This window comes from Luteolibacter sp. Y139 (assembly GCF_038066715.1).
GTDB lineage: Bacteria > Verrucomicrobiota > Verrucomicrobiia > Verrucomicrobiales > Akkermansiaceae > Haloferula > Haloferula soli.
In genome coordinates this window covers 627362-685032 of sequence record NZ_JBBUKT010000001.1, presented here as the reverse complement: position 1 = coordinate 685032, position 57671 = coordinate 627362, and the positions used below count along the sequence as shown (strand labels likewise).

Annotated in this window: 50 protein-coding genes and 1 pseudogene (2 of these 51 running past the window's edge); 35 read left to right on the top strand and 16 right to left on the bottom strand. The window is 62.4% G+C overall.

What is annotated here, in order from left to right; genetic code table 11:
* The 3 genes from WKV53_RS02960 to WKV53_RS02950 all read left to right on the top strand — a co-directional run.
* Positions 1-830: the 3' portion of a putative DNA modification/repair radical SAM protein gene (locus tag WKV53_RS02960; protein ID WP_341402856.1), read on the top strand. Its footprint begins 409 nt before the window's first position; only the last 830 of its 1239 coding nucleotides appear in the window; its start codon lies beyond the left edge, outside the window; the stop codon is at positions 828-830.
* Complete coding sequence (locus WKV53_RS02955; protein WP_341402855.1) at positions 745-2262, top strand: UdgX family uracil-DNA binding protein; 1518 nt, start codon at positions 745-747, stop codon at positions 2260-2262. The genes WKV53_RS02960 and WKV53_RS02955 overlap by 86 nt, the downstream gene beginning before the upstream one ends.
* Before the next feature lie 128 nt (positions 2263-2390).
* Positions 2391-2735, top strand: coding sequence for a hypothetical protein (locus WKV53_RS02950; RefSeq protein ID WP_341402854.1), 345 nt, complete (start codon positions 2391-2393; stop codon positions 2733-2735).
* Positions 2736-2771: 36 nt separating this feature from the next.
* On the opposite strand, the gene WKV53_RS02945 is transcribed toward WKV53_RS02950, so the two are convergent.
* Both WKV53_RS02945 and WKV53_RS02940 read right to left on the bottom strand, forming a co-directional pair.
* Positions 2772-4346 (bottom strand): hypothetical protein, encoded by a 1575-nt coding sequence (locus tag WKV53_RS02945; protein WP_341402853.1) that lies wholly within the window; start codon positions 4344-4346, stop codon positions 2772-2774.
* Positions 4347-4381: 35 nt separating this feature from the next.
* Complete coding sequence (locus WKV53_RS02940; RefSeq protein ID WP_341402852.1) at positions 4382-6445, bottom strand: amidase; 2064 nt, start codon at positions 6443-6445, stop codon at positions 4382-4384.
* Between the two features lie 315 nt (positions 6446-6760).
* Between WKV53_RS02940 and WKV53_RS02935 the strand changes: the two genes are divergently transcribed.
* The 6 genes from WKV53_RS02935 to WKV53_RS02910 are packed head-to-tail and all read left to right on the top strand — an operon-like array spanning position 6761 to position 14441.
* Positions 6761-8722 carry an RNA polymerase sigma factor gene (locus tag WKV53_RS02935; RefSeq protein WP_341402851.1) on the top strand — a complete coding sequence of 654 codons (1962 nt, stop codon included), beginning with the start codon at positions 6761-6763 and terminating at the stop codon, positions 8720-8722.
* Between the two features lie 4 nt (positions 8723-8726).
* On the top strand, positions 8727-9689 hold the full coding sequence (locus WKV53_RS02930) for a hypothetical protein (protein WP_341402850.1): 963 nt from the start codon (positions 8727-8729) through the stop codon (positions 9687-9689).
* 11 nt (positions 9690-9700) lie between these two features.
* A complete protein-coding gene (locus WKV53_RS02925; protein WP_341402849.1) occupies positions 9701-10531 on the top strand; it encodes a GumC domain-containing protein in 831 nt (276 codons plus the stop codon).
* 37 nt (positions 10532-10568) lie between these two features.
* Positions 10569-11642, top strand: coding sequence for a phosphopentomutase (locus WKV53_RS02920; protein ID WP_341402848.1), 1074 nt, complete (start codon positions 10569-10571; stop codon positions 11640-11642).
* A 60-nt stretch (positions 11643-11702) separates the two neighbouring features.
* Positions 11703-12917: a hypothetical protein gene (locus tag WKV53_RS02915; protein WP_341402847.1), complete on the top strand. Its 1215-nt coding sequence runs from the start codon at positions 11703-11705 to the stop codon at positions 12915-12917.
* A gap of 6 nt (positions 12918-12923) precedes the next feature.
* A complete protein-coding gene (locus WKV53_RS02910) occupies positions 12924-14441 on the top strand; it encodes an MBOAT family O-acyltransferase (protein ID WP_341402846.1) in 1518 nt (505 codons plus the stop codon).
* A gap of 61 nt (positions 14442-14502) precedes the next feature.
* Here the strand turns inward: WKV53_RS02910 and WKV53_RS02905 are convergent, their stop codons facing one another.
* The gene (locus WKV53_RS02905; protein WP_341402845.1) at positions 14503-15444 is read right to left on the bottom strand and encodes a transporter; all 942 of its coding nucleotides are present in this window, start codon (positions 15442-15444) and stop codon (positions 14503-14505) included.
* A gap of 251 nt (positions 15445-15695) precedes the next feature.
* On the opposite strand from WKV53_RS02905, the gene WKV53_RS02900 reads away from it, so the two are divergent.
* The 4 genes from WKV53_RS02900 (at position 15696) to clpB (ending at position 23907) form a co-directional block, all read left to right on the top strand.
* Positions 15696-18881: an ankyrin repeat domain-containing protein gene (locus WKV53_RS02900; protein WP_341402844.1), complete on the top strand. Its 3186-nt coding sequence runs from the start codon at positions 15696-15698 to the stop codon at positions 18879-18881.
* 3 nt (positions 18882-18884) lie between these two features.
* On the top strand, positions 18885-20498 hold the full coding sequence (locus WKV53_RS02895; protein ID WP_341402843.1) for a sensor histidine kinase: 1614 nt from the start codon (positions 18885-18887) through the stop codon (positions 20496-20498).
* Positions 20495-21172 carry a response regulator transcription factor gene (locus tag WKV53_RS02890; RefSeq protein ID WP_341402842.1) on the top strand — a complete coding sequence of 226 codons (678 nt, stop codon included), beginning with the start codon at positions 20495-20497 and terminating at the stop codon, positions 21170-21172. Before WKV53_RS02895 ends, WKV53_RS02890 begins: the two co-directional genes overlap by 4 nt.
* A 158-nt stretch (positions 21173-21330) precedes the next feature.
* Positions 21331-23907, top strand: a complete 2577-nt coding sequence (gene clpB / locus WKV53_RS02885; RefSeq protein WP_341402841.1) for an ATP-dependent chaperone ClpB — start codon at positions 21331-21333, stop codon at positions 23905-23907.
* 62 nt (positions 23908-23969) lie between these two features.
* Here clpB and WKV53_RS02880 read toward each other — a convergent pair whose 3' ends face one another.
* Positions 23970-24257, bottom strand: coding sequence for a hypothetical protein (locus WKV53_RS02880; protein ID WP_341402840.1), 288 nt, complete (start codon positions 24255-24257; stop codon positions 23970-23972).
* A gap of 277 nt (positions 24258-24534) precedes the next feature.
* Between WKV53_RS02880 and WKV53_RS02875 the strand changes: the two genes are divergently transcribed.
* On the top strand, positions 24535-24735 hold the full coding sequence (locus WKV53_RS02875; RefSeq protein ID WP_341402839.1) for a CsbD family protein: 201 nt from the start codon (positions 24535-24537) through the stop codon (positions 24733-24735).
* Positions 24736-24790: 55 nt separating this feature from the next.
* On the opposite strand, the gene WKV53_RS02870 is transcribed toward WKV53_RS02875, so the two are convergent.
* Positions 24791-25840 (bottom strand): PA0069 family radical SAM protein, encoded by a 1050-nt coding sequence (locus tag WKV53_RS02870; RefSeq protein ID WP_341402838.1) that lies wholly within the window; start codon positions 25838-25840, stop codon positions 24791-24793.
* Positions 25841-25953: 113 nt separating this feature from the next.
* On the bottom strand, positions 25954-27123 hold the full coding sequence (locus WKV53_RS02865; protein ID WP_341402837.1) for a M42 family metallopeptidase: 1170 nt from the start codon (positions 27121-27123) through the stop codon (positions 25954-25956).
* Here WKV53_RS02865 and WKV53_RS02860 point away from each other — a divergent pair.
* The 3 genes from WKV53_RS02860 (at position 27122) to WKV53_RS02850 (ending at position 32572) form a co-directional block, all read left to right on the top strand.
* Positions 27122-28024 carry a LysR family transcriptional regulator gene (locus tag WKV53_RS02860; RefSeq protein WP_341402836.1) on the top strand — a complete coding sequence of 301 codons (903 nt, stop codon included), beginning with the start codon at positions 27122-27124 and terminating at the stop codon, positions 28022-28024. The genes WKV53_RS02865 and WKV53_RS02860 overlap by 2 nt on opposite strands.
* Positions 28025-28191: 167 nt before the next feature.
* A complete protein-coding gene (locus tag WKV53_RS02855) occupies positions 28192-31788 on the top strand; it encodes a hypothetical protein (RefSeq protein ID WP_341402835.1) in 3597 nt (1198 codons plus the stop codon).
* A gap of 13 nt (positions 31789-31801) precedes the next feature.
* Positions 31802-32572: a hypothetical protein gene (locus tag WKV53_RS02850; RefSeq protein ID WP_341402834.1), complete on the top strand. Its 771-nt coding sequence runs from the start codon at positions 31802-31804 to the stop codon at positions 32570-32572.
* Positions 32573-32581: 9 nt separating this feature from the next.
* Here WKV53_RS02850 and WKV53_RS02845 read toward each other — a convergent pair whose 3' ends face one another.
* The gene (locus tag WKV53_RS02845) at positions 32582-33667 is read right to left on the bottom strand and encodes a substrate-binding domain-containing protein (protein ID WP_341402833.1); all 1086 of its coding nucleotides are present in this window, start codon (positions 33665-33667) and stop codon (positions 32582-32584) included.
* A gap of 170 nt (positions 33668-33837) precedes the next feature.
* Here WKV53_RS02845 and WKV53_RS02840 point away from each other — a divergent pair, with 170 nt between their 5' ends.
* Positions 33838-38256 (top strand): beta strand repeat-containing protein, encoded by a 4419-nt coding sequence (locus WKV53_RS02840; RefSeq protein ID WP_341402832.1) that lies wholly within the window; start codon positions 33838-33840, stop codon positions 38254-38256.
* 156 nt (positions 38257-38412) lie between these two features.
* On the opposite strand, the gene dtd is transcribed toward WKV53_RS02840, so the two are convergent.
* The 3 genes from dtd to WKV53_RS02825 are packed head-to-tail and all read right to left on the bottom strand — an operon-like array spanning position 38413 to position 39816.
* Positions 38413-38865, bottom strand: a complete 453-nt coding sequence (gene dtd, locus WKV53_RS02835; protein ID WP_341402831.1) for a D-aminoacyl-tRNA deacylase — start codon at positions 38863-38865, stop codon at positions 38413-38415.
* 7 nt (positions 38866-38872) lie between these two features.
* Positions 38873-39214, bottom strand: coding sequence for a rhodanese-like domain-containing protein (locus WKV53_RS02830; RefSeq protein WP_341402830.1), 342 nt, complete (start codon positions 39212-39214; stop codon positions 38873-38875).
* Complete coding sequence (locus WKV53_RS02825) at positions 39211-39816, bottom strand: L,D-transpeptidase family protein (protein WP_341402829.1); 606 nt, start codon at positions 39814-39816, stop codon at positions 39211-39213. The genes WKV53_RS02830 and WKV53_RS02825 overlap by 4 nt, the downstream gene beginning before the upstream one ends.
* Positions 39817-40044: 228 nt before the next feature.
* On the opposite strand from WKV53_RS02825, the gene WKV53_RS02820 reads away from it, so the two are divergent.
* Genes WKV53_RS02820 through WKV53_RS02810 form a run of 3 tightly spaced genes read left to right on the top strand, consistent with a single transcriptional unit; the run spans position 40045 to position 42623 of the window.
* Positions 40045-40344: an FmdB family zinc ribbon protein gene (locus WKV53_RS02820; RefSeq protein ID WP_341402828.1), complete on the top strand. Its 300-nt coding sequence runs from the start codon at positions 40045-40047 to the stop codon at positions 40342-40344.
* Between the two features lie 48 nt (positions 40345-40392).
* The gene (locus WKV53_RS02815; protein ID WP_341402827.1) at positions 40393-41118 is read left to right on the top strand and encodes a hypothetical protein; all 726 of its coding nucleotides are present in this window, start codon (positions 40393-40395) and stop codon (positions 41116-41118) included.
* Between the two features lie 5 nt (positions 41119-41123).
* Positions 41124-42623 carry a hypothetical protein gene (locus WKV53_RS02810; protein ID WP_341402826.1) on the top strand — a complete coding sequence of 500 codons (1500 nt, stop codon included), beginning with the start codon at positions 41124-41126 and terminating at the stop codon, positions 42621-42623.
* 38 nt (positions 42624-42661) lie between these two features.
* On the opposite strand, the gene WKV53_RS02805 is transcribed toward WKV53_RS02810, so the two are convergent.
* Entirely contained in the window at positions 42662-43198 is a 537-nt protein-coding gene (locus tag WKV53_RS02805; RefSeq protein ID WP_341402825.1) for a hypothetical protein, read from the bottom strand.
* A gap of 187 nt (positions 43199-43385) precedes the next feature.
* On the opposite strand from WKV53_RS02805, the gene gcvT reads away from it, so the two are divergent.
* The 7 genes from gcvT to WKV53_RS02770 all read left to right on the top strand — a co-directional run bounded on the left by gcvT (position 43386) and on the right by WKV53_RS02770 (position 49715).
* Entirely contained in the window at positions 43386-44480 is a 1095-nt protein-coding gene (gene gcvT / locus WKV53_RS02800) for a glycine cleavage system aminomethyltransferase GcvT (protein ID WP_341402824.1), read from the top strand.
* Between the two features lie 14 nt (positions 44481-44494).
* Complete coding sequence (gene gcvH, locus WKV53_RS02795; protein WP_341402823.1) at positions 44495-44872, top strand: glycine cleavage system protein GcvH; 378 nt, start codon at positions 44495-44497, stop codon at positions 44870-44872.
* Positions 44873-45075: 203 nt separating this feature from the next.
* Positions 45076-47904 (top strand): aminomethyl-transferring glycine dehydrogenase, encoded by a 2829-nt coding sequence (gene gcvP, locus WKV53_RS02790; protein WP_341402822.1) that lies wholly within the window; start codon positions 45076-45078, stop codon positions 47902-47904.
* 101 nt (positions 47905-48005) lie between these two features.
* A complete protein-coding gene (locus WKV53_RS02785) occupies positions 48006-48341 on the top strand; it encodes a hypothetical protein (protein WP_341402821.1) in 336 nt (111 codons plus the stop codon).
* Positions 48342-48364: 23 nt separating this feature from the next.
* Positions 48365-48709, top strand: a complete 345-nt coding sequence (locus tag WKV53_RS02780) for a hypothetical protein (protein ID WP_341402820.1) — start codon at positions 48365-48367, stop codon at positions 48707-48709.
* A 56-nt stretch (positions 48710-48765) separates the two neighbouring features.
* Entirely contained in the window at positions 48766-49269 is a 504-nt protein-coding gene (locus tag WKV53_RS02775) for an 8-oxo-dGTP diphosphatase (RefSeq protein WP_341402819.1), read from the top strand.
* A gap of 107 nt (positions 49270-49376) precedes the next feature.
* Entirely contained in the window at positions 49377-49715 is a 339-nt protein-coding gene (locus tag WKV53_RS02770; protein WP_341402818.1) for a hypothetical protein, read from the top strand.
* A 95-nt stretch (positions 49716-49810) separates the two neighbouring features.
* On the opposite strand, the gene WKV53_RS02765 is transcribed toward WKV53_RS02770, so the two are convergent.
* Positions 49811-50149 (bottom strand): hypothetical protein, encoded by a 339-nt coding sequence (locus WKV53_RS02765; protein WP_341402817.1) that lies wholly within the window; start codon positions 50147-50149, stop codon positions 49811-49813.
* A complete protein-coding gene (locus WKV53_RS02760) occupies positions 50133-50561 on the bottom strand; it encodes a hypothetical protein (protein WP_341402816.1) in 429 nt (142 codons plus the stop codon). The genes WKV53_RS02765 and WKV53_RS02760 overlap by 17 nt, the downstream gene beginning before the upstream one ends.
* A 352-nt stretch (positions 50562-50913) precedes the next feature.
* Between WKV53_RS02760 and trpB the strand changes: the two genes are divergently transcribed.
* Both trpB and WKV53_RS02750 read left to right on the top strand, forming a co-directional pair.
* Positions 50914-52113: a tryptophan synthase subunit beta gene (gene trpB / locus WKV53_RS02755; protein ID WP_341402815.1), complete on the top strand. Its 1200-nt coding sequence runs from the start codon at positions 50914-50916 to the stop codon at positions 52111-52113.
* Between the two features lie 559 nt (positions 52114-52672).
* Positions 52673-52804, top strand: coding sequence for a hypothetical protein (locus tag WKV53_RS02750; RefSeq protein ID WP_341402814.1), 132 nt, complete (start codon positions 52673-52675; stop codon positions 52802-52804).
* 290 nt (positions 52805-53094) lie between these two features.
* On the opposite strand, the gene WKV53_RS02745 is transcribed toward WKV53_RS02750, so the two are convergent.
* Both WKV53_RS02745 and WKV53_RS02740 read right to left on the bottom strand, forming a co-directional pair.
* Positions 53095-53364 carry a hypothetical protein gene (locus WKV53_RS02745; RefSeq protein WP_341402813.1) on the bottom strand — a complete coding sequence of 90 codons (270 nt, stop codon included), beginning with the start codon at positions 53362-53364 and terminating at the stop codon, positions 53095-53097.
* Positions 53365-53378: 14 nt separating this feature from the next.
* A complete protein-coding gene (locus WKV53_RS02740; RefSeq protein ID WP_341402812.1) occupies positions 53379-53867 on the bottom strand; it encodes a GNAT family N-acetyltransferase in 489 nt (162 codons plus the stop codon).
* A gap of 179 nt (positions 53868-54046) precedes the next feature.
* Between WKV53_RS02740 and rpmH the strand changes: the two are divergent.
* The 5 genes and pseudogenes from rpmH to WKV53_RS02715 form a co-directional block, all read left to right on the top strand.
* A pseudogene (gene rpmH, locus WKV53_RS02735) lies at positions 54047-54178 on the top strand (50S ribosomal protein L34); the annotation flags it as partial.
* Between the two features lie 77 nt (positions 54179-54255).
* Positions 54256-54603 carry a ribonuclease P protein component gene (rnpA, locus tag WKV53_RS02730; protein ID WP_341402811.1) on the top strand — a complete coding sequence of 116 codons (348 nt, stop codon included), beginning with the start codon at positions 54256-54258 and terminating at the stop codon, positions 54601-54603.
* A gap of 56 nt (positions 54604-54659) precedes the next feature.
* The gene (gene yidD / locus WKV53_RS02725; protein WP_341402810.1) at positions 54660-54944 is read left to right on the top strand and encodes a membrane protein insertion efficiency factor YidD; all 285 of its coding nucleotides are present in this window, start codon (positions 54660-54662) and stop codon (positions 54942-54944) included.
* Positions 54945-54973: 29 nt separating this feature from the next.
* The gene (gene yidC / locus WKV53_RS02720) at positions 54974-56845 is read left to right on the top strand and encodes a membrane protein insertase YidC (RefSeq protein ID WP_341402809.1); all 1872 of its coding nucleotides are present in this window, start codon (positions 54974-54976) and stop codon (positions 56843-56845) included.
* A 181-nt stretch (positions 56846-57026) separates the two neighbouring features.
* Complete coding sequence (locus tag WKV53_RS02715; protein ID WP_345789628.1) at positions 57027-57395, top strand: DUF2237 family protein; 369 nt, start codon at positions 57027-57029, stop codon at positions 57393-57395.
* 39 nt (positions 57396-57434) lie between these two features.
* On the opposite strand, the gene ppk1 is transcribed toward WKV53_RS02715, so the two are convergent.
* A protein-coding gene (gene ppk1 / locus WKV53_RS02710; RefSeq protein ID WP_341402807.1) for a polyphosphate kinase 1 crosses the window boundary here: on the bottom strand, positions 57435-57671 show its 3' portion. 1854 nt of this gene lie beyond the right edge of the window; the window shows 237 of its 2091 coding nt (coding positions 1855-2091); the start codon falls outside the window, past its right edge — the gene reads right to left on this strand; its stop codon occupies positions 57435-57437.

The window sequence follows — 57671 nt, the reverse complement described above, 5'->3', positions numbered from 1 at the left end:
TCCGCGGGTATATCCATCTGAAGACGATCCCCGAGGCATCACCGGAGCTGATCGAGCAAGCCGCGCGCTACGCCGACCGGATCAGTATCAATTTGGAGCTTCCCACCCAGCAGAGCCTCGACCGCCTGGCACCGGAAAAGAATCTCGCCCGCACGAAGCAGGCGATGGGGCGCATCCGGGTGAAGCTGGATGATGCCGCGGAGCGGAAGCGGGAAGGGGATCGCAAGCTGCGACATGCCACCGGGCAGAGCACGCAGGTCATCGTGGGTGCGGATGCGGCCACTGATGCGGATTTCCTGGCGCGTTCGGACGAGCTTTACCGCGCCTACCGTCTTCGGCGGGTGTATTACTCGGCCTTCAGCCCTATTCCCGAGCCGTCGTCGGTATTGCCGCCGGTCGCTCCGCCGTTAGTGCGTGAGCATCGATTGTATCAGGCGGACTGGCTGATGAGATACTATGGATTTAGTAACTCGGAACTACTGACGCCGGAACAGCCGAATCTCGACCTGAGGATCGATCCGAAACTCGCGTGGGCGCTTCGCAATCGCCAGCAATTCCCGCTCAATCTTCAGACGGCGTCGCGCTTGGAGATGCTGCGGGTGCCGGGGCTTGGCATGAAGAACGTGGATCGCTTGCTCTCCATTCGACGACACACACACGTAAGACTGGCTGATTTGGCGAGGCTGAGGATTTCGCTGCCGAAGGTGCGGGCCTTCATCATCACGGCCGATCACCACCCCGCGCGTGAAGACTTGGATGGTGACCGTTTGCTGGCGCGGCTGGCTCCGCGGCCGGTCCAACTCGATCTTTTCGGCGATGCACAGCCTTGATCCGGGCGATTCGTTTGCCACGTGGCGCATCAAGGCTCGCGACGTATTGGCGCGTGGCATTCCGCCGGAGGAAATCCTTTGGGAGGCGGCAGAGGGCAGCTTGTTTGAAGAACCGCCCGAGATGGTGACCGTGGCTGAGTCGGCTGTCGTGCCGCCGGCGTTTGTAGGCTTGGCGAAGGATGTGTCGTGCCATGCCGATCCGCGGCGTTGGGAGCTGCTTTATCGCCTGCTGTGGCGGATCGTGAAAAGCGGCGAGCGGCATGTCTTGGAAATCGCCAGCGATCCGGATGTGGCGATGGCGCATCGTCTGGCCAAGAATGTCCGCCGCGAGATTCACAAGATGCATGCGTTCGTCCGCTTCCGGAAAGCCGGTGAGGCGGACGACGGACGAGAGAGATTCGTGGCGTGGTTCGAGCCGGATCACTTCATTGTCGAGGCAGCGGCGCCATTTTTCCGCAAGCGCTTCGCGAACATGGATTGGTCGATCTTCACGCCGAAGGGATGTGCGCACTGGATCGCTGGGGAATTCAAGATGAGCCCCGGAGTGCCGCGCGATCCCTGTGACCAGCCGGATGTCATGGAAGGCATCTGGCGCACCTACTATCGCAGCATCTTCAATCCCGCTCGGCTGAAGATGAAGGCGATGCAGTCGGAGATGCCGCGACGCTATTGGAAGAATCTGCCGGAGGCCGATCTCATCGACGAGCTCTCGCGCGAAAGCACCGCACGCACGCACGGTATGATCGAGGAGCCTCTGCGTCCGGTAAAGCGGGCGCCCGCCAATGCCTACCTCGGCAAGCTTCAGGATCTGTCCTCCTTTCCTGTCGCGGATCCGGCAGCCTCGACAAGCCTCCATGACATCGCGCGGATGACGCAGGCTTGCCGACAGTGTCCGCTATGGGAACACGCAACCGCCGCTGTGCCGGGAGAGGGGCCGGAGAATGCGCACATCATGATCGTAGGCGAACAGCCCGGCGATCGCGAGGACTTGGAAGGCCGGCCTTTCGTTGGTCCTGCGGGCCAGCTCTTGGATCGCGCCTTGGTGGAGGCGGGTCTTGATCGCTCCACCTGCTATGTCACGAACGCGGTGAAGCATTTCAAGTGGACGCCGCGAGGGAAGCTTCGCCTGCATCAGAAGCCCGGAGCTGGGGAAATCGAAGCATGCAAGCCGTGGTTGCTGGCTGAGCTTTCGAAGGTTGCGCCAGAAATCGTGATTCTGTTAGGTGGCACGGCCGCGCGGTCATTGCTGGGGCCCGACGTCCAAGTGACCAAGCACCGCGGTCTTGTTGCCGCACCGCAGATCGCGAGCCGGGTGGTGCTGACCGTTCACCCTTCCTACTTGCTGCGGGTCGACGAACTGAGGAAGGAGGCTGAGTTCCGACAGTTCGTGGCAGACTTGAAACTCGCGGTCTCGTCACAGGTCCAAGAGTGAAAGGCAGGATCTCTCGATCAGATTTTTGAAGGCCTTTCTTGTATTCTTGCGGCGAGGATCGGACCTGCTTGAATGTGGAAGTAGTCACGGCCCAGCCGTGGCTGGCACAGCTTTAAGATACTACAAAAATGATCTTCTGGTCCGGCAAGGGAATCCTGACATTGATAATACTCCTTCTGAGTATGGGCGTTTCGCAGGGAGTTTATGAATTTGCGAGCGGGCTCAAGCCGCCAGAGCAAGACCGTGACATGATGTTTGCGTGTAGTTTCCTGCTCGGCGCAGTCGGGAATTTTCTTTTCGCGAGGTATCTCGACAAGAAGCCCAAGAGAATGGTGATCGACAAGCAGACGGGGGAGGAGTTCGCGCTCGATCAGGACGGGTCGCTGTTCTTCATCCGCGTCCGGAAGTGGACTTGGATTTTTGCTGTGGCCTCCGGAATCTGCTGGATGAGGTTCCTCCTGGGTTGGGACTAGAACTTCAGGGAACTTCCAAAATCACCTGATTCCAAATCACGGATTCAGCAAGGGCTCCAGCAAGTCGTTGAAATAGTCCCTCTGAACTTGCGAGAGTGGCAGGGTTGCGACTGCCTTTTGCGCGAGCAGCGGTTGGACATCGGCCAAGCTTGGAAAGACCTCGTTGAAAGCTGCTGCCTGCCGTTGCGGGTCCTTCATTTGTTGGACTTGTTGCCACGCCACCACTGGATCGTTGAATGCCACGGTCGAAGCAATCGCGCCGCGCGCTTGATCCTGCTCTTGCTGCCCGTCGAGTGTTCTCACCCAGCCAACCAAGTCGCCGCTCGTTCCGCCTGCCTCAGCCCATCCAGCAACGGTAGCGGGGATCGCGGCAAGCCGGGCGGCTCCGGAGAGCTCGGCAACCGCGCTCGAAGCCGTTGCTGGATCGCTCGTGGCCCATGATTCGAAGAAGTCCGAAACGACCCTGTTAGGGGGATTCGATTCCGCGCGAAGTGAGTTCCAGGCGTCACTTGGAGCGATGCTCACCCAAGAGCCGTAAACTCCGGCGAGTGCTGCCTCTCCTCCTTCGCGGGATGAAAGTGCGCGAGCCCACTCCAAGGCAGCAGCCGGATCGTCACGCACCAAGGCAGTGCCAATTTCGACCGCGGCGCGTTCGAAGTACTGGAGATTTGGATCAGGAAGCGCTCGCAAGGCCCGCTCCGCTTGGGCCGGGGTCATGTCTTCGAATTCACCACCCGTGGACAGCCCCATCTCGTTGCGCTCTGCCAGCACCTTGCTGGTGAAGGCCTGCTGCATTTTCGAAACCGATTCGCGATAGATCTCGCCCGCACCCTGTGGATTCGCTTCCGCCATGGAGGACAGCACCGCAGCGAGCGCATAAGCGCGATCGCCCTCGTGACCCAACGAGCGGGCCCATGCAAGACCCGCCTCGGAGTCCTGAGCTCCGAGATAGTTGCCGATCGCCAGTTGGGCAGCCAATCGGGATGGCGTGGATTCGATGCCCGCTGTCAGGCGCTGGGCAGCATCCACATCCTTCTCCACGAGGTGAGGCACGATGCCGGCGATGGCACGGTCCTTCTCGATTCCTGCGAGCCGTTGCTGCGCCCAATCCAATGCCGCGTCCGGGTCGTGGCGGGCCACATTGAGGATCGTGCGATGAATGATGGTTGAAAGCGTGGGAGACGTAATCGCCCGTTCACCGAGCTCGGGAATCACATCCAGCAGGATCGGTCCCAGGATCGCCCATCGATGGCCGTCCGCGTCGAGCACCTCCATCTCGTTGATGAAGGCAAGGAAGCCACGCATGTCCGCCTGCATCCAGCGACGCAGGAGATCTGGCAGCATCTCCTTGATGATCTCCTCGTTGCCCGAGTCCAGGGCCTCGCGCACGAGCTGCGCCCACTCGCCCGGCTTCGCCGCAGCCACTGCCACGGCGAACCGGGTGGCACCGTCATGGCCACTCCACTTGCCCGCTTTTACCACGGGCCGGTCGTCCGTCTTTCCGAAAACGACTTCCGGATTGCGCGGCACGGCCATCCACCACGTGACTGCGGCCAACGCCAGGAGAACCAGGCCGAGGCGAACCTTCGTGGATTTCAACAAAGCAATCATGACGGTGAAGTGTGGAGCGAGGGACAGCCGTCAGGTTATTTGGGAGCGAGGGTGAGGGACTTCGGAACGCGAATGGGAACCACCGTGGCATTCGTATTTCCCTCGCTGTCTTCGGCCAGAATGCTGAGTTCCACCGTTTTGGATCCGGGGATCACATAGGGCTGGATCTCTTCGAAGGCGACCGAGCCTTTCCACTTCTTGCCTTGGATGGCCACCGGCACCGACTGGCCATTGATCCATGCGCGGATGGAGGAAACATCCGCCTTGGCCTTGATCTGTCCGCCGACTTCGAGCCGCTTCACGCCGGCGGTCTTCTTCGCCACGCCCTGCTTGGACACCACGAGGAGCGGCGGAGCGTAGGGATCATTGGCATCGACATAGTCGTCCATGGTGATCTCGAAGTTTTCGCCATCGAGCGGTGGCACCTGAGGCGAGACCATCCGCTTGTGGCTCGCGCGCTCGAAGGCAGCGGCGAGCGCGAGCAGCTTGTCGTCCTGCAGGAAACGTCCGACAAACTGCATCGTCGTCGGCTCGATCGATCCGCTGCCCATGTCGACCGATCCCATTGGCACGGTTACCGCCGGCAGGGCGAATGAATTCACCAGCGAGCGGGTGAGAGGCGGCAGCGTCAGGCCTGACGAGGTCTTGTTGGTGACGGTTGGGAAGATCATCGCATCCACTCCGTTCTCCTGAAGGAAGAGTTCGTAATCGAGGATCGCATATTTCGTCGCCTGGAAGTGCTCCGCTACGTCCGGGTGCTCCGGACCAAAGGTGGTCTTGTCGGCGATCGCGGTGCGGTAAACCTGAGGCAACTGAGTCACCGGGCTGATCCGGGCGACGACCTTGTCATGGATCTGATCGGCCGTATCGCCTGGCAGCGTCACCATACTCTCGAGAAAGGTCTTGAAGGGATAGGCCCGAGATCCAGCGACCATGTTGCCGGTGGTATCAGTCGTGGCTGGTGAGTAGAGCTTGCGCGTCGGTGGCGTCACGACATCGACGGGAAGCGTCCTACGGCGACCGGTGAAGGTGATGTCCAGTTCCGGCGGGGCAGTGATTTCGACCACGGTCGCGCCGGCCGCTTCGAGTGTGGCCTTTGCTTCGGCGAAGACGGTCTTGATCGCTCCGGGGATGCCGGTGTCCACCGTTCCGACGGAGTTGGTGAGGACGCCGAATTTCTTGCCGACCAAAGTGGAGGCGGTAGCCTGGTCTGCGAAGCCTGTTGGACGCGGCCTGCCATCGACGACCGTGACGCTGGACCAGATATTGGCAGGATCGGGCTTCGAGGCGGCTTCCATCACCTTCGCATTGTCCACGGCATAGCGGGTCATGGGACCCACCACATCACGATCCCAGGCGAGCGGTGCCAGACCGCGGACGGAGATCAATGACTGGCTGGTCTTGTAGCCGACGATGCCGGCGCGTTCGGAGGGGCTGCGCACCGAGCCACCGGTCTCACCACCCAGTGCGAAAAAGGTCAGATTGGCTCCCACCGAAGAGCCGGAACCACCGCTCGATCCGCCGGTGACGAAGTCACGGTTGTAGGCGTTTCTTGCTAGGCCGAAGGTCTGAGAGGTCGTGGAACTGGTGGAAGCTTGGAAGGTGTCGAGGTTGTTGTGACCGAGGAAGACGGCGCCCTTTTCCTGCAATGCTTCGATGACGTGGCTGGTGTACGGCGCGATGAGATCCGCCCAAAGGGTGAGGCCATCGGTGGTCGCCAGCCCCTTGAAGCTGTAGTTGCCTTTCGCGGTGAAAGGAACTCCCTGAAGCGGTCCGAGTTCAACGCCTTCACGACGAAGCTTGTCCGCTTTGGCCGCCTCGGCGATCGCGTTCGGATTCAGCACGGGTACCGTGTTGAGACCGATCGGGCCCGTGGTCTTATCGTAGGCTGCGATGCGGTTCATGTAGAGCAGGGTGAGCTCGACGCTGGTAAGCTCTCCAAGACGCATGGCCTCTTGGACGTCTTCCAAGGTGGCCGTTTCGAGTTCGAAGGTTTTGATGACTGCGACCGGTGGTTCGGCAGGTGTACCAGCGGTGCCGGATGCAATGCCTGCGAGACAGATGGATAGGATGAGTGGTGGAGTAGATGGGGTCTTCATATGCATGAAATCAGCGCATTCGAGAGACCCTCCGGCGCTGGCCGTGGGACGCCGGGGGGTGCGTTGTCCGATTTAGCACCCCACATGCCACGGCCGATTCATGTGCTGAGATTTTCGGCCGAATTTAGTGACGATTCGTGATTCAAAAAATCCGGGAATATCGAAGCAGGACTGTCCTCTTCCCCTGCTTCGTTTGGGCGGGTTTCGGCAGGAAATGGGATCTAACAGCTCACCCCCGTTTGAAACTTCAGGGCATTCGCATGAGCCGCATTTTTCCTGTCACACTTTTCCGATGAGCGGGGGATGATGGTTGAAATGAGTGACCGCCCCGATGCCTCCCTGCTGGAAGCGTGGTCCGCCGAAGGCTCCGAGGAAGCCTTCGCGGTCCTCGCCCGGCGTTATGGCGGGCTGCTCTACCACGCGGCGTTGCGAAGGACGGGTCGCGATGACTTGGCCGGTGAAGCCGCGCAGAACTCGCTGCTCATTCTCGCCCGCAAGGCGCCACGGCTGACCCATCTGCCGACTCTCGCGGGCTGGCTTCACCGCACCGCTTGCTACGAAGCCTCGAAACTCCTGCGCCGCGAAAGCCGGCACCAAGCGCGCATGAAACATCTCCCGCTTCCCGATGATGATGGCGACTCCGCATGGAAGGATGCCGCGCCGCTTCTTGATCAAGCACTCGATGATCTGCCGGAGAAGGACCGGCAGGTGATCTTCCTGAAATACTTCGATGGCCTGAGCTTCGAGCAGATGGCGCGTCAATTCGGCGGAGAGCCGGCGGCGTGGCGTCAGCGTGGATCGCGAGCGGTCGAACGGCTGCGGCTTTCCCTGACAAAACGCGGGATCGCCGTGAGCTCCGCCGCTCTTGGCAGCGGGCTCGGCACTTCGCTGACGCAAGCCGCTCCTCCCGCGGTGGCAGCATCACTGGGCGCCACTCCCGCGGCGGTGGCCGCTCTTTCCTGGAAAACGCTAACCCTTCACTCCCTCCATCTCATGAAAATCAAACCCGCCGTTGTGATTGCGGCCGTCTTGCTTCTCTCGCTTGCTCCGCTCGGCATGCAGGCGATGGCAATCTCCGATGCACGGCAACGAATCGCTTTGTTGGAGAGCAGTAACCTCGTCGTTTCGTCGGGGTCATCTTCGCGGCAAACGCCAGCATCGGACCGGAGTGCAGCGCCGGTGAATCTCCTTGTCTTGGCCGATGCCTTGCTGGCCGCGAAGGAAGGCGATCTGGTGAAGCGATTCACAACCGAGAAGAAAGTCGAAGCGATGAGCGCCGATGAGCTCGAGCGACTGCTTGTGGAATCCACGTCCCTCGAACTTGGTCCGGAGCAGCGCAATGCCCTCGTCTACGCCCTTTACCGGCAATTTTGCCTCCGCGCCCAAGTGTCCGGCTTGCCGTCCGAGCGGGTCGTCGGCCTCGCCCTGCGCCTGTCCCCGTTCATGAAGCCGGGCGACGGGTCGATCTGGAATCTTGCTGGCGACAATCTGAATCGCTGGGCGGATCAGAACCCCGAAGAAGCGGCCGCATGGTACCGAGAGAATAGCAGCCTTTCCCGGTCCGCGGATGCGGCGGTCGTCGGCGCACGCGCCTTTGACGGGCTGTATCTCAGGAGTCCGGAGGATGCTGCTGCTTTTTTCCGGAGCCTGAGTGATGAGCGGCGGCAGGCGGTGATCGGTGGAGGGGCGGGCTTGAAGCATCCCGAGGTGATGGTGGGACTGGCGGGAGAGATGAGCGATCCGGTGCAGCGCGGGCAGGCGCTCAATCAGATATTTTCCACGGCCGGGGAGCGATCGACCGGGGAAATCCGTGGTTGGATCGACCAGCTGCAACCGTCCAACAGCGAGGCTTCTCAATGGATCTCCCTGGCAGCGGGAAGATTCACGCAAGAGATGTCGCTGGAACAGGTCGCGAAGAAGCTCGATTGGGTGCGTGAAACGGCGGCAGGTCTCGATCCTTCGGAGGCGGCCGGCGTTTTCCTGGATGGGGTTGGCTATGCCGTGCCCAACCGGGTGAAGGAGGTGCTGGATGCCGAATGGGAACGCCATCCCGATGAGCGGATGCTGGCGACCTACATCAGCCGCTGCATGTTCAGTGAGGACCGGATCCTCGATGCGATCCCGCGCAGCCAGCTGATCACGGACCGCTCATTGCGTGATTCGGCACTGCAGATGATGCTGCTTTCCTCAAGAGAGCGTGAAGACGCCCGGGAGCTCGCTCGCAAGGGCGGCATGGCTCAGGAGGAAATCGACCGTCTCATCCCTCGCAAACCTTGAAGTCATGAAGGCCACCTTGCTCATCATCGTGCTTGTCGCCATCACCACGGGATGGTGGCAGGGACAGGAACTCTCCCGCCTGAAGCAGCGTGAAGCCGAATTGCGCGCGGTTTCCGGCAAGACCGGCGCGGCCGTGGAGAACGGCGCGACAAAGTCCTCGCAGCGCGAGGCCAGGCCGGTGCTGGATGGTGCGGGCTTTGTGGCCTTGATCGCGAAGTCGCTGAAGGAGGGCGTCCCTTTGACCGAGAAGGAGCGGATGCTTCTCCGCGATCAGATCGCGGCGGCATCGGGGCACGAATTGAAACAGTGGGCGTTGATGTTGCGCGACAGCGAGTTGCCGGAGGAAGTGAAGAAGGACATTCTGGTATCCATCGGGCCCCGTGTGGCGGAGAGCGATCCCAAGCTGGCGGCCGAACTGGTCGTGGACGGTAACGATGGGAGTCCATTCCGGACGGTCATGCGAACGTGGCTGAGCGCGGATGCCGCAGCAGCGGCGGCTTGGCTGGAGGGAATCAGCCCGCCGAAATTCAAGAATCGCGGGGAGCTTGATTTCCCGGCGCTGTTGTTGGCCGCGAAAGTCGCCGCCGATCCAGCGGGGATCGACGAGCTTTTAGGTGCGGATGCGAAACTGTGCCTGTCTGCGCTCTGGGAATTTGCCGCAACGCAGACGCCCGGGGATCTCTCCAATGTTCTCCATCGGGTTTCGCTCGACTCGAAACTCCCGGAGGGCAATCGCGTGCACATCATCGGCGGCACCTTGGCACGTCACCGTGATCCGGCGGTGGCACGGCAAATTTTGCTCGATGCCGGGTTGCCTGAGGAACAATTCGTCAAGGTGGCAGCGGAGGTGATCCAATCGCTCGATCCCGCCGGGAAAGCGGCGGGCATCGAGTGGGCAGAGGGCCTGCCGGATTCTTCCCGCCGCACCGGACTCCTTGCGAGCTTGCGCGAAGGCGAGAGGCATTGAGGATAGTGGAAATGGAAGGGCTTGCTACCCGCCGCTGGAATCCGGGATTTGTCGCCATGCGCTGGCGGCGTCTGTTCTGGATGCTGCCTTTGCTCGGGGTGGTGATGGGAGTGGCGTGGTTTTTGTTTCAGCAGTTCAGGGAGACTTCGGTGCCCGGATCGATTGCCTACTTTTCCGGAAAGACCTCATCAGCCGGCAATGAGGAAGTCGCCCGCGAGGGGATGGAATTCATGACTTCAGAGAGGGTGCTGAAAAGGGCGGCGAACCGTGTGGAGCGTTCGGAGACGTGGGGAGTGAGCGCCGACGTCGATGTCATCCGTCGGCAGCAGAAGGTGGAGATCGATGCGACGATGGGAATGCCCACTCTCAAGATGACGGTGACAGGGCGCGGGGAAAAGGCCGCCCGCGAAACATGGATGGCGATTTACGACGCTGCCTGGGCCATCGCAGTGGAAGAGCAACGCGTGTCCGATCAAGTGGAGCTCGATTCGGCCAAAGGAAAGGTGAGTCGCTTGGAAGCCGAGGTGGCTTCCCTTGAGCCCGGTTCCCCGGATGGAAAGCGGGGCGTCAAAGCCGTGTTGTCGGAATTGGACCATGCGCGGGAGACGCAGAAGCGGCTGGAAATGGGGCAAATGTGCTCGACCTCCTTTTTCGAGAGGGTGGCCCTGATTTCTCCTCCTCATCCCGCAACGCCGGCGGTGCCCTTCGGGCGGTTGGGGATGCTCGGGCTTCACGGGGCGGGAGGATTTGGTGTGGGGCTGTTTGGTGCGGTGTTTCTTGCCTACCTGCTGGAATTCCTGAAGCCCCGCCGCGTCGTGCCGGTGGCTGGCCTCGGTTTTTGATTGGGTGCGAGGCTGCTTTGGGCAAGCATCACTTTCCGTGAAGCGGGCGCTCGTGATTGTGTTGGATTCCGTGGGCTGCGGCGCGGCGAAGGATGCGGCGGACTATGGTGACGAGGGCGCGGACACGCTGGGGCATTTGTTCGAGCGAGAGGGGCTGGAGTTGCCGAATCTTGCCAAGCTTGGTTTGGGAAGTTCCGCCTCATATCCGAATGCGGCATCCGCGATCATGAGCGAGGCTTCGGCCGGCAAGGATACAACCACCGGCCATTGGGAGCTGGCGGGCTGCGTGCTGGAGCAGGCGTTCGACACCTTCGAGTCGTTCCCGCAGGATTTGTTAGATGAGATTGGTGGTCCGTTCCTCGGAAACAAGGCGGCCTCAGGAACCGAGATCCTCACCGAGCTCGGCGAAGAACATCTCCGCACCGGCCATCCGATCGTTTATACGAGTGCCGACTCGGTACTGCAGCTCGCCGCGCATGAAGAGCGCTATGGTTTGGAGAAGCTGTGGGCGCTATGCCACCAAGCCCGTGAGGTGTTAGACAAGCGCGGCATTCGGATCGGCCGGGTGATCGCGCGGCCATTCCTCGGCGACAGCGCGGCGAGCTTCAAGCGGACCTCGAACCGCCACGACTACTCGCTGATGCCACCCGAGACGGTACTCAATCGCTTGCAGGCGGTGGGCGTGGAGACGATCGGGGTGGGGAAGATCTCCGACATTTTCGCCGGGGCGGGAATTTCCGAAAGCCATCCGACGAAATCGAATGCCGATGGCATGGCGGTGATCGAGAAGCTGTGGGCGGAGCAGCGGCCGCAGCCGCACCTGATCTTCGCGAATCTGGTCGACTTCGACATGCTCTTCGGCCACCGCCGCGATCCGGCAGGCTATGCGCAGTGCCTGCGCGAGTTCGATGCGTGGTTGGGCGGGTTCTTGCCGAAGGTGGGGGAGGATTTCCTGCTGATTACGGCGGACCACGGGAATGATCCCTATCATCACGGGACCGACCACACCCGGGAGCGGGTGCCGCTGCTGACAGCGAATGCGCCGGTGCCGCCGGTGGATTCGGCGGATTTCACCCAGGTCGCCCGGCTGCTGGAGCGGCATTTCGCGTGAGGGGGAATCCCGACGCGGAAGACGTTTGACCCCCGGCGGGCGGTCCTTCATACCCCGTCCGTGCGCGCCTTTAGGGGATATTCGATCGGTCTGGTCGCCGTGATTGCGGTGGCCTCGCTGGTGTCCTTCGCGGTGAACACGACGGTGAACCCGTGGCGGGTGACACCGACGCCGTGGTCGTCGCAGAAGCTCGACCCGTATCGCGACATTTCCTCGCAGATCCGCACGGGCAAGGCGGGCATCGTCCGTGCGAACCCGAAGATCGACGTGGGTCTGGTAGGCTCCTCGCGAGTGGCCAATGGCCTCGATCCCGAATTCCCCGGCTGGCAAGGCCAGTCCGTGGTGAACCTCGGCTGCAGCGGCGGCTTCATTTATGAAAGCACCGCGCTGGCCCGCTACCTAATGGAGGAGCGGAAGGTGGGGCTGATCCTTTTCGGCGTGGACCCGGGTGACCTGAGCTCGACGACCGATACCCGGCCGATGGGTGACTATCACTCTTCGCCTCTGGCGGGAAATGAAGACCGTTTCAATCGGGAGATCCGCTATATGATCGGCGTTTCCACGTTCGAGGCATCCATGGAGACGCTCAAGCGTGCCTCGAAACACGAGCAAACGCAGTACTCGCCGAAGGGCCTGCGCGCGCACCCCAAGAAGAAGGGCAAGCGCAGCCAGTTGGATTTCATCAAGGATCGCATTCAGGGCGAGGCCGAGTTCGATGTGCCCGATACGTCCAAGCCCGCAGTGAATCCCGCCAAGGCCCGCGTGCTGGAGGACATGATGCGGGATGCCCGGCAAAGGGGAGTGCACCTGATCACCTTCATCCACCCGACCCACGCGCTTATGAACTCCCGCGCTGCCGATGCCGCGAATCCGCCGGTCGTCTTCGAGCACGAGCGCCGTGCGGTGCTGGAGCTCGCACAAAAGGTGAATCGTGAGACCTTCGACGGCCCGCCGGTGGAGGTGTGGGACTTTGCCGACTATCATCCGTTGAATTGCGACCCGCTGCCGCAAGACCGCGAGGCGGTGATGCCGCATTGGGGTGACCTCGGGCACTACTCGATCGAAGTCGGCAATGTGATCCAGAGCCGCATCATGGGCTGGCCGGTGCCGATCCCCGGGGCGGAGAACTACGGGACGAAGCTGACGGCGGAGACCATCGAGCCGTGGTTCAATCACGTCCGCGAGGGTTACAAGGCCTACCTCACCGGGCCCGGGGTGGGGGATATGGCGCTGAAGGAACAATGGATCGCGGAAGGCGAGGCGAAGAAGAAGTGAAGTGACATGCTGTTCAATTCCTACTTCTTCCTCTTCATCTTCCTGCCGGTGGTGCTGCTTGGCTACCACCTGCTGAGGAAGGCTCCGGCTCGTCTCTCGCTTGCGTGGCTGGTACTCGCCTCGCTGTTCTTCTACGGGATCTGGAATCCGGATCCGGACCAGCCGTGGTCGCCAAAATACCTGGGGCTGATCCTTGGCTCCTGTGTCTTCAACTACTACCTGGGTCGTAGATTGTCGGCGCTGAAGTTCAGCCGTCCCGGCAAGCTGCTGCTGACCGGTGGCGTGACGGCGAACCTGGCGCTGCTCGGCTACTATAAGTATGCCGGCTTCCTCGGTGGCATCCTTCACGACACGACCGGTTGGCCTGCTGCGATTCCGGTGATCGTGCTTCCGCTGGCGATCTCCTTCTTCACCTTCCTGCAGATCGCCTACCTCGTGGATGCTTATCGCGGGGAGACGGAGGAGTATCACTTCACGGACTACCTGCTGTTCGTCACCTTCTTTCCGCACCTGATCGCGGGCCCGCTGATCCATCATCGGGAGATGATGCCGCAGTTCGAGCGGAACAAGGACCGCGGGCTGAGGTCGCAGGACTTCGCTGTCGGTGCGACCATGCTGGCGCTGGGTCTCTTCAAAAAGGTGGTGCTCGCCGACTACGCGGCCCGCACCTCCACCCCGATCTTCGACCTCGCCGCGGCGCATGGTCGTGCGCCGACGATGCTCGAGGCCTGGGCGGGTGCAGTGACCTACACGCTGCAGCTTTACTTCGACTTCTCCGGTTACTCTGACATGGCGCTTGGGGCGGCACGGATGTTCGGCATCCGCTTCCCGCTGAATTTCCACTCGCCCTACAAGGCGGTCTCGGTGGTCGATTTCTGGCGGCGCTGGCACATGACGCTGTCCCGGTTCCTGCGCGACTACCTCTACATCCCGCTCGGCGGCAATCGCAAGGGGCCGGCGCGCCGGTATGTGAACCTATTCGTCACGATGCTGTTAGGCGGCCTGTGGCACGGAGCTGGCTGGACCTTCATCGTGTGGGGCGCGCTGCACGGCCTCTACCTCTGCATCAATCACGCGTGGTTCGGTTTCCGGAAGAAGATGGCGTGGCGCGCTTTGCCGAAGCCGCTGGCGATCGGCCTGACCTTCATCGCGGTGATCATCGGGTGGGTCTTCTTCCGCGCCCATCACTTCGAGAGTGCCACCCGCATGCTCGCCTCGATGTTCGGGTTCAATGGCTTCGACGGTTGGCCGCCGGATGCGGTGGTGGTGGTGAAAGGAAAGCGCGCGATGGTGCCGGTCATCACCGGATTGCTGGTCGTGTGGGTGTTGCCGAATACGCAGCAGTTCTTGCGGCGCTACCGGCCTGCACTCGATATCGAGGAAGCCACAGGAACCCGCACCGGCCCGCACCGCTGGTGGCAGTGGCGGCCGACCTGGCTGTGGCTGCTTTTCACGCTGGCGCTCCTCTATGCCGTGGGCCGGGACTTCGATCAGCTGAGCGAGTTCATTTACTTCCAGTTCTGAGGAAGAGGAAAGCCGCCGGGCACCGATGCGCGGATACCCGGCGGCCGAGCCGACTGTCCCGTTAGAATGTCCAGACCAAGTCCACCGTGAAGCGGTCGTCCATGACGCTGTCCTCCTTGTTGGTGAGCGGCAGCTCGTAGGCGAAGCCGAGGTCGATGGCGTCCGTCAGTCGTGAGCGGAAGCCGACCGCAGCGGTCACAAGGTCGCGATTATGGGTAGCATTTGAGGCGCCGAAGTTCAGCAGGTCGTAGCCCTCGAAAGCCGCCACCACCGGCACGCCGCCGCCGGCTTGGTCGAAGAAATTCGGACGGCCATTGCCGGCATCAAGCAGGTGGTGCCAGTTCAACTCTACCAGTGGGATGAACCAACGATTCACCTCGTAGCTGGCATGGGCGCTGAGGAATGAGGTGGTCGCCATCTGCCCGTCGAAGGGCAGGTGAACGCCCGCGGCACCGGCGAGCTGGAAATTATCCCACAGCTTTAGGCCGGAGGCGATCAGGTTGGCCGCGCCATCGCCTTCTCCCTGGAAGACGTCGTGATTCCCGGTGGGGAATTCGAAGGTCATGGTCCCGCTCACGGCGGTGCTACTAGCTGGATCGTAGATGAAGGCATACTTCAGGCCGGCGGCGATGTTCGCGAAGCCGGACTCGTTTCCCCACAGCGGCTCGGTCTTGGGATTGATGTCCACGTAGCCGTCCTTGGTTGCCACGACGGAGAGCCGGTCATTCAGCGCGACTTCGAATTGGAGCGCATAGACCTGCACGTCGCCGCCCATGGGCAGAGGACCGGCGGTGGTATTCACCGATTCCGGCAGGTTCTGATACATGAAGATCGGGTGCAGGTTCGTGGTGGGCAGGGCGAGGTCGAAGAGCGTCGGATTGCTGATCGGCCGGCGGGCGTTTTCGAAGCCGGTAGTGGCGACTGGCGTGGTTTGTGTGATGAAGGTTCCGGCCATGGCGGTACCGAGCAGGGCGGACAGGGAGAGTAAGGTAGCGGCTTTCATGATGCGTTCATTGGGAACGCCACGAACTTGTCCGATGTGGGGCCTGCGATCTAACCGCGGGACGTGCGAGGCTGCGCGTATTTTGCTCGCGGTGGTTTTCGTAGGCGCGCTGGTGACAGCGCGGGGAGCTGCGAGCAGAGCGGACTTCACCCTTCCTTCCGCGTTCTCACGAACGCGCCTACGTTTTAGCTCCCTTGCACTCATGACCATTCCATGACAAACCGGACACCGGAAGCTGCCATCTTCACGCCATGACACGAAACTCCATCCGCCGCACCGGCCTCGTGCTCCTGTCCCTGCTGCTTCCGCTCTCGCCGCTTTCCGCGGAGGACGAGAAGGATCTCCGCGAACTTCTCCGCGACGCGCTCTACACCGAGGAAGTCACCCGTGACCCCGATGCTGCGGCGAAGCAGTATGAAGCGCTGCTCTCGCAGCACGATGCCCAGCGCGCGTTCGCCGCGAGCGCGCTGTTCCGCCTGGCCGAAGTCCGCCGGAAGCAGGACCGGAAGGACGAGGCGATCGCGCTCTATCAGAAACTGCTCGCCCGCTTTCCCGAGGCGGCCGTGGAAACGAAACTCGCCCGGGAAAACCTGACGGCGCTCGGCGCCGAGGCCGCTCCCGCTGAAGCCCAGCCAGAAGATGACGAAGCCCGCGAGCTTCGCCGGCTCCAGCAGCAGGTGGAGTCCAGCCCCGACAAGCTGAAGGACCCGGAACTCCTGATGGCCACGGTGAAAGCGGGTCACCTCAAGGCGATCGAGTTCCTGCTCAAGGCCGGGGCGGCCTGCGAACCATGGAAGCTGCTGGAAGAAGCGGTGAAGACCGGTAACCTCCGGACCATTTCCCTGCTGATGGACTATCCATTCAAGGAAACCCGGGGGGAAGACGGCGCGCTTTTCCTGGCTGTCACCCTGGAGTTCCACGATGTCGTCCGGCTACTCCTGGATCATGGGGTGAATCCGAATCCCGGTCCGACTCAACAGGGCTATTACCAGATCAGCGAGAGCGTACGACCTCCCTCGCAGACCAAGGCGTTTATGACTCCACTGCACGTGGCCGTGCGAAAGCGGGACGTGGCCATGTGCGAGATGCTGCTGGATCACAAGGCGGATCCGAATTGTCTGGCCGCCCGCATGGAGGAGCGGCTGACGTTTGAGAATGATGTGATGCCCGGTCATCCCATGGGCACGCCGCTCCACGATGCGGTCGTGTGCAGTCTGGAGATCACGCGGCTCTTGTTAGAGCGCGGTGCCGATCCCAAGGTGGCTTCCCCGGCAACCGGTTACACGGCGCTTCATTCGGCAGCCCGCCGGAGTTATCTCGTCCCGGAAGAACAGCGCGAGGCGATCCTGGCAGCGCTCGTCGAGAAGGGAGCGGTACTGGATGCCCCGACGACCGCCCAGGAGCCGGCGGAGCCAAAGCCTGCGAACATGGCCGCCATGGGCACTTCGCAGCCAGGAGGGGGAAGATCCGATCTCATTCCGAAGGGGACTACACCGCTGGGAGTCGCGATCGAGGAGAGTCATCTCGCGGCCACACGGTGGCTGATCAAAGCCGGGGCCTCAACTGCCGATCCCAACTTGCTGGTTCAAGCGGTACAGACCAAGCGCACGGAACTCGTCCGGGTGCTGTTGGCTGCCACGAAGAAGCCGGTGATTTCGCCCGATGTCTTCTTGTGGGCCGTCGGCAACGGCGATGACGACATGATCCGTCTTCTCGTGGAAGCAGGTGCCGATCCGAGTGCGGCTGCTCCTGCGCATAACAATCTCACGCCTCTTCTGGTCGCCGCGGAAAGCGACAGCGACAAGAACAAGACTCAGCTGCTGATCGATCTGGGTGCCAAGCCGGACGCTGAATGGCGCGACCGGGATTTCCAAGGAGCCCGGGCAGAAAACCGGCCGCTGCTTTACCATCGCTTCGTGGTGCCGTCGTTGTTGGAACGGAATGCGGTCACCCTGATCACTCCGGAGTCTTGGGGGAAGGGTCCCCGGGAATTGGCGGCGGGAGGAGGGGATGCGGCACCGTTGCCGCTGGCCTATCTGCTCCTGAACCGGCGGATGGAGTGGACCAACATCTTAGCCAATGGGGGACAATACCCCATGCAGGTCACCGTGTTTCGGAAGGAGGGCGATGGGATTGAAACCATGGCGGCACGACTGGATGGCGAGAAAGAACTGCCGGTCTTGAAGTGGGGAGATGTCGTCGAGCTCGGACCCGATTGGGGTGAGAATGGCAGGATGCGGAACTACAACGTCGAATACTCCTCCGAGGCACCGGCGGCGATCCGCTGGCAGTTGATGAAACGCATCGCCTTTCCGGTGACCGTTGAGATCGACGGGAAGAGCCGCCAGCTCACGATGCAGGGCGACCGGCTCATCTTCGATCCAGGTTCGGACGTGGTGCCACTGGTGGGCGCGTCACGCTTGGCGAAGCTGCTGTGGCAGCCGGAGATCAATCCACAGGGCGGGCCGTCTCCGAAGGTCTCCGTGATGCGCAAGGGCTGGCCTTCCATCGAAGTGGATTGGGACCGGACGTCGAAGACCGATTGTCCGCTCGAGCCGGGCGACACGGTGATCGTCAAGACCTTCCCGTTGGGACACGAGGATGAACTCATCCGGCGGAAGCAGTACATCGCAGTGACCGGTGCGGGCCTTCCCTTCAGCCGCTACTTCAACGAGATGTCGGGACGTATGATCAACCGGCCGACCTTGCTTCAAGCGATCGCCGATCTCACCGGGTGGTGGGCGAATGCCATTGGGTCGCCGCAGGCTGATCCGGCAGTGCTGATCGGCCTGCGTCCGTACGATGACAATTTGATTGTGCCGCTCCAGCTGCTGCCGCATCCGGATCTCTCGAAGATCGTCATCCGCCGGCTTCAGGATGATGGCACGGACACTCGCATGCCGGTGGATCTTGCCGCGGCCATCGCCAAGGCGGGGGCGGATGTCTCGCAAGAAACCGCGCGGGCTGCAGACGTGGAGCTGAAGCCGGGCGACATTGTCGAAATCCCGCAGCTCGCCGGGATGGCTGGCAAGCCGTGGCCGGGGCCTTCGGAACAGGAGGGCCGGTTTTTCGCGCAGGCGCTGGACTGCCGCATTCATGTCACCTCGGACCAGGGCGGGATGGAGATGCGCCGTATCCATTACCAATCGCCGCGGTTCGTGGAGGTGGCCGGGCAGTGGATTCCGATGCGACCTGAGGAAGGGGTCGCATCCCTGACGGCAGCGGTAGCGCTCGGTCAGGGTAGAAGAAGTGTCGGACTCGCGCGCAGTGGCACGGATGAGAAGGCCTACGATTCGGCCGAGGATCTTTTCCTCCGTGATGGCGATGTCGTGGAGATTTCCGAAATGCCGAATGCCCCGTCCCGGGTGGTCCCTCCACCGCAGGCTCCGTCGGTGCGTCCGCCTCGTCCGAGAAACATCGTTCCGGCCCCCCGCTGATCCATGTCGCGCAGGAGTTCGAGGTCATGGTCACTGCACTGGCTCACGCTTGCCGTGGTGCTGCCGCTGGTGGTGTTGATCGCGCTGGCGGTCGCTGGATTGAATGCCCAGGCGAAGGCCGCCTGGGCTGCGAAGCAGGAGGAGGCAGACCGGGCTGCGAAAGTCGCGGCGGATTTGTGGGCTCGCGAGTTCGAGCGCATCGAAGTGCGGTTCCCGCGCTTTCCGGATCCTCCGATGCCGGGAAGCGCTTCGCCCCTCGATGCGGTTTTGGAGGGGAAGGATTTGCAGGCGCTGGATGCATTGAGCAAGTCACCGGTTGCCGGAATCTCTCCGGCCGGACTGCCGCGGCGTGCGGTGGCTGCGTTGCGTTTGTTGGAGCTGGATTCGGAGCGTCTATCGAGAGATCCGGACGAGGGCCGAAGGATCGCCTGGCTGCTGACGAAGGAGTGTCCTTCGGTGCTTACCCAAAAGGCCTTGGAAAATTGGTTCAGTCCCGGGGATTCGCCGGAGGTGGAGCATTGGCGTGACTACGCGAAGGCGGCGAGCCTGCTTGAGACGAACCCGGCCGGCGGATGGATGTTGGAGGATGGCGACTTGCTGTGGATTGGACCGGCGGAGGATCACATTGCCTTTATCTCCTGTCCGGAGGCGGATCTCGTTTTCCGGTTGATCCGGTCTTCCATGCCTCCGGGATTCAACGTGATTCCATCGGTGGGCAGGCGCGGCGCGGGTAGCACACGGCCGTTTGCCACGGCGGTTGTTCCTTTCGGCAGCGGTTTGAAAGCGGAGGTGTATCCCACGGATTTGGGGGCGCTCTCCGACGGAATCATCCGGCAACAGGTCTGGAGTATCTGCCTGCTGGCTTTGGCGTCCGGGGTTTGCTTGTTCGGCTTGTTCTTCTTCCACCGCACGCTGCGCCGCGAGCGGCAGCTGAGTGAGATGAAGAGCCAATTCGTGGCCAGCGTGTCGCACGAGCTGAGGGCGCCGGTGGCGTCGATCCGGCTGATGGCGGATGCGCTGGAGGCGGAGAAGGTGGCACCGGAAACGGCGAAGGAGTTTCACCGGCTGATCGCGCGCGAGGGGGCGAGGCTTTCGACGCTGGTCGGCAATGTGCTCGACCACGCACGGATCGAGCAGGGGAGGAAGGTGTGGAGGATGGAGCCGTGCGATCTTACCTCGCTGGTGGCAGACACGGTGCGCGTGATGGAACCGCTCGCACAGGAGAGGGGCATAACCTTGAAGCAGGAGCTTTCGCCGGCGGAAGCCACCGCGGATGCGGATGCGATCCAGCAGGCGCTGGTCAACTTGCTCGACAATGCGATCAAGTTCTCGCCGAAGGGCTCGCTTGTTGTGATCGCGCTGGCGTCTGACGACGAGCGCCGCCGTTGGAAGCTATCAGTGCGCGATGAAGGCGCGGGCATCCCGAAGGAGGAGCAGTCGCGGATCTTCGAGCGCTTCTACCGGCCCGGCGATGAGCTGCGCCGCGAGACGCAGGGTACGGGCATCGGCCTGAGCTTGGTGAAATCGATCGTCGAGGCGCATCACGGGTCGGTGGCGGTTGAGAGCGATCCCGGAAAAGGCAGTGCCTTCACGCTCACATTTCCTCTTTCCGCATGAGACTGCTGGTCATCGAAGACGAAGCGCCGATGCGCACGGCGCTGGTGGAGACCCTGAAGGCGGAGGGCTATCGCGTGCTCGCCGCCGAGGATGGGGTGAGTGGTCTGGAACTCGCATGCACGGAGGCTTTCGATCTCATCCTGCTGGATGTGATGATGCCGGGGCTGGATGGCTTTGCCGTGTGCCGGGAGTTGCGGAAGCGGGGTCGCACGATGCCGGTGCTGATGCTCACCGCGAAAGGGCAAGTGGATGATCGAGTCGAAGGTCTCGATAACGGCGCGGACGATTATCTGGTGAAGCCGTTTTCGCTGAAGGAGCTGCTGGCGCGGGTGCGGGCGCTGCTGAGGCGGCGTGAGCGGGAGGAGACGGTGGGTGATGATTTTCGCATCGGCCCGGCGGTGATCGATTTCCCGAAGCGGCAGTTGCTGCGGGGAGAGGTGCGGCACGAGCTTTCCGAGAAGGAAGCGGGCATGCTGCGGCTGCTGGCGACCCATGCCGGCGAGGTCGTCAGCCGGGAGAAATTCCTGGATGTGGTGTGGGGCTATCATGCCTACCCGAGCACGCGGACGGTGGACAATTTCATCGCGACGCTGCGGGCGAAATTGGAGGAGGATCCGGCGAATCCGCGGCACCTGATCACGGTGCGAGGAGCGGGCTACCGGCTTGATCCGTAGGCGGCTGAGGAGGTTTTCGGGCTTGTTTCATAGCAAAAGATTGAATCAAAAAATTTGAATAAAGTGAATGCTATGGCATCTGATGAGGAAGAAAACACAAGGGAAGCATGGCGAGGCGCCACGCTTGGCCTTAGTTTCCCGCTCAATCCGCGAAATCCATGGGACTCGACAAGCTTACGACCAAACTTCAGGAAGCCCTCCAAGCCGCCCAACGGCTGGCCTCGAAGTCGGCTCATCCCGAGCTGAAGGGCACGCATCTTTTGCTCGCCTTGCTTCAACAAGAAGGCGGTATTGTTACCCCGATCCTCCAAAAGGCGGGCGTCGATATCACTCGCCTGAAGGCATCGCTGATGACGGCGCTGGATCGCGAGCCGACCCAGCAGGGCGGCACGACGCAGCCACAGATTTCCTATGGTCTGCGTGCCACGCTCGATGCTGCCGATGAGGTGCGCGAGTCGATGGATGACGACTACCTCAGCGTGGAGCACGTCCTGATCGGCGCGCTGAAGGCCGATGCTCCGGAAGGCAAATTGCTCAAGGAAGCCGGGCTCGATGAGAAGAAGGCGCGCAAGGCGATCGAAGGTGTCCGCGGTCCGCAGAAGGTCACCGACCAGGACCCCGAGGGCAAATACCAGACGCTGGAGAAGTACGGCACCGACCTCACCGCGCGTGCGCGTGAAGGGAAGATCGATCCGGTGATCGGCCGCGACAACGAGATCCGCCGCGTGATGCAGGTGCTTTCTCGCCGCACGAAGAACAATCCCGTGCTCATCGGTGAGCCGGGTGTGGGCAAGACCGCCATCGTGGAAGGCCTCGCGCGCCGCATTGTGTCCGGCGATGTGCCGGACTCGATGAGGGACAAGCGCGTGATCGTGATGGACGTGGGCGGCATGCTTGCGGGCGCGAAGTATCGCGGTGAGTTCGAGGAGCGCTTGAAGGCTTTCCTGAAGGAAGTCACGGAGAGCGCGGGTGAGATCATCCTGTTTATCGACGAGCTACACACCATCGTCGGTGCGGGGGCGAGCGAGGGTGCGGTAGATGCCGCGAACTTGCTGAAGCCACAGCTTGCGCGCGGTGAGCTGCGGACCATCGGCGCTACCACGCTGGATGAGTATCGCAAGTACATCGAGAAGGACGCAGCGCTCGAGCGGCGCTTCCAGCCGGTGATGGTCGGTGAGCCGTCGGTCGAAGACACGATCGCGATCCTGCGCGGGCTGAAGGAGCGCTATGAAGTGCACCACGGCGTGCGCATTCAGGATGGCGCACTGGTTTCCGCGGCGATGCTTTCTGATCGCTACATCTCCGACCGCTTCCTGCCGGACAAGGCCGTCGACCTCGTCGACGAGGCAGCTTCGCGCTTGAAGATCGAACTCGATTCGATGCCGACCGAAATCGACCAGATCGAGCGCGCGATCATGCAGCTCGAGATGGAGAAGAAGGCGCTCGAGAAGGAGACCGACAAGGCCAGCATCGCGCGCCTCGAAAAGGTGAAGGAGGAGCAGGCAAACCTGCGCGAGGAGTCCGCCGGCCTCATGGCCCAGTGGCGGAATGAGAAGGATGTCATCGATCTCGTGCGCGCGGCACAGAACAAGATCGACTCGCTTAAGACGGAGGCCGAGCAGGCCCAGCGCATCGGCGACCTGACCCGTGCGTCCGAACTCAGCTACGGCCGCATCCCGGAAGCGCAGCGCGAACTGGAGGCCGCGAATGACCGTCTGGTGGAGCTTCAGAAGACAGGTGCGATTCTCCGCGAGGAAGTTACCGAGGAAGACATTGCCCGTGTCGTTTCGGCATGGACCGGCATTCCCGTCTCGCGCTTGCAGGAAGGCGAGAAGGAGAAGCTGGTCCACATGGAAGAGCGACTCGGCAACCGGGTCATCGGCCAGAAGAAGGCTATCAAGGCGGTGTCGAATGCGGTTCGCCGTGCCCGTGCGGGCTTGCAGGATGAGAACCGTCCCATCGGCTCGTTCCTGTTTCTCGGACCCACCGGTGTGGGCAAGACGGAGCTATCGAAGGCACTTGCTGAATTCCTCTTCGATGACGAAGGGGCGATGGTTCGCATCGACATGTCCGAATACATGGAGAAGCACAGTGTCTCCCGGCTGATCGGCGCGCCTCCGGGCTACGTCGGCTATGACGAGGGCGGGCAGCTTTCCGAGCATGTACGACGCAAGCCATACTCGGTGGTGCTTTTCGACGAGATCGAGAAGGCGCACCCGGACGTGTTCAACGTGCTGTTGCAAGTGCTCGATGACGGCCGCATCACCGATGGCCAGGGACGGACCGTGGACTTCCGCAATACGGTGCTGATCATGACCTCGAACATCGGCAGCCAGTACATCCTCGACGAGGAGAATGCCGAACAGCGTGAGGCCAAGGTGACCGCGGCGCTGCGCCAGCACTTCAGGCCAGAGTTTCTCAACCGCATCGACGAGACGATCATCTTCGATCGCCTGCATCGCGAGGAGCTGACCAGCATCGTGGACATCCAGCTCGACCGCGTCCGCAAGCGGCTTGCCAAACAAGGCCTGGCCCTCGCCCTCACGGAAGAGGCCAAGGAATTCGTGGGCAACCAGGGCTACGATCCGGTCTATGGCGCGCGCCCGCTGAAGCGCGCGATCCAGCACTACCTGCTCGATCCGCTGTCGCTGGACATCCTGGATGGCAAGTTCAAGGACGGCGACGTGATCACGGCGGACGTGCAGGGAGGATCCGTGGTGTTCAGCGCGGGGTGAAACTTGATCGGGGCGGGGTGTTCATTGGTTGAACGCCCCGCTCTAACAAGAGGTAGCCGCCTCTATCGGCGGCGGGAATTCCCGGATTCGAAGATCTTGCCTGCGATGCCCCAGCCGAGATCCTGGCGCGGGATGATACCATCTCCGCCGAGGTAGAAGCGGCTGGCGACGAGGTAGTTGTCGCGCCGGATGCCACCTTTGCCACCGGAGAGGAGGTCAGTCACGGCCAAGCCGAGGCTGCCGGCGATTCCTTGCTTTTCCCGGACATAATCCCGGAAAGCCGCTTCGTTGGGATTGGTCAACGCAAGCACCACCACGACAATTCCTCCCAAGATCGCGAGCCGTTTCATGTGGGAAGGATAGATGGGCCGTGCTGGTGACGGCAAGTGCCGGGGATGCAGGCCGCACGCCGCTTGGGGAATCCTGCAAGATGGTCTTTCTCGATCCGGAAAGCCTCACGAGGCGTGCGGAGCTTGGAATCCCTCATGATTGCAGGGATTGCGAGCGGTCTAGGGGTCCCGGGATCGCGCTGCCACGCTTTGGCATGAGACGCGTTGAAGGAGTTGGACAAGGGTTGCCGCTCGAGTCTTGGGCAGCAACTCATTCAAACCATAACCGAACAAACCGATGAATACCCTGCAAATCAAAGGAAACTGGAACATCGCCAAGGGCAAGCTGAAGCAGAAGTGGGCAGATCTCACCGATGACGATCTCAACTATGTCGAGGGCAAGGAAGATGAACTGGTCGGCCGGATCCAGAAGAGGACGGGACAGGCCCGCGAGGACATCGAGAAGGCGATCAAGGAGTCGAACGACTGCGGTTGCTGATGTCCGAAGCAAGCTGGCGCCGCTCCATGGAGAGCGGCGCTTTTTTTGTGCAGGCTTAGAACAGCTCTGCCTGCCCGGGGAGCACGCGACGGAAGGCTGATGTATTCAGTTTCGGTGGACGTGTTGCCAGACCGAGACGCCGGCAGGTGGCGTGGTGCAGGGCGCGGAGTTGCCCGGCGGCTTCACCGCTGCCGCGCATCCGGACTCCGGGCGTGGAGGTATTGAGCGCTCCATCCCTCGCGTCGCGAATTCGATTGAGGATCTTTTCCTTCCGGTCGGGGAAGTGGCGATCCAGCCAGCTTTCGAAGACAGTGGCGACCGCACCGGGCAGCCGCACCATGGTGTAGCCGGCGAAACTGGCACCGGCTTCCTTCGCGGCTGTTAGGATGGCGGGCAGCTCGTGATCGTTGAGGCCGGGAATCATCGGCGCGGCATTCGTGCCGACGGGCACACCGGCGTCGGCGAGGGCGCGGATGGCGTCGAGCCGGGCTCGTGGGGAAGAGGCGCGCGGTTCGAGGATACGGGCGAGCTTTGGATCGAGCGTAGTGATGGAAAGGAACACGCACACTGCCTGATGGCGGGCGAGTTCGCCGAGGTGATCCACATCGCGGGCGATCAAGGCATTCTTGGTGATGAGCCCGACGGGTTGGCGAAAGCGCGACATCACCTCCAGGCAACGGCGGGTGATCTCCAGTTTGCGCTCGGCGGGTTGGTAGCAATCGGTCACGCCGCTCATCGCGATAATTCCCGGGCAGATCTTGCGGCGAGCGAGTTCCTTTTCCAGCAGCTCCGGCGCATCGAGTTTGACGACGATCTTCGACTCGAACTCAAGGCCCGCGGAAAAGCCGAGGTATTCGTGGTAGGGACGCGCGTAGCAGTAGGAGCAGCCGTGCTCGCAGCCGCGATAGGGGTTCACGCTGTAGTCGAACGAGAGGTCGTCCGCGGTGACGCGGTTGAGGATGCTCTGCGAGTCATCGCGCAGAAAGGTGGTCTTCAGGGGACGTGGATCGTCGTCGATCCACGCGTCATCATCGGTCTCGAAGCGCATGGCTTCGAAGCGATTGGCGGGATTTTCCTGAGCGCCCCGGCCGCGGTGCGGGTCCATGGGGGAGCCTTGACCACCTCAAGTGCGCGCGCAAATAAAATGTTCAAAAGAACAGTATTTGCGGGGGCATTCGGTATGCAGCAGGTGTCGTGTCGACGGAACGTCGACACTCCTTAAAGGAACCTCGTCAGCCCGCGCACGGTGCTGTCATCGAGTCGCCGCACGAGTGCGGTCGTGAGCGCCACCAGATGCAGGTAGTCGTTCACGTCGATGATCGAGTTGTGCGAGTGAATGTAACGCGATGGAACGCCGAGGACGACGGAGGGGATGCCGTTGCCGGCGAGGTGGAAGGAGCCGGCATCGGTGCCGCCGCTGCGGCGGACGGTGACTTGATGAGGAATGCCTTCTTCCTTTGCTGTGCGGATGGCGATCTCGGCCAAGCGTGGGTTCATGATCGCGCTCGGGTCGAAGAGGCGGATCTGCACGCCGCCGCCGAGGCGGCCTTGGCTTTCGGCGCGGCTGAAGCCGGGGGTGTCATCGGCGGGCGGGCCTTCGAGGATGATGGCGACATCCGGGTGGGAGTGGACGGCGGCGGTCTTGGCACCACGCAGGCCGACTTCCTCCTGCACGGTGCCGGCGAGCAGGATCTTGTTCGGTCGGGCAGCCGCGGCGAGTTGTTGGCCCGCTTGGATGGTGCCAGCCATGCCGACGCGGTTGTCGAAGGCCTTTGCCATGAACCAATCCTCGCGCTTCATCGCGGTGAATTCCGAGAAGGGTGCGATCGGATCGCCGAGGGCGATGCCGAAGTCGTTTTCCACTTCCGAGCGCGAGGTGGCACCGACATCGATGAACATCTGGTCGATGGTCATCACCTGGCGGCGCTGCGCTTCCGGCAGGAAATGCGGCGGCTTCGAGGCGACCACACCAATGATCTTTTCACCGCTGCGGGTGCGGATCTGGACGCGCTGCGAAAGCAGGCTGTGCTCCCACCAGCCACCAACCGGCAAGAATTGGAGGAAGCCATCCGGCGTGATGTTTTGCACCAGGAAGCCGACCTCATCCATGTGACCCGCGACAAGCACTCGCGGGCCTTCGCCGGGGAGTTCGCAGAAGACGCAGCCGGAGCGATCGGCGGAGAGTTCGCCGCAGTCTTCGAGCTCATTGATGAAGATGGCGCGCACCTCATTCTCGTGGCCGGGCACTGAATGGGCATCCGTCAATTCCTGCAGCAGGGAAATCGCCTTCGCTTTCACGCGGTCGAGGCTACCGGCCGCGATGCGGGGTGCAATGCGGATCGTGACAATCATGTGACCGCCGCGCGATGACCTGCTAGAAGGGGGCATGGAATGGCGGCAAGTGCAGTTGTTTCTCGCGGCGGCAGAGGAGGGGAGCATCACCGCGGCGGCGCGGAAGATGAACCTGACCCAGCCGGCGCTGAGCCGTCAGATCAAGGCGTTGGAAGAGGAGTTGGACGCTGAGCTTTTCACCCGCGGCGCGCATTCGGTGGCGCTGACCGCGGCGGGACGGGTGCTGGTGGAGGAGGGGAAGAAGCTGATCGAGCGGGCCGAGCGAGTGGTGAAAGCGGTGCGGGCGGAGTCGGCGGGCGAGCCGCTGCGGATCGGCTACGCTCCGTCGTTGGCGGGGCCGCTGTTGGGCTTGGCGCTGGAGCGCTTTTCGCAGGTCCATCCGCGGGTGCGGGTGCAGCTTTACGACTGCTCCAGTGCGGAGATGCGGGATGGCCTGGCGCAGGGGAAATTCGACGTGGTGGTGACGGTGCCGTGGGAAGGCGACGCGAACTCGGTCCAGTGGACCGCGATCCGCCGCCATCCGATGCGACTGGCGGTGCCCAACTCGCATGCCTTCGCCGGGCGCGAAAAAGTAAAACTCTCCGAGCTCAACGGGCAGCGCTTGCTGCTGTTTTCCCGCAATGACTACCCAGAGTATTGGCAGGCGGTGACGCGGCTGTTCCGTGACCACGGTATCGACGCGAAGGTGGCCGGCGAATTCGACGGCGTGACCAGCCTCGGGTCGGCGGTCGAGGCGGGCCTGGGAGTCGCCTTGGTGGCGGCCGGAAGCAGGATCGAGCGGGTGGCCCTGCTGGCGCTGGATCCTGATCCGGAGGCGGTGTGTGTCTCCGCCGGGCTTGCCGCGGGCAAGGAGGCCACGCCGGTGACGGCGGTCTTCGTGGCCGAGCTGAAGGCGGTGGCAGCGGAAGAGGAAAAATCGGCGTCGAAGAAGAGGTGACTTCGGCGCGGTTTCGGCCGGAAAACGTGCATCCGGCAAGGTTTTCGCGCCATTTCCTCACAAATTCCCGCTCGCGAAGAACGAGTCTACGTTGTAACTACCGTTTCGTGACTGGTCCTCGCCGTCGCAGAGCTACCCCCCGGGAATCCTCACGCGGATTCGCGATTGTGGCGTGCTTGCTCGTGACGGTGCTCTTGATGGTGCTGGCGCTGGGGTTGATGAGCCTTTCCTCTCTCGAACTGAGGCGCTCGACCCGTGAGGAACACGCGGCCACCGCGCGTGCCAATGCACGGATGGCCCTGGTCACGGCGATCGGGCAATTGCAGGAGACCCTGGGGCCGGACCAGCGCGTCTCGGCCACCGCGGAAATCCTCGGCGAGGGCGTCAAGCAGCCGCAGTGGACCGGTGTCTGGCGCACCCGGCAGGCGAATGGCAACTCATGGTTCACCCGGGACGATCTCAATGGCGGCCTTCGCGACGCGCGCGCCGGTCACGAAGGAAAAGAAAAGGCGCTGGCTTGGCTCGTGAGCGGAGACGGGAATCCGCTGGCGGATCCGACCGGCGAGACCGTGCCGATGATGAGCGCTGACTCGATGGGCCAGGGCGATTCCTTGACCCAAAGCGAACCCCTGAAGGTGCCGCTGATGAAGGTTGGCGAAGGCAAGGAACTTTCCGGCCACTATGGCTGGTGGACCGGCGATCTGGGCGTGCGGGCAAATATCGCGACGACCGATCCGCGGGCGGACGTTCCGGCAAATCGCGCGACACCGTCCGATGGCGGCATGTTCCGGATGCTGGCGGCTGCAGCACCGGACGTGGCGATGATGGACGGCGCAAGGACGGTGGAAAGGGAGGATGGTGCGCGGCTTGTCAGTCCCGGCACCTCGGCGCTGGCGATGGATGGTCCCGAGTGGAGCAAGCAGCACGGCTTTGATTTCACCGTGGCGTCCCGTGGCGTGCTGGCGGACGTCGCCGAGGGTGGACTGAAGCGCGACCTCACGGCGTATCTGTCCGGCAATGGGTCGGAGGCAGCACTCGGCACGCGCGCGGGATTGACGGATGACGACAGGATCATCGGAGGAACTGCTGGATCGGCTAATGCCAATGCACTTTCCCGCTATCGCAATGCGGGCCCCCGGTTCGGACTGTTACGGGGCTGGGCGCGGAATTCCGCGGCTTTTCGTAGTTCGGGAGTTCCTTCCCGGCTGGCCGAGACCGGCGGTGGCTCGGCCTCTACCAGCCGCAGACTCGCCCTGGCCAACGAGACCCCGATCAAGCTCGCCGGCAAGGAGGCGGATCTGCAGCCGATCCTGGTGGAAGCCACGAACTTCATCCAGATGAGCACCTATGCCGACAGGATGACGTCCTACGTGGCTAGTGATGGAAAGAGCTATCCGCTCCAGCTTTTCCAAATCCGCCAGCTGATGTATCCGCGGGTGGTCCTCTGGAATCCCTACAACGTCTCTCTCGAGATGGATCGCCGGATTGTGATGATCCAAGGCAACGGCCGACAGGAAATGTGGACCCAGAACGAGGACTACAACAAGCTGAAGTCGCCCAAATACTTTCAGCCGCAGACATCATGGCTGAATTTCGAGGGCGGTCGTAGCACGTCCTTCGGTGGATCGATCACCCAATCCGAAGGGTATCAGGATCCCTACATGGGCTCTTACTACTTCTCCGTTCCGGCCACACGTATTGAACCCGGAGAATGTCTGGTGTTTTCGCCGGCAAAATCGGCGGAGTACAATGGGCTGAGTGCGTATCGCCCCGGCCCATACAACCTCAACGCCAATGAACTGACCTGCGCTTCCCCTCCGGACGTCTCCCGATCCTACTATGTTTCCGGCAGCGATATCGATGGGGGGATCGATTTTCTGCCCAAGCAATTCTGGTATGCACCGAGCCTTTGGTACGTGGACGGAAAGTCGGGCGTGGTGAACCAGAGCGACGACACTCGTGCCATCATGAAGCGGGTGGATGCTACCAGCACTGTCACGTTCGAGTCCTTCGACACCCTGCCACAGCTGTCGGTGCTTTCTGCGTCACTTCAATTCGGAGCAGGGAAGGAACCGCGGATCGCGTGGAACGTCAACGAGCGCATGCCGATGCAGTTATTGGATCGCCTCGAGCCGAGGCCGACGGTGGTGCCGAATGTTCGCACGCGCGAGGGAATCCGGCTGCGGTGGTTCACTGAGCACTATACGAACCTCATCAACTCCGGCCCTCTGGCTAACACCCCCTATCTGGAAGAAGCCTTGCTGGCGAACTGGAACCCGCGGGCTGGCTACGTGGTCCGTTCGCCGTGGGACAATGTCGGTGGAAAGATGCCGAGCAGCGGAAGCGCGGGAGGCCCTTGGTTCTTCGGTGCCTACACGCGGGATCTTTTCGACCAGGCGGTGAGTTGGCCGGATCAGGTGCCGGTGCCACGGGATGGTCGCTACCATGGCAATCCCTTCGGCCCGCCACAGGAAGGTCTGAAGAACTACGTTCTCTTCGATGTGCCACGTCAGGAGACCGGCGTCCTGTCATTGGCCCAGTTCCAGCATGTGAAGTTGTCGGAGTTGGTCTGGCACCCTTCCTATGCGATCGCAAACTCCCTTGCAGATCCGCGGTTGGGCACCGGTGGGAACTCCGGCTTGAACCGCACTGCGGCCCTGGCCGGCGACCAGACCAGTGCGGGCTTGGGTGGCTTTCATGAAAATGAACTTGGCTGGTCGGCCGATACCGCGCGTGGAAAGACCCGTGCTGATTGGGCGATCAGTGCCCGTGCCATCCTCGGCGAGGCACCCGCGAGTGACAATCTGGTCTACGACCTGTCCTTCGAAGCGAACCAAGGGCTGTGGGATCGCTTCTTCCTCTCAAGCGGAACGGAGGAGCAAAAGCGCAGCTTCCTCGGCGATCCGCTGGTGAATCCGCTGCCGAATTCCCGCATGCGGCCGGCACCGGGAGCATCGGTCGATCTGGCGGGCTTGAAGGACTTCCACCGGGCGGCTTCCGAGCTGATGGTGGATGGTGCTTTCAATGTGAACTCGACGCGGGTCGAGGCGTGGAAGGCGCTGCTCGGTTCGACGAAGCTCACCGGCTATGGCACGGGTGGCACGCCCTTCCCACGCGTGCTGAATCCGCCGGGACCGGCATGGAAGACCGGCGATCAGGCATCCGACGACAGCGCGTGGGATGGCTATCGCGAGCTGACGGATGAAGAGATCCAGCGCTTGGCCGAAGCGATTGTGGAGCAGGTGAAGCTGCGCGGGCCGTTCATCTCGATGGCCGACTTTGTGAACCGTCGTCTGGCTGAGAATGAAACCGGCCGGATGGGTGCGCTGCAGGCAGCCATCGAGAAGGCCGGGTTGAATGCGGAGCAAATCCAAGCCTACCCGCTCGACAACCGCAATTCACTGCCGGACTACAAGCATCCCGACAATCTCCGCGACGCCACCCGGCTGGAACAAATGCTCAAGCCGAATTCCAAGGCATGGGGCGCGCCGTCCTACCTGACCCAGGCCGACGTGTTGCAAGTCATCGGCCCGTCGTTGTCGGCCCGTTCGGATAGCTTTGTGATTCGCGCCTATGGGGATTCGGTGGATGAGGCGGGCAATGTTCAGGCGCGCGTGTGGTGCGAGGCCACGGTGCAACGCATCCCCGAGCCACTGGTGCCGGATGACAGCGGCCTCGATTCCAAGAACACAGGCAAGACCGGCGACTTCGGCCGCCGCTTCATCATCGCGTCCTTCCGCTGGCTATCTCCCTCGGAGATCTGATAGTGACCGGTCCATGAAGTTGTCGTTCATCGCCGGTCTGCTCGCCTTGGTTTGCGGGTTACCGCTTTCCGCGCAGGAGACCGCTCCGGATCCAAAGGCAAAAGAGAAGCCCGTGGCCGGCCGCCATGTGCGGTTCCTGCCGGTCGGGGACGCGCCGCCTTTCCAGCAGGATATCCGCGATGGTGTGGCGTATGAGCTGGAGCCGCCGGCCGGCAGTATCCCGCCGCGCCAGGTGATGGTCGGCTTTGGTGACGAGAAGAAGAATGCCGTGCCGCTTTTGTTAGGCCAGGTCACCCTGCCGCTTTCCGCACCCGGGGGAGAAGGTCTCATGCAGGTCCGGAAGCTCGATGATGCGCCCGAGGCGGAGCCGTGGCTGAAGGTGAATCGTCCGGAGAGCGGCGACTTTCTCGTGCTGCTGTGGCGGGAATCCGCGAAGGGGAATTGGAACACGGCGCGCTCGCTGGTGCTGCCGGACGATCCCGAGTCTGCGCCTGCCGGCAAGGTCCGCCTCGTGAATCTCTCACCGGTGCCGGTCGCGGTCGTCTTCGGTGGCGAGAAGATCAAGCTGGAGGCCGGGAAATTCTATCAGCGCAGCGTGCCTGTGGGAAAAGACAACGAGTTCCAGCTCGGCGCGGAAATCCGTGACGGCGGCCTGGATCGGTTTTACGCCGGCTCGATTTTCCAGAATCCCAGCGAGCGGAGCCTGGTCGTGATCTATCGCGCGGATGGCGTGCAGCCGCGCAAGCCGCTGAAGGCGGTGGTGCACCGCGAGCCGGTGAAGTAGGGGCAGCCCTCACTTCTGTCCCTTGGCTTCCGCGATCGTTTCTCCCGGCTCAAATGTCGCCGGGAATGTCGTCTGGGCGAGATCCGTTTCTCCCTTGGCCAGGCTCTTCACCCACCGGTTCACGCGGCGGACGTGTTCGTCGATGGGCCACTTGAAGTGCGCAGGGCTGCGCGGGAGCAGTGAGAACATCGGGCCGGTGGTCATGCCGATCACCGAAATATCGCGCGGCACGCGGATGCCTTTCCGTCCGAGGAACTCCAGCGCCGCCACGTAGGGCGCGGGGTTCACGAAGATCAATGCCGTTGGCTGCGTGATCATGAACAGCGACTCCAGCAGCTTCTCCAGCCCTTCCGGAGTCTGGTCCCATGACGGGAGGTTGTAGCTAGTCGGCGTGTGGCCGCATTCTTCGAGGGCGGTGAGGTAGGCCATGCCGGTTTGGCTTGGCATCGGCAACCGCCAGCTGTCGGGGGAAATCGCCACGATCCGCCGGTGCCCGAGTGCGCTCAATGTCCTAACAGAATCACGGATCGCATCATCGATCTTCGTGGAAGTACTGGCGACCGGGAGTCCGGCGAAGCCACCGCCGACTGCCATCACCGGAATGGAGCGTGAGACAAAGCACTCCAGCACTTCACGCGTGGCAGAGTAGGCGACCCACGCATCCGCCTTCGCGGACTCGATCATGCGGGTGACCCGCGTGACCTTGTAGCCGAGTTCCCGCAGGCTGCGCTCGGCGGTGAAGCAGGTGTGGCCGGCATTCTCGATCCGCCGGATCACATCGAGCATCATTTGCTGCGAATGCAGGTTGATGAGCTTGAGGGTATCCGACATCACCACGCCCACCCGCAGCGTGCGGTCTTCGGTCGAATCGCGAGCCATTACGATCTCCTTGCGGCGGCCCGGACCGGCGGACTTGAGACTTCCTTCGCTTTCCAGCAGCCGTAGCGCCGCCTCCACGGTGTCCTTCGAGACGCCCAGCTCCTGCACCAGGGATCGCACGCCGGGAAGCTGCCCGCGCCAATGACCGTTGCGAAAGCCCTGCCACAAGTGATCCGCGACCTGCTCAATGACCGATCGTTGGCGAAAAGGGTGCACAGGTGAGCAAAGGTGACGTGAGTCGAGTTAAACCGTCCTGATTTTCCGGACAGTGGGCAAGAACAAAGCCCTTTGTTTCAAGTCGTCAGACAGATATCGGCGAAAGCACTGGATCGCCCATTCCTGACCTCCACCTCGTTCCTGACCTCACTTCGTTTCTCATTACCGCTATGAAAAAACCCTCTTATCAGACGCGAGCTTCCGCTCTGCCGATCATCGCCGTCTCGGTCGTAACCGTCACGATGGCCTCCGCTGGCACGCAGTATTGGAAGACCAGCGCCGCCAGTTCCTGGTCCGGCGCTTTCTGGGGCAGCGCTCCGGGCGGCCCTTACACCGACGCGTGGGTCGCCGGATCCGACGTCACCTTCGAAGACAATGGCGGCACCGCACTCACCATCACGGGTGCCACCACCAACTTCGCTTCCATCACGGCCAATGAAAACGTGACGGTCACCGCGAGCGGCACGCTCGCCACCGGCGGCACGGTCGCAAGCGTGACGGTCGCAGCTGACAAGACCCTCGACTTCGCCGGACAAGCGCTCTCCACCGCCGCAGGCACCGGCTTTATCAAGAACGGTCCGGGCACCTGGGCGCTGGCCAATGGGAACCAGTACGGAGGCGGCTTCACGCTCAATGCAGGCACCGTCGCAGTTGGCGGCGTGAATGCCATGGGTGGTGCTGCGGGAAATACCCTGACCATCAACGGCGGCACCATCCGCTCCAACAGTACCGCCGCCCGCGACCTCACGAACAAGTATCCCGGCGGCATCACCCTGAACAGCGATGTCACCCTCGGCGATGCCACCAGCAACGGCACGCTGACCTTCACTAACAATACGAATTTGGGGTCCGCCACGCGCACGCTCACGGTGAACAGTCCGGTGACGTATAACGGAATTATCACCAGTGGTGTCGCGGCAGGTTTGACCAAGACGGGCCCGAGTATGCTCACGCTCGGCGGAGCCAACACGTATGGCGGTGTCACCACGATTTCCGGTGGCGTGCTCTCGATCTCCGCAACCACCGCGCTGCCTTCGTCCGGATTCAGCACGAATGGCGCTTACTCCGTCGCCAGCGGAGCCGGTCTTGCGGTGGGGAATGCGGTGACCGATGCGAACATCACCACCATGCTCGGAACCACCAACTTCGCCTCGGGCGCATTGATTGGTTTCGACACCACCGCCGCGGCGAGAGCCTATTCGGCCAATCTTGGCAATACCGCCCAAGGTCCTCTCGGACTCGTCAAGGTGGGTAGCAACACGCTGACCCTTTCCGGCACCAATACCTACTCCGGCGGCACGGTCGTCAGCCAGGGGAATGACTCCGTGGGCATCACGGTCGCGAACGCTGCTGCTCTTGGCTCCGGCGCGGTGCTGGTCAACGGCGCCCAGCAGTTCTCTGCCAGCCTCTCGGTCAATACCGGCCTGACCATGACCAATGCCCTGACTCTGAAGCGGAGCAACGCGGGAAGCGGCCGGGCGCTGCTCTCCCTGGCTGCCAACAGCAACTGGAGCGGCAACATCACAATCGACAACACCAGCGGCAGCGGTCTCGCCGCCATCATGACGGGTGCGACGACGACCGCGACGGCGGCGATTGTTTCCGGAAACATTGGGGTCAGCACCCTTGGCGTCGGCAATGCGAACAACCCGACCCTTGCCCTGCGGACCAGCAACAATTTCGGCAAGGTCACCGGCTCGCTTTCCCTTTCCACTGGTTATCTGGAGCTTCTGGACACCAGCAGGTGGGAGCTCAGCAATGCGTCCAACACTTGGGGCACGCTCGACGTCAACAACGCCGGCGCGATCGTCACCGTCGGCGCGACCAATACCCTCTCGCCCAGCGGGATCGTGACGTCCACCGTGGGCGGCACCCTGCAACTGAACAATCAGGCGGCTACCACCACCTATGACCAGACGATCGCCGGCTTGAGCGGTAACGTGAAGGTCGGCTTTGCCAACGGCGTCACCGGACCTGCCACGCTTACCTTGAACACTTCGGCGGACCAGACCGGTTCCGGGGTGATCTCCGGCAACATCAACCTGGTGAAATCGGGAACGGCAAGGCAGACGCTGACCGGCGCCAATACCTACACCGGTAACACGACCATCAGCGGAGGCGCGCTTTCCTTTGGCACCACCGGCGTGCTGCCTGCGACCGGTGACGTCACCGTCAGCTCCGGCACCCTTGATCTCCGCAAGGGCACGGCCGTGCGAAGCCAGTTGGTGAACAATCTATCCTTGTCGGGAGCCACGCTGGAGTTCGGCCTGAATGCCTCGCCGGACATGATCGATGCGGTAGGTGTCACCGCCACGGGCACCAACACGCTGAAGCTCTTCGGCAGCACGCCGGTGGGCAGCTACGAACTCATCCGGTCGGGTGGACCTCTGAGCGGCACCTTCGTGCTGAATACCAGCGGTGTCACGCCGTCCGGTTTTCCTGTTTCTTACAACGGAAGCATCCAGGGAAACAGCTACGTGCTGAATGTCACCGGAGCCGCCACCCCGACCACCGCATGGTGGCGAGGTGATGTGAGCTCGGTTTGGAACGATGGCTCGCTTGCGCCTAACAGCAACTGGGCGACCGATAGCTCCGGTGCCCCCGATGCGGGCCAGATCCCGGGAGCCATCACCGATGTGCACTTCTCCGCCACCTCGGCGGCCAACACGAACACGACCCTCGGTGGCAACCTCAGCATCAACAGTCTCACCTTCGATTCCGGCACTGCCGCGGTGGGTGGAGCGCAGACGCTGACGATCCTGAATGAATTCGGCACCGGGCTGGACGTCCTCTCTGGCGCCAATGCCACGCTGGCAACCGGCAGTCTGGTCTGCACCTCTGTCAGTGCGGTGGAGTCGGGTGGCACGCTTACCGTCAACAGTGGCGGCCTGGGTACAGGTCCATTGCTGGTGGATGGAACGCTGAATCTCAACATGGACCTTGCCAAGGAATCCCTTAGCGGTGCGGCCACCGGCTCCATCAGCCGCGGGGTTGCAGGTGCGGGGCTCCTGACCATTTCCGGAACCACGAGCAGCAGCTACGATGGAACCCTCGGCAACGGCGCGGGCACGCTGGCACTGGTCAAGGGTGGCTCCTCCACGCTCACGCTCGGCGGCTCTAGCAGCTACAGCGGTGGGACCACCATCAGTGGCGGTGTGGTGAAGGCGAATAGCTCCACCGCGGTGGGCAGCGGTACGGTCGCCATCAATGGCGGTGTCCGTCTCAGCCTCGGCGATGGCGTGACCCTGGCCAATGCCATCACCATCGGTGCCAACACCAGCCCGCAGGGAGCCGGTATTCTCGAAGCCTCGTCCACCGTCAGCGGCACCGCGACGCTTGAAGGCCCCGTGAACATCACCGCCAGCCCGGCGGGTGGCGGCCACTTCATCAACGCATCCTCCGGCGGGACCTTTGATGTGAAGAGTGTCATCACTTCCTCGGTGCCGGTCATTCACCGGAGTGGTGCCATCAACTACTGGGGTGGCGGCACTGGCTACACCGCCATGACCGTGACGGGCACCGCTCGCCTCGGCGCGAACAATGGCCTCGCCACCACCGCCACCGTCACCCTCGGTGCCAGCGGCAGTGCCACCCTTGATCTCGCGGGCAGGAACCAGACGTTGGCAGGCATCATCAAGAGCACGAGCGCGGCCACCGTGGGCAACAGTTCCACCACCGCGGACTCCGTGCTCACCACCACCGGCACCTCCACCTACGATGGCGTCATTGCGAATGCCGTGAGCAGCGGCACCCGCAAGACGAGTCTCGCGATCTCCAGCGGCACGCTGACCTTGGGTGGTCTCAATACCTACACCGGCGACACCACCATCGCCGGCGGAGCCGGACTGGTGCTCTCAGACAATGCCCAGCTCCGCTTTGCCGTCGGTGTCACCACCAATGGCATCTCCGGCGGAGGGCAGGCCTCGATCAATGGCGACTTCAACATCGACACTTCCTTTGCCGATACCGCCTTCAGCTCCGGTTCCTGGACCCTTGAGAATGTGACCTCTTTGTATGGCGCCACCTTCCAGGTCCTCAGTGGCACCACCGCGTGGACTGCCACCGGTGACGTGTGGACCAAGACGGTGGGCAGCAAGACCTACTCCTTCGACGAGGCGACCGGCGTGCTCACGCTGACCAGCAGCGGCGGTGGCTTCAGTGCCTGGGCCAGCTCGAAGGGCCTCGCTGGTGCCGATGCTGCCTTCGGCGCGGATCCCGATCATGACGGCCTCAGCAACGGCCTCGAGTTCGTGCTCGGCGGTGAACCGAATCCTGCCAACCCGGGCTCGAACTCCGCGGCGCTGTTACCGGTGGTGTCATCATCGGGCGGCAATCTGGTATTCTCGTTCAAGCGGAAGGATCTCTCTGAATCCGGTATCACGTTGACCTTCCAGTGGTCGACAGACCTGACCTTCCCCGCGGCCAATAACGTCCCGGTCGGGGCGACGGATTCCACCACCGACACCATCGTCGTGGATATCACCGAAGACAGCCCTGATGCCGATACCGATACGGTCGTCATTACCATCCCGGCTGCCAAGGCGACCAGCGGCAAGCTCTTCGGGCGTCTCAGTGCCACCGAGCCCTGATCGCTCACCGGTTCATTCGCTAGTTCCATCCATTCTCTGGCAGGCGAAATCCCGGGTGGGACAAGCCTCTGCCAAGGGACGAGGTCAAGGGTGGGAGGTCATTGGGTTGGCCTCTCACCCTTATCCATAACCTGTCAGCCGCAGGCGATGGTCCCTTTACTCGCGGTTCCGCGTGTCGATGACGATGGTCACCGGGCCATCGTTCACGAGCGCGACTTTCATGTCGGCGGCGAAGCGGCCCTTGCCGACCGGCTTTCCGAGCTCGGTGCCGAGTGATTCGCAGAAGCGTTCGTAGAGGGGTTCGGAAATCTCCGGTCGCGCGGCTCGGATGAAGGAGGGGCGGTTGCCCTTCTTGGTTGAGGCATGCAGCGTGAACTGGCTGACCACAATCGCATCGCCAGCGCAGTCGGTTAGGGAGAGGTTCATCAAGCCGCCCTCGTCGGGAAAGATCCGCATCTTCGCGATCTTCGGCGCGAGCCACGCGACGTCTTCCTCGCCATCGCCATCCTCGACCCCGAGCAGGACTAACAGCCCGGTGCCGATCGACGAAACGACTTCGCCTTCGATGGTCACGGAGGCGGAGGAAACGCGTTGGAGGATGGCGCGCACGATGAATCTAGTAGACCGGCACCGCTGGATCGATCTGCGCCGACCATTGATCGATGCCGCCGCTCATCGACCAGGCTTCGACGCCGCGTTGGCGCCAATAGTTTGTCGCGCGCAGCGATCGCATGCCGTGGTGGCAGTAGACGATCGCTGGCACTTCGGGTGGCGATGCTTCGGCGAAGCGGGAGAGCGGAACAAATCGTGCGCCCTCGATGCGATTGAACCGCCACTCATCGTCCTCGCGGCAATCGATCAGGGCGATCTCGCCGCGTTGGATGGCAGGCAGCAGCTCCGCAACCTGCACGGGCGTGACTTCGATGCCCGTCTCCGGGTCCGGAAGTAAATCGCTCATCGCTCGACGGTGACCGGCGTGCCGACCACGGCGTTGTCGAAGAACTTCATCGCCATCTTGTCAGGCATGCGGACGCAGCCGTGGGAAGCGGCATAGCCGGGCAGGTAGCCGGTATGCATGCCGACGGACGGCGCGAACTGGAGGAAGTTGAACATCGGCGCGCCCTCGTAGTAGCAGCCCGGTGGCACCGGCTCGTTTTGCGCCTCGGCGTCATCGTCCACCACGCGGTCGGTGCCCTTTTCCTTGAAGACGCCGTAGCTGGAGGAGCGGTGATACTTGTCCTTGAGCTGGACCTTGTAGTTGCCGGGCGGGGTCACGCGGCCTTCCTTGCCGGTGGAGATGCGGGACACGCCGGCGAGGGTGCCGCCCTTGTAGAAGAAGGCCTTTTGCTGGGTCAGATTGATCCGGATCGCGGCGGGGCCGGTCAGCTGGTCGCCGTCCCAGTAGGAGACGTCGTCCGGGAGCGGGCTGGATTTCCAATCGTGCTCCCGCTTTTGCGAGTAGCCGGCCATGTAGTGCGACTCGCCGCGCATGCCGGCGCCGTCGAAGCAGGAAGTGAAGGCGAGGGGAACAAGTGCTGAAATGGCGATGCAGGCTCTCATGGTGTTTCGGATGGGCGTATTATAAACCGCGAAAGCCCCTGCGGGTCAAGGACCGGTGCCCGGACTTGTTTTGGCAGTGGCGGCGGTGGTGCGCCCTTCGGAGAGAATCCGCGAAGCATCCGATTCCATGAATCCGTGCTTCTACGTGCTTTCCGCCGTCGGAGTGACGGGCCGGGCCGGGAGCACCGGGCTTGCGCCGCGGCCCGGGAATGATAAGGGTGCCGCCCGATGCCGAACTACGACTATGTCTGCGAGACCTGCGGGCACCGCTTTGAAGTCTTCCAGAGCATGAATGACGCGAAGCTGCAGGACTGCCCGCAGGAAGGATGCGCCGGCAAGGTGAAGCGGCTGCTGGGCACCGGTGCCGGGTTGCTTTTCAAGGGTGCGGGCTTTTACCAGACCGACTACCGTTCGAATTCGTATCAGGCCGGTGCGAAGAGTGATTCCGCCGCGTCCAAGCCAGCGGAGAGCAGCGCCCCGGCTGCCTCGCCTGCGGCGGCACCGGCTCCTTCGAAGGCGTCCGAGTGAGCGTTCTTCCCAAACCCTGAGCCCTTTGCTACCGCTCGCCTCATCCTCATGGCCGACGACAAAAACCCACCCCCGCCCTCCAAGCCCAAGGGCAGTTGCCTCGGCAAGCTCGTGGCCCTGTTCTCCCTCGCCGGTGTGGCGGGGCTTGGCGTGGCCGTGTTCTATATCACGCAGCCGCAAGATCTTTCCGATATCAAGGGGCGCCCGTCCGGCCTGACGCCGGCACCAAAGACCCGCGACCTGGCCGCGGTGCTGAAGAACTCGGTGGATCGCAATTATCCGCTGACGATCACCGAGGAGGAAATCAATCTCTACATCCGCCAGACCCTCGCCTCGAAGCAGGGCGGCTTCCTCGGCTCGCAGGTTTCGCTGAATGGCGTAAGCGTGCGTCTGGAGGAAGGCCGCGCCGAGATCATCACCGAGCGCACCATCGCCGGGCGGCCGATCACGCTTTCGATGTATGTCCGCGTGGAGCAGCAGATCGATGTCCACGGCAAGACCCGGACGATGATCGCCCGCGAAGGCGGTCCCTTCTTCCCGCAGGTGGAGCGGACCGAGAGATTCGCCAAAGGCGGCCGCTTCGGCCAGCTGGTGGTGCCGCAGGGCTTCCTGCTGCTGGTGATGCCGCAGTTCGAAAAACTCGCGACGCTTTACGAAAAGGAGCTTCACCTCGGCTTCGAGGAAATGTCCCGGATCAAGCTGGAGAAAGGCAAGCTGGTGCTCGATCCGCGTGCCGATGGCGGCTCGTCGCTGATGCCCGGTGAAACGTTCTGACCGATGTGATGTTCGCCCGCGCCGTCAGCTTGTGCCTGCTTTCCTGTGCGGCGCTCCGTGGCCAGGAGGCGCCGCCGGCGGCTGTTCCGGTTGAGGAACCGGCAGTGCCTGTGGAGCCGACACCCGCGGAACCGGTGCCGGTCGCTCCGGGCGGAAACGTGCCGCGGCCGAAGCCGGTGGAGGAAGCGATCAGCCGTTCCGGGATGTTCCGAGTGCGGGGTGGTGATGCGCTGCGCCGCTCGTCCGTGGCCCTTCATCTGGAGCAGGTCCGTGAGCAATTTCTGGATCTCGTGCGCGACCGGACCGTTCCGGAGGGAACCGATGGCAAGCGCGGGGCTTTCAAGGAGGCGACGGCCAAGGCCACGGACAAGTTCAAGGTGCCGGTCAACGTGGAGATCGTCGATCTGGCGAAGGATGCTCCTCCTCCTGCGCGGCCGGTTGAGTTCGGACTGGTCAATGCCGAGAACCACCTCTCGCTGAGCATCCGCATTTATTCCGATCCGGGAATCGACAACGATCAGCTGGAGCGCGCCGCCCTGACCGTGATCCTCTACGAACGCTCCCTGCGGACGCTGAAGGAGGGTGAGCTGGAAGATCCGCTGGTCATCCGCCCGTGGCTCGTGGAGGGCCTGGTGGAAGCGCGCAAGTGGAGCGAGGGCAGCGCCGATCGACGACTCTATGAGGGCGTCTTTCGCAAGGGCGGCGGCTTTACCATGGATGAGTTGTTCGAGCTTTCGGAGCGAAGTTTCCTGCAGCTCGACAGCGCCTCGCGGCTCTCCTTCCGCGCGCTTTCCGGGGCGCTGGTGATGGCCTTGCTCGAGCAACCGCAGGGCAAGGAAGCCTTTCGCAATTTCTGTTCGGAAGCCGCCCGCTTTTCGGGGGAGATGCCGGTGCTGATGCGGAAGCATTTCCCCGATCTCAATCTCTCGGAGAAAAGCCTGGCGAAGTGGTGGGCGCTGACGCTCGCCAAGCTTGTCCAGCCGACGCTCACGGAAGTGCTGCCGGTGCTGGAGACCGAGCGCGAACTGACCGCTGCACTCCAGTTCCACACCCGCGATGCCGATGGCAATGCAGTCGACCGCGGCATCGAGGCATGGAAGGAAATCGCCGCCCTGAAGGATACCGAGCGCGGCGAAGAAGTGCGCCCGGCCGAGGATAGCCTGGTGCGGCTTTCCTACCGCTGCTTTCCCTCCTACCGGCCGATCATCCAGGAGTATCAGCAGATCCTCCGCGACATCGTGACCGGGAAAAAGGAGGACAAGATCGAGGCCCGCCTGGCCGAACTCTCGGAGCAGCGCGTGGTGCGCTCGGAGCGTGCGACCCGTGCGCGTGACTACCTGGACTTCTTCGAGATCTCGCGCGCCCGCGATCTCAGCGGCGAATTCGACGACTACATGCGTCTGAAGAAGGAGCTGGAACTCCGCCCCCGCGCGAAGCGCACCGACCGCCTCACCGAGGTGCTGGATACGATGCAGAAGGCCTACGAGCCGCGCAAGAAGCGGTAGGCGGATGGCATGGCCGATCGCCGGCGCTTGTCAGGGTGTTAGAAGTTTTTCTCCTTCTTCTTCTCCGCAGGCTCCGGAGCCTTCTTCTCAACCGGCTTTGCCTTCGAAGCGGGATCCTGGCAGTAGGCGAGGTAGTCGTCATTGGTGACGACCAGCATATCCCCTGCGTCGGTTTCGATGAATTTTGCCTGTCGCCCGCTGCTCGTCCACGTCAGGAGAGAATCGGTGGGCTTCTGAGTCGCGGGTGCCTTGTAGGCTTCGCCTAGATTCTTTGACAGGATGGCATCCCGTTCCGCCACCGGCATCTTGCAATTGCCCTGGGCGTCCTTGGCCTTCCTGAGGAAGATTTCGCTAGCGCTCCGGTCGTTGAGAAACGAAACGATCACCTTGTAGCCTTCAAACGAGTATTGCCGGAACCATACTCCCTCCCAGCCCGTCACGGTGGTATCCTGGACGAGCGTAGGCATACCATACCGGGCCTCACATTCTGCCACGGATTCGCCCAGCCGGGCCTGCGCGGAGGTGGAAACAACAAGCATGCATGCCAGCACGGGAAGAAGGGGGAAGCGATTCATTCAGGTAATGGGGATATCCAAGTGGATGACCCTTTGTGAAGGCACGGCAGCTTGGCCAGCTGTTTTTCAAGCGGGGTGAAGGCTACGGCATGGAGCATGCGCCCAAATTGCCCGAATCGGTCAAAACTCCGCCCGTTTCCTGCCGGTGGTTTGACAGCTTCCGGCGGGCTTCTCACGCTCCATCGCAGTGAGCACCATCCAGAGCACGCCCTTGGAAAACCTCCACGTCCGCCTTGGCGCCCGAATGGTGCCCTTCGCGGGGTGGAACATGCCCGTCCAATACACTTCCATCATGGACGAGCACGCCGCGGTGCGCGGTGCGGCGGGCATCTTCGATATTTCCCACATGGGCCAATTCCTCGTGAGTGGGCCCGGTGCGCTGGAGTGGCTGAACAAGATGCTGGCGAACAATGTCGCCAAGCTCGGCCATGGGCAGGGCCAGTATTCCTTTCTGCTCAACGAGGCCGGCGGCGTGATCGACGACCTGATCGTCTATCGCACCGGCGATAGCGACTTCTTCCTCGTAGTGAATGCCTCGATGATCGACGAGGACTTCGCATGGATGGCGAAGCACCAGCCGGAAGACGTGGAGCTGCGGAATGAAAGCGCGCTGTGGGCGGGCATGGCGGTGCAGGGACCCGAATCGGCTGCTGCATTCGCGAAGGCTTGTCCGGGCCAGACGCTGCCGCCGCGGAATGGCATCGTGCGGTTCCCGGTCGAGGGCGGCGATGCGGTGGTTTGCCGCACCGGCTATACGGGTGAGGATGGCTTCGAGTTCTTCTGCCCGGCAGAGAAGGGCGAGGCGTGGTTTGAGAGGTTCATCGAGAGCGGGGCGAAGGCCTGCGGGCTCGGTGCGCGCGATACGCTGCGGCTGGAAATGTGCTACCCGCTGAATGGCTCCGACCTCTCACCGGAGCGCACGCCGATCGAGGCTGGGCTCGGGTTTTTCGTGGATCTGGAAAAGGGCGACTTCATTGGCCGCGACACGCTGGCCAACCAAAAGGCGGAGGGTCTGGAGCAGAAGCTGGTGGCACTCGAATACACCGACAAGGGCGCGCCGCCACGCTCGCACTACCCGCTGGAAGACGCCGCCGGGAATGTGATCTCCGAGCTTTCCTCGGGCGTGCTTTCGCCATCGCTCGGGAAGGGCATCGCGATGGCCTACGTGCCCTCGGCGCTGTCGAAACTGGGCACCGAACTCTTTGTCGATGTCCGCGGCCGCAAGTTCCCGGCGAAGGTCGTGAAGAAACCGTTTTACAAGCCCGCCACCGCGAAAGCATAAGCTAGCTACACCCGATGAACGTTCCGCAAAACCTCCGTTACAATACGTCCCACGAGTGGGTCCTCCTTGAAGGTGACGTCGCCACGATCGGCATCTCCGACCACGCCCAGGAAGAACTCACCGACGTGGTGTTCGTCGAGCTCCCTCCGGTCGGCAAGACCGTCGATGTGGGCGACCCGACCGCCGTGGTGGAATCCGTGAAGGCCGCCAGCGACATCTACGCTCCGATTTCCGGTGAAGTGGTGGAAGTGAACAACGAGGTGGAGGCCAATCCCGCTCTGGTGAATACCGACCCCTACGGCAAGGGCTGGATCTTCAAGCTGAAGGTGAAGAACGCTGCCCAGGTGGAAGCGCTGCTGGATGCCGCTGGCTACGAGGCGCTGATCGGTTGATCGACAGTCTTTTTGTTTTTCAAGGAGGGCCCGGTTCCGTTGCGGAATCGGGCCCTCTGTTTTTCACGGTATCAAGGGAGTGGAGAATTGGCCGCCCCCGGCAATCGATTTGCCGCATCCGGTCAAAAATCTGCCGCTCTTGTGACGGATTTGTCGGCGGGGATTGCGTGGTGGGGGATTTCCTTTATGGAGGGCGCGCCGCCATGTCCGTCCACTCCGACTTCCGCAGCCGCCACCTGGGTTCCATTGGCTCCGACCGCGAGGAAATGCTCCGCGCCATCGGTTACGATTCGCTCGACGCCCTCGCCGATGCCGCCGTTCCGGCAGGCATTCGCTTGGAAAAGGAATTGGTGCTGCCAGAGGCGAAAAGCGAGCCGGGTGCGCTGGCGTGGCTTAAGTCGATTTTCTCCAAGAATGTCCTGAAGAAGTCCTGCATCGGCCAGGGCTACTCCGGCACCCACGTCCCTGGCGTGATCGGCCGGAATATCCTCGAGAATCCCGGCTGGTACACCGCTTACACGCCCTATCAGGCGGAGATCGCCCAAGGGCGTCTGGAGGCGCTGCTGAATTTCCAGACGATGATCACGGAAATGACCGGCCTCGATGTGGCGAATGCCTCGCTGCTCGATGAAGGCACGGCCGCCGCAGAGGCGATGAGCCTCGCGCTCGCCGGCGCGCCAAAGGGCAAGGTGATCTTCGTTTCCGGCGCCTGCCACCCGCAGACCATCGCGGTGGTGCAGACCCGCGCGGAGCCGCTGGGAATCGAGGTGAAGGTGGGCGATTGGGAGGAGTTTGACCCGGCCACGTGCGAGGGACTTTTCGCGGTGATCGTCCAGTATCCGGCGACCTGTGGCTCGGTGTATGACTATGCGGGCTTCTTTGAGAAGGCGCACGCGGCCAAGGCGGTGACGATCGTTGCCGCGGATCTTCTCGCGCTGACGCTGCTGAAGGCTCCGGGCGAATTTGGTGCGGATATTTGCGTCGGTAGCAGCCAGCGCTTCGGCGTGCCGATGGGCTTCGGTGGTCCGCACGCGGGTTTCATGGCGTGCAAGGACGCGCTGAAGCGCAAGATGCCGGGTCGCCTGATCGGCGTGTCGGTGGACTCGCGCGGCAAGCCTGGCTTCCGCCTCTCGCTCCAGACCCGCGAGCAACACATCCGCCGCGACAAGGCGACGTCGAACATCTGCACCGCGCAGGTGCTGCTCGCCGTGATGGCCTCAATGTATGCCGTCTATCACGGTCCTGAAGGGCTGAAGCACATCGCGAGCGAAGTGCATGCGAAGACCGCCACGCTGGTGGCCTCGCTCAGGGCAGCCGGTGTGAAGGTTCTGAACGACAGCTTCTTCGACTCGATCGTGATCGAGGTCGCCGACGCCGCTGCCACCATCAAGAAGGCCGCCGACAAGGGTTACAACCTCCGACCGATGGGTGCGTATGTGGGCGTGGCCTTCGATGAAACGACGACCTGCGAGGATGTCGCCGCGATTGCGGAAGTCTTCGGCGCATCCGTCGTGGAAGGCGAGGGGACGAATTGGGATGTCTCGCTTTCCCGCAGCTCCGCTTTCCTCACGCAGAAGGTCTTCAACAGCTACCACTCCGAGACGGAGATGCTGCGCTATCTCAAGCGCCTCGAGTCGAAGGACCTCGCGCTGAACGAATCCATGATCCCGCTGGGCTCGTGCACGATGAAGCTCAATGCAACTTCCGAGATGCTGCCGCTGAGCTGGCCGGAGGTTTCATCGATCCATCCCTTCGTTCCCGCGGATCAGAGCGCTGGCTATCGCGAGATGCTGGAGCTGTTGGAAGGTTGGCTGGCCGAGATCACCGGATTTGCGGCCGTTTCGCTGCAGCCGAATGCCGGCTCGCAGGGCGAATACGCCGGTTTGCTGGCGATCCGCCGCTACCACCTCTCGCGAGGTGACGAGCATCGCAACGTTTGCCTCATCCCGGTCTCCGCTCACGGCACCAATCCGGCCTCGGCCGTGATGGTCGGCATGAAGGTCGTCGGCGTGAAGTGCGACGAGAAGGGCAACATCGACGTGCCGGACCTGAAGGCCCGCATCGAGGAGCACCGTGAAAACCTTTCCTGCCTGATGGTCACCTATCCATCCACGCACGGCGTATTCGAGGAAACCATCGTCGAGATCTGCGACGCGATCCACGCGGCAGGCGGCCAGGTTTACATGGACGGCGCGAACATGAATGCGCAGGTGGGACTCACCAGCCCCGGCCGCATTGGCGCGGATGTCTGCCACCTGAACCTTCACAAGACCTTCTGCATCCCGCACGGCGGCGGTGGTCCGGGCGTCGGCCCGATCGGCGTGGCCCCGCAGCTCGTGCCGTTCCTGCCGGGACACTCGGAGCTTTCCTCGAATGAAGGCGCCGTCTGTTCCGCGCCATGGGGCAGCGCCTCGATCAATACGATCTCGTGGATGTACATCGCGATGATGGGCGCTGATGGCCTGAAGGAAGCGACCCAGCTCGCGATCCTGAATGCGAACTACATGGCCAAGCGCCTGTCCGGCTTTTTCCCGGTGCTTTACACCGCGCCGAATGGTCTGGTGGCGCACGAGTGCATCATCGATGTCCGTCCGCTTTCCGATAAGAGCGGCATCACCGTCGAGGACGTGGCGAAGCGCTTGATGGACTACGGTTTCCACGCGCCCACCATGAGCTGGCCGGTCACCGGCACGCTGATGATCGAGCCCACCGAGTCCGAGGCGAAAACCGAGCTCGACCGCTTCTGCGATGCGATGATCTCCATCCACGGCGAAATCATGGCCGTGGCGAATGGCGAGGCCGACGCGAACGACAACGTCCTCAAGAACGCCCCGCACACCGCTGACTCGGTGATCGCGGACGATTGGAAGCACGGCTACTCCCGCGAGCAGGCCGCTTTCCCGCTGCCCTACCTCCGCCAGCACAAGTTCTGGCCGTCCGTCGGCCGCGTCGACAATGTCCACGGCGACCGCAACCTGGTCTGCACCTGCGACAGCGTGGAGGCCTACGCGGCGGCTGCGGCGCAGGGCTGAATCGTGCAAAATTCACTCCGCTATTCCGGTATGCCTATATACTGGAATTAGCGGAGTAATCTCCGATTCGGGAAGTTGCCGCGCGTGCTAGGCTGCGCGGGATGAAATCTATCCTGTCCCTGCTTGCCGGGGCTGCCGCGGTGGCGGTGGCCGTTCCGTTTTTCACCCAGCCATCCGTGGCCCAGCAGCCTTCTGGAAGTCCGGCGGTAAGGACGGTGTCCTATCCCACAGGCGTTCGCTGCGTGGTGACCCTGAATCCGGAAGTGGCGGCTACCAAGCGATCCGGCGGAACCAACAGCGACACCTTTGAGGTGCTCGACAACAAGGTCCAGGGCGACTTCCTCACCATCGATTCGGAGTGGCTGGTGCTCAAGGAAGGTAACTACGAGAACTGGATCCCGCGGGACAAGGTGCTTTCCATGCGCGTCTCGCGCTGATTGCTCTACGGGGTTCACCTTCCATGGCCAAAGAGATTGTCGTTGTTCCGCAAGGGCAGGAGGAATCCCTGTTCTCCAGTCTTTTGGAGTTGGGATTTACCTTTGTGAACCCGGCTTCGGAGGAGATCTCGGGATGGTCGGAGGAAGGGCGCCAAGTATTCCTGGATATCGATGCGGGTTTGGACGCCTTCCGAATCGGCGTGGGAATCCAGGTTTGGAGAGGTGCCGGCAATGACCTGAATCTTGTCCGCGATTTTGAGGAAGAGACGATTCGGGTGTGGCTCGATGGCTGGTCCGCAGAGGAGTCGGCCGAGATTATGAGCCATCTGAGTGGGAGCGGGATCGTTTTCGAGATCGATTACGACTAACCGCGATTGAGAGCCTTGCTCTTGCCTCTCCAGAGGAGTTCCCCCTGAATCCGCGCATGTCTCCATCCCCGATCGATTGGGCCAGTTGGCGCGCGGAAATCCACGCCACGCTGCTGTTCATCGTCAAGGACGGGGAGATCCTGCTGATCGAGAAGAAGCGCGGGATCGGGATGGGCAAGATCAATGGCCCGGGTGGCAAGATCGATCCGGGTGAGACGCCGCTGGAGTGCGCGGTGCGGGAGACCCATGAGGAGCTCGGCATCACTGCGCTGCGGCCGGTGAAGATGGGCGAGCTTCATTTCGCGATGGGGACGATCCCGGACATCCTGTGCCACGTCTACCTGGCGCACGCTTTCGAGGGGCGGCCGGTGGAGACGGTGGAGGCGAAGCCGCTGTGGTGCCGGCTGGCGGACATTCCCTACGACCGGATGTGGAGGGATGACATCCACTGGCTGCCGCAGATGCTGGATGGCCGGAAGTTTTACGGGCGGTTCATTTTCGACGGGGAAGAGGAGATCGTGTGGCAGGACATCGAGTGGGATGTCCACTGGGCGTCCTGAGGCGAGAGGGCGGAAATTCCGTTAGCCCTTTGAAAATCAGTGCTACGGTTGCCGATTGACCGCAGTCGACCCCCGGCGGCGGCATTCAACCCCAACCCCCTGCGAATATGAAAGCAACCCTGCTTCTGGCCGGGTGTGCGGCGCTATTGGTCACGGCTCCGGCATGGACGGCCGGATCCTCGAACACAGCCGCTCCGGTCCCGGGAGTTCCGGCCCCAGAGGTCGATCTGCCCTTGAATAGCACCTGCGTGGTCACCGTGGACCCGCGCGTGGGTCCGAAGCCGGAATTCCCCGGCGAAGCGAACGCCATTTCCGGATTCTTCGCTCCGGACACGGCCCGTGGCACCTTGATCCGGCTGGATGACCAGTGGGTGGTCCTGCGCGACGGCTACCACGAGAACTGGATCCCGATGGCGAAGGTGGTGATGATCCGGGCCGCCCGTTGATGGCATTGGATTAACTCCATCCTGACAAAAAGCAGGCGGCACCCGCCATGAAAGACAGGTGCCGCCCTATCCGGGGGAAAATCCGTTTATTTTGCTCAGCGTTCCTCTCGAAGCCACTGCTCGTGGCCCCAGAGCCCCCAGACGACGGCAGCAATTCCCATGGTCAGCAGAGCCATGGGCACGATGGAAAAGACGGTATTCCAAGACTCACCGAGGGTGAACTTGGTATCGGGCGTCAGCAGTTGCTGCGCGGCGAGGGTCCAGATGCGGCCGAGCAGCAGCATCAGCGCGCCACTCGCCAGCAGCGAGCCGCCCCACGAGCGGTAGCGATTGGCGAGGCGCACGGCGGCCATTCCGACCATCCCCAGGCCAATCACGCCGAGGGCATCGAGGAGGAATCCGCCTTTAATGAGGAAATCAAGCAACAGGCTCATGAACCGGGGAGGTGCGGGGGGAGGTGCGTGGGACTTGGACCGGAGCGGTGGACTTGGCTGTTTCGAAGAGACCGGCGTGGAGCGCCATGCCGAGGCCGAACATCAGCCAGCCGACATTCATGGTGATCAGCTTGACCGCATGCCACAGGATGACGGCGTCGGGATCGGTGCCCATGGTGCCAATTCGCTCGAGCGGGATCAGGATGCCGACATCGTAGAGCGGCCTCACAACGGCGTAGCCGAAGGCCAGCAGGGAGGCGCCGGTCAGGATGATACGAGGGGTCCAGCCACGGGTGCCGCGGGTCATGCGCCACGCGGTGAGAAGGAGAAACGCGCCCATCACGATCAGGAAGACCGGGCGGAGAGCGGGGGTGGTGGCAGCCAGTAACGGAACGGGGGGGGCGAACGTCATGCTTCCGTTAGAAAGCATGATCGTAAGTCGTTGAGCAAGAGGTTATTAACTAGGTATGCCGGACTTCAAACCTACGCGGATGAATAACACAATTCGATGAATCGGTGATGCTGATACTAAGCGTAAATTAGGGACATCTCCGCTGAGCCGCCTTATATAAGGCATTTTGCATGTCTGCGTGGTTCTGCCTATGGGTTGGAATTTCGGCAAATGGGGTCATCCGGGTGTCCGAAGTGCCTGTCGAGGGTGTGAATAATTTTTCGTTCGGGGGGATTTTGAACGTGGGACGGTAGAGGGGCGTCGGATTTTTTCCGCTGTCATCGGGGAGCGGCTGTGATTTCTTCCCGCCGCGATGCCCGTTCCCACGCTTCCCGATGCTACCGGCCATTTTGGCAAATTCGGCGGCATGTTCGTGCCTGAGACCCTGATGGCTCCGCTGCAGGAGCTGTCCGAGGCCTACGATGCCGCCCGCAAGGACCCGGAATTCCAGCGCGAGCTCGATGACCTGCTGACGAACTACGTCGGCCGGCCGACGCCGCTGTATTTCGCCGAGCGATGGACGGAGAAGCTGGGTGGCGCGAAGATTTACCTGAAGCGGGAGGACCTGCTGCACACCGGCGCGCACAAGATCAACAACGCGATCGGCCAGATCCTGCTGGCGAAGCGGCTCGGCAAGAAGCGGATCATCGCGGAAACCGGAGCCGGCCAGCATGGCGTGGCGACGGCGACCGTGTGCGCGCGCTTCGGCATGGAGTGCGTGGTTTACATGGGTGCGGTGGACATGGAGCGGCAGGCGCTCAATGTGGCCCGCATGAAGCTGATGGGTGCCGAGGTCCGTGCGGTGACGGCGGGTCAGGCCACTCTCAAAGAGGCGGTGAATGAGGCGATGCGTGACTGGGTCGCGACGGTGGATCACACGCACTACATTCTCGGCTCGGCGCTGGGGTCGCATCCGTTCCCGATGATGGTGCGGGATTTCCATCGTGTGATCGGCTTGGAGGCCCGCGAACAGATTCTAGCGAAGGAAGGCCGTTTGCCGGACTTGCTGGTCGCCTGTGTCGGTGGCGGGTCGAATGCGATCGGGCTGTTCCATCCCTTCTTGCAGGATGATGATGTGCGGATGGTGGGCGTTGAGGCCGGTGGTCTTGGCATCTTGCCGGAGAAGCACGCGGCTCGTTTCCAAGGCGGCAAGCTCGGGGTGCTTCAAGGCACCAAGACGTGGTTGCTGGCGAATGAGGACGGGCAGATCGAACTCACGCACTCGGTTTCCGCGGGTCTCGACTATGCGGCGGTGGGACCGGAGCACGCTTATCTGCAGGACATCGGCCGGGTGGAGTATACTTACGCCACGGACGACGAGGCCTTGGCCGCGTTCAAGGAGTTGGCGCATACCGAGGGGATTCTGCCTGCGCTGGAGAGCTCGCATGCGATGGCGTATGTCTCGAAGATCGCGGGGAGCTTGCCGAAGACTTCTATCCTGATCGCGAACCTTTCGGGGCGCGGGGACAAGGATGTGGAGCAGGCGGCGAAGTACCTGTTGGGTGGAGTTTGAGGATTTGCGTTGAAGCAGTGACCGCCGCGCAGGTGGTCGCTGCTTGGCGGAAAGACGCGAAGTCTAAAGGCATGCCGAGAACATGCTTCTAACGGATTTCCGCGCGAAGCTGCGGGGTGTGCGGACAAGGATGGTGACGCCTATCCGCAGAGTTTCTCCAGCAATACTGGGTTGCTCGCCGCTCGGGAAAATTCAACGTTCGCCTGACTCGTTCCCCTGTCCGATTCCAATGAAGCTCCCGACTCTGTTCGCCGTCGCAGCCGCTGTGGCATTGAGCGCCTGCACGAGTTCGAGCAAAAGGTCCGGGAGTGCCGCTCGATCGGTATTCGAATCACGAACCGGGATTACGCTGCCTGCGTCCGTCACTGACTGGGAGTTTGCCGACATTCAAATCGGAGATACCTACGGGGAATATTATAGGTTTCGATGTACCCGGGAAGTGTTCCTGGACGCAACGGCGAAGCTCGCCTTGAAGCCGGATGCTTCTGAGAGCGCCACCGTCCAAATTGACCGGGGCAGGTGTGAAGTGGAGGGTAACCCGAATGACCCCAGCTGGTGGGTGCGTCCTCCCCGTTCCCAGCAGACTTACCACAAGGAAGGTTCCCCGGACATCGCGGGCTGGAGCGCCATGGACGGCTGGTATGACGCCGATAGCGGAACGGCATTCATGAGCGTTGATTTCCGGGACTGATGCCTGACGGGGCTTCTTGCAGAAGCCGTCGTTCCGCACCACTCAGCAGAGGAATGAGACCGGCTTGCGTTGCTTCTTCACGCCACGCCCATCTCGCGACCTTTCAGGCCGCCTTGGCCTGTGGGCTTCAAACCCAGGGCGGCGCTTCGCATGCCCTGGGCTTAGGGCTTTCGCCCCGTTGGGGCTGGGGAAGTTAGTGCCGGCTGGAGAATGGTGCTGGCTAGAGAAGTTGGTGCCGGCCGGAGAATGGCGGCGGGGACAAGAGTGTCCCCGCTCCTTATTTTGCGCTCCTACTGCTTCCACCAGTCGGCTTCCTTTTCCCAGGGCTCGCGGTCTTGGGTGCCGGTGGGGGAGGCGGGGTGTTTGCGCTGGCGCTCTTCCTCTTCTTCGTCGCGGCGGAGTTCTTCGAGGAGCTTCTCGACTTCGTTTTCGTGGCGTTTGCCGCTGCGGTAGATGCCGACGATCAGAGTGGCGACGATGCCGAGGCTGAAGACCAGGATGACCACCATCGCCATGGCGAAGCCATCCGCGGCAGGGACGATTCCGAGATGGTGGCTCATGGCGCCTTGGCTTGTCAGCCGGTGATGATCCGCCGCATGGGGATCATGTTGGAATACTCGAAGCCATTCTTGCGGAAGAAATTCTGCGACTCGGCGCTGATCTTGTCGGTCAGCAGGGTGATGCGCTTGAAGTCCTTCTGCTTGGCGAACTCGATGACGTGGTCCAGCAGCATGCCGCCGTAGCCCTGGCCGCGGTGGGCCGGGTGAACGATGACGTCTTCCATGAGGATCACGAATCCGCCCATGGCGGTGGAAATGGTGAACAGAAGGTTCACCATGCCGATGATCCGGGTTTCGTTCCGCACCAGGAAGATGCGGCCGCGGCTCGGTTGCTCCAGGATCAGGGCTAGGCCGCGCTCCTGGACATCGTGATTGGAGGTGAACTCGTCGGACTCGGCGAACAGCTCCATCACGAGATCGGTAAGTCCCTGAAGGTCTTCGATCGTCGCAGGCACGACCTTGGGCCGGTTGGCGACGGCGCTGGAGGAAGATCCTTGGCTCACGGCGGGACCGTGCCACGGTGGTGGGGGAGCGGCACGCGATTTCCCGGGCATTACGAAAAAAATTCCGCTGTCGGTGGTATTTGGCGGATTGACAAGCAGGGTCCGACTCCTAGAGTGCGCGCCCGCCCGAGCCGGACGCCCGGTGCGGTTACCAGAAACGCCTTTTTCCCGAGACTGCCATGAAACGCACCTTCCAGCCATCCAAGCGCACCCGCAAGCGCCAGCACGGTTTCCGCGCTCGCATGGCGACCAAGGCCGGCCGCGACATCATCAAGCGCCGCCGCCAGAAGGGCCGCAAGCGTCTCATCCCGAAGGGCGCCGAGATCCACTACGAGCGTCACACCACCCAGCACGGGGTTTGATTTTCACTGCGCGCCGCGCCCGGCCCATGCGCCTCCCGCGGAAGCACAGTATGACGCACCGCGCGGACTTTGCCCGCGCGCGAAAAGACGGTCAGGCGAAAGCCGGCCGTTTTGTCGTGCTCAGTAGTCTCGCCGATCCGGCGCTGCCGCACTTGAAATATGCGGTGATCACCACCCGGAAGGTGGGGAAGGCGCATGACCGGAACCTGCTGCGCCGGCGGATCCGGGCGATCCTGCAGCTCCACGGCGAGCGCATCGCCGATCCGAAGCGGCTGCTGGTCACGATCCCGCGACCGGGGTCGGCCACGGCCACCTACGCCGAGCTGGAGGCCGATTGGCTGAAGCAGGCGAAACGGCTGGGCTTACTTTCGTAGTCAAAAGTTCCACCTGCCGTTTGTTCCCGGAGGAAGTAAAGGAATCGCCCGCTCCGATGAAGCGCCTCATCCGCATCGCCATCCGAGGCTACCAGATTTTCCTCAACCCCGTCCTCAAGGCGCTGGGCGGGCCGAACAGTGGCTGCCGCTTCACGCCGAGCTGTTCGAACTACTTCCTGCAGGCCGTGGAGGCCCATGGCTCCCTCAAAGGTTCATGGCTCGGGGTCTGCCGGATTTTCCGCTGTCATCCGTGGGGGGGCTATGGTTATGACCCCGTCCCGCCGAAACCGGGTGGCGAAACTCCTGATCACCACCACCGTCCCGCCGGGCCGGACGCCTGACGCGGGCCTTTTCCTTTTCCAACATCCCCATGTACGACCGCAAGACTTGGATAGCCGTTATCGCCTGTAGCATCTTGCTGGCGGTCAACGTCGTCTATCAGCAGAAGAACGCCCGCCTGCTCGCTGAACAAAAGCAGCGCGAGGCCGCCGAGGAAGCCGCCAAGAAGCCGGCGACGCCGGAAAAACCCGCCACCCCTGACGGAGCGCCCGCGAGCGACAAGCCGGGCTCGCTGGTCGAGGCCGAGCCGCAGCCCCAGATGGTGGAGCAGCTGGTCACGCTGGAGACGGACAAGACGATCTTCACCTTCACCTCGATCGGCGGCGGCCTGAAGTTTGCCGAGTTCAAGGAGCAGAAGCCCGGCCTGGAAGGCCCGGTGCGCATGAACCGCCACGGCAGCAGCCCGATCGGGGCGATCTCCGACGGTCCGGACCGCCTTGAATCGGTTTCCTACGAGTTTGTCGAAAAGGACTCCGTAAAGGACAAGACGGTGGTCTTCCGTGGCAAGCTGCCTTCCGGGCTGTGGGCCAAGAAAACCTGGTCGCTGGTGGAAAGCGACAAGCCTGGTGCCTCCTACGTGCTGGACTTCAAGCTCCAGATGGAGAACGGCACCCCGAATCCGGTCAATCTCGACCAATTCAGCCTCTTCCTCGGCAGCTCCTCGCCGCTCGACCATGTCGAGTATCCGACCCAGTCGGGCTTCGTCTGGCATGATGACGGCAAGTTCCATTTCACGCCGAACTCGAGCTTTGCCAAGGGCTGGTTCAAGCCGGAGAAAACGGAGATCAGGGAGACGCTCGAGAAGGCGGATTTCGCCGGTGTCACGAACCAGTTTTTCGCGACCGCGGTGAAGCCGGTCGAGCCGGGCAAGTCGCTGGTGTGGGCCAAGATTGCCGACGTCGATCTCGTGGCGGGCCAGAAGCCGGTCAAAGCCATCCGTGCCGGGCTGCAGCTTCCAGCGGTGACGCTGGCGGCTGGCGAGCAGCGCGGCATCAGCTACCAGGTCTTCACCGGCCCGAAGGAAAACCGCATGCTCCGCAAGATGGGCGACGATTGGGGCTCGCTGATGAACTACGGCTTTTTCAGCCCGTTCAGCCGCTTCATGAACTGGTCGCTGTGGTGGGTCCACGCCGGCATGGAAAAGATCTCCGGCAAATGGTCCTGGGGCCTGTCCGTCATCGCCCTGACCCTGCTCCTGCGCACGGCGATCTGGCCGCTCTACAACCGCTCCAACCGGACGATGAAGCGGATGGCGAAGCTGAAGCCGGAGATGGACAAGCTGAAGGAGAAGTATCCAGACGATCCGCAGAAGATGAACACCGAGATGATGGGGCTGTACCGCAAGTTCGGTATCAACCCGCTCGGCGGCTGCTTGCCGATGTTCGCCCAGCTGCCGATTTTCTTCGGCTTCTTCTCGATGCTCCAGCACGCGGTGGAAATGCGCGGTGCTCCTTTCCTCTACTGGGTGCATGACCTTTCCCAGCCGGACACCGTGGCGCATCTCGCCGGGATTCCGATCAACCCTCTGCCGATCATCATGGCGATCACCAGCGTGACGCAGATGGCGATGATGCCGAATACCGGCGGGGACAAGACGCAGCAGACGATGATGAAGATGATGCCGTTCGTCTTCCTGTTCATGTGCTACAATTTCGCTTCGGCGCTGGCGCTTTACTGGACGGTCTCGAACCTGTTCTCGATCGGCCAGACTTGGCTGTCCAACCGCCTGCCTGAGCCTGAGCTCAAGACGAAAGCTGGTGGCAGCGGGAAGAGCTGGGTGGAGCGGATGGCGGAAAAGCAGGCCGACATGGAGCGGATGCGCCAGGCCCGCGGGCGAGTGGTGGATTCCAATGATGAGGATCCCGGTTCGTCGAAGAAGCGTCCGCCGCGGACGGGGGGCTGAAGAGGCCCACGAAAGCGGAATTAGCCGCAAAGATCACAGAGATCGCAGGGAAGAGATTCCCTGCGGTCTTTTTGCTTTCGGGGGTTGCTTGGACGTGTCGACGGAACGTCGACACTCCTTATCCTTTAATGTCACCAACGTCCTATTGGACGAAATGCGGGGCGCGGTTAGGATGGATGTCATGGCCACGGAGAGACGCAACGTATTGGGTGGAGTCCTGCAAACTTGCTCGACCCGGCCGATGACCGGCTTTTTCCGGGACGGTTGCTGCCGGACCGGTCGCGGGGATGTAGGCGTGCACGTCGTCTGTGCCAGCGTGACGGAGGAGTTTCTCGCGTGGTCGAAGGCGCGCGGGAATGACCTGAGCACGCCGCGGCCGGAGTTCGATTTTCCCGGGCTGAATCCCGGCGATCGCTGGTGCTTGTGCGCCGCCCGTTGGAAGGAAGCGCTGGATGCAGGCCACGCTCCGGCGGTGATGCTGGAGGCGACGCATGAGTCAGCGCTGGAGTTCGTGGATCTGGAGGATCTGCGGGCGCATGCGCTGCGGTGAGCCAACCGTCCAAGCGGAATGAATTCCGCGCTCCCAGTCCTATTTCGGGCGGTGGGGCTCGAAGGTCATGGCGCGCTCGTGATCGCGGGCTTTGGCGGAGCGGCGGGCTTCCTTGAAGAAGTGCTCCTGGGCGCGGAATTTCTTTTCGCCGGCGGCTGGCTTAAGGCGTTCGGAGGAACCATCGGGTAGGATCTTCGAGGCCTGGGTATTGTCTTGGAAGAACGACTCCAGGATTCGCAGCAGCCGGCGGCGGGCGCGGCTGTCCTCGATGGGCAC

Coding starts and splice junctions, on each gene's coding strand:
- WKV53_RS02950 (WP_341402854.1), top strand. CDS start 2,391: ATGATCTTCTGGTCCGGCAAGGGAATCCTGACATTGATAATACTCCTT.
- WKV53_RS02945 (WP_341402853.1), bottom strand. CDS start 4,346: ATGATTGCTTTGTTGAAATCCACGAAGGTTCGCCTCGGCCTGGTTCTC.
- WKV53_RS02940 (WP_341402852.1), bottom strand. CDS start 6,445: ATGAAGACCCCATCTACTCCACCACTCATCCTATCCATCTGTCTCGCA.
- WKV53_RS02935 (WP_341402851.1), top strand. CDS start 6,761: ATGAGTGACCGCCCCGATGCCTCCCTGCTGGAAGCGTGGTCCGCCGAA.
- WKV53_RS02930 (WP_341402850.1), top strand. CDS start 8,727: ATGAAGGCCACCTTGCTCATCATCGTGCTTGTCGCCATCACCACGGGA.
- WKV53_RS02925 (WP_341402849.1), top strand. CDS start 9,701: ATGGAAGGGCTTGCTACCCGCCGCTGGAATCCGGGATTTGTCGCCATG.
- WKV53_RS02910 (WP_341402846.1), top strand. CDS start 12,924: ATGCTGTTCAATTCCTACTTCTTCCTCTTCATCTTCCTGCCGGTGGTG.
- WKV53_RS02905 (WP_341402845.1), bottom strand. CDS start 15,444: ATGAAAGCCGCTACCTTACTCTCCCTGTCCGCCCTGCTCGGTACCGCC.
- WKV53_RS02900 (WP_341402844.1), top strand. CDS start 15,696: ATGACACGAAACTCCATCCGCCGCACCGGCCTCGTGCTCCTGTCCCTG.
- WKV53_RS02895 (WP_341402843.1), top strand. CDS start 18,885: ATGTCGCGCAGGAGTTCGAGGTCATGGTCACTGCACTGGCTCACGCTT.
- WKV53_RS02890 (WP_341402842.1), top strand. CDS start 20,495: ATGAGACTGCTGGTCATCGAAGACGAAGCGCCGATGCGCACGGCGCTG.
- clpB (WP_341402841.1), top strand. CDS start 21,331: ATGGGACTCGACAAGCTTACGACCAAACTTCAGGAAGCCCTCCAAGCC.
- WKV53_RS02880 (WP_341402840.1), bottom strand. CDS start 24,257: ATGAAACGGCTCGCGATCTTGGGAGGAATTGTCGTGGTGGTGCTTGCG.
- WKV53_RS02875 (WP_341402839.1), top strand. CDS start 24,535: ATGAATACCCTGCAAATCAAAGGAAACTGGAACATCGCCAAGGGCAAG.
- WKV53_RS02870 (WP_341402838.1), bottom strand. CDS start 25,840: ATGGACCCGCACCGCGGCCGGGGCGCTCAGGAAAATCCCGCCAATCGC.
- WKV53_RS02860 (WP_341402836.1), top strand. CDS start 27,122: ATGGAATGGCGGCAAGTGCAGTTGTTTCTCGCGGCGGCAGAGGAGGGG.
- WKV53_RS02865 (WP_341402837.1), bottom strand. CDS start 27,123: ATGCCCCCTTCTAGCAGGTCATCGCGCGGCGGTCACATGATTGTCACG.
- WKV53_RS02850 (WP_341402834.1), top strand. CDS start 31,802: ATGAAGTTGTCGTTCATCGCCGGTCTGCTCGCCTTGGTTTGCGGGTTA.
- WKV53_RS02840 (WP_341402832.1), top strand. CDS start 33,838: ATGAAAAAACCCTCTTATCAGACGCGAGCTTCCGCTCTGCCGATCATC.
- WKV53_RS02830 (WP_341402830.1), bottom strand. CDS start 39,214: ATGAGCGATTTACTTCCGGACCCGGAGACGGGCATCGAAGTCACGCCC.
- WKV53_RS02825 (WP_341402829.1), bottom strand. CDS start 39,816: ATGAGAGCCTGCATCGCCATTTCAGCACTTGTTCCCCTCGCCTTCACT.
- WKV53_RS02820 (WP_341402828.1), top strand. CDS start 40,045: ATGCCGAACTACGACTATGTCTGCGAGACCTGCGGGCACCGCTTTGAA.
- WKV53_RS02815 (WP_341402827.1), top strand. CDS start 40,393: ATGGCCGACGACAAAAACCCACCCCCGCCCTCCAAGCCCAAGGGCAGT.
- WKV53_RS02805 (WP_341402825.1), bottom strand. CDS start 43,198: ATGAATCGCTTCCCCCTTCTTCCCGTGCTGGCATGCATGCTTGTTGTT.
- gcvH (WP_341402823.1), top strand. CDS start 44,495: ATGAACGTTCCGCAAAACCTCCGTTACAATACGTCCCACGAGTGGGTC.
- gcvP (WP_341402822.1), top strand. CDS start 45,076: ATGTCCGTCCACTCCGACTTCCGCAGCCGCCACCTGGGTTCCATTGGC.
- WKV53_RS02785 (WP_341402821.1), top strand. CDS start 48,006: ATGAAATCTATCCTGTCCCTGCTTGCCGGGGCTGCCGCGGTGGCGGTG.
- WKV53_RS02780 (WP_341402820.1), top strand. CDS start 48,365: ATGGCCAAAGAGATTGTCGTTGTTCCGCAAGGGCAGGAGGAATCCCTG.
- WKV53_RS02775 (WP_341402819.1), top strand. CDS start 48,766: ATGTCTCCATCCCCGATCGATTGGGCCAGTTGGCGCGCGGAAATCCAC.
- WKV53_RS02770 (WP_341402818.1), top strand. CDS start 49,377: ATGAAAGCAACCCTGCTTCTGGCCGGGTGTGCGGCGCTATTGGTCACG.
- WKV53_RS02765 (WP_341402817.1), bottom strand. CDS start 50,149: ATGAGCCTGTTGCTTGATTTCCTCATTAAAGGCGGATTCCTCCTCGAT.
- WKV53_RS02760 (WP_341402816.1), bottom strand. CDS start 50,561: ATGACGTTCGCCCCCCCCGTTCCGTTACTGGCTGCCACCACCCCCGCT.
- trpB (WP_341402815.1), top strand. CDS start 50,914: ATGCCCGTTCCCACGCTTCCCGATGCTACCGGCCATTTTGGCAAATTC.
- WKV53_RS02745 (WP_341402813.1), bottom strand. CDS start 53,364: ATGAGCCACCATCTCGGAATCGTCCCTGCCGCGGATGGCTTCGCCATG.
- rnpA (WP_341402811.1), top strand. CDS start 54,256: ATGCGCCTCCCGCGGAAGCACAGTATGACGCACCGCGCGGACTTTGCC.
- yidD (WP_341402810.1), top strand. CDS start 54,660: ATGAAGCGCCTCATCCGCATCGCCATCCGAGGCTACCAGATTTTCCTC.
- yidC (WP_341402809.1), top strand. CDS start 54,974: ATGTACGACCGCAAGACTTGGATAGCCGTTATCGCCTGTAGCATCTTG.
- WKV53_RS02715 (WP_345789628.1), top strand. CDS start 57,027: ATGGCCACGGAGAGACGCAACGTATTGGGTGGAGTCCTGCAAACTTGC.